We start from the raw sequence: 57,225 nt of genomic DNA on the forward strand, positions 1-57,225 counted from the left end.
TCGTGGGGGCTTGCTGGGGGGTCTTCCACGGCTCCCCGCCGTCTGTTCGGCGCAGGTGGCGGGCAGCGGCCGCGGCCACACCGCCGGACTGCCCGGTGATCGCGGCCCGGCGACGCGCGGCAGCGATGATCATACTTTCTTCGGCCCGTCGGTGCCCCGCGGATCCGGGCTGCCGGCAGCGTGAAAGAGCATGATCACACTGCCGGCCGGGCCGGGCACGGTCTATGGGTGGGTCATCGACAGGACGTCCAGCGCGGCGTCCAGCTGCTCCTCGGTGAGCACGCCGGCAGCCACGTAGCCGCGCTCGAGGACGACCTCGCGGATCGTCTTCTCCTCGGCCAGGGACTGCTTGGCGACCTTGGCAGCCTCCTCGTAGCCGATGTAGCGGTTCAGCGGCGTCACGATGGACGGCGAGGACTCCGCGAACCGCCGGCAGCGCTCGACGTCCGCGACGATGCCGTCCACGCAGCGGTCGGCGAACAGCCGGCTGATGGTGGACAGGATGTGGATCGACTCCAGCAGGTTGCGGGCGATCACCGGCAGCATTACGTTCAGCTCGAAGTTGCCCGCGGAGCCGCCGAAGGCCACGGCCGCGTCGTTGCCGACCACCTGCGCGACGACCTGGCAGACGGCTTCGGGGATCACCGGGTTGACCTTGCCCGGCATGATCGACGATCCTGGCTGCAGGTCGGGCAGGTGGATCTCCCCGAGCCCGGCGCGCGGGCCCGACGACGCCCAGCGCAGGTCGTTGGCAATCTTGTACAGCGACAGCGCGATCACCCGCAGCACCCCGGAGGCCTCGACCAGGCCGTCCCGGGACGCCTGCGCCTCGAAGTGGTCGCGGGCCTCGGACAGCGGCAGGCCGGTGGCCGCCACCAACTGCTCGATGACGGCGGCGGCGAAGCCGGGCGGGGTGTTGATACCGGTGCCGACGGCGGTCCCGCCCAACGGGAGCTCACCGATGCGGGGCAGGGCCGCCCGCAGCCGCTCCACCCCGTAGCTGACCGCCGCCGCGTAGCCGCCGAACTCCTGACCGAGGGTCACCGGCGTGGCGTCCATCAGGTGGGTGCGCCCCGACTTCACGACCTCCCGGAACTCGACGCTCTTGCGCCCGAGGGCGGCGGCCAGGTGTTCGAGGGCGGGGATCAGGTCCCGGACGATCGCCTGCGTCGCCGCGACGTGGATCGACGACGGGAACACGTCGTTGGACGACTGGGACGCGTTGACGTGGTCGTTCGGGTGCACCGGCCGGCCCAGCCGCTCGGTGGCGAGGGTGGCCAGCACCTCGTTGGTGTTCATGTTGGACGACGTCCCGCTGCCGGTCTGGAACACGTCGATCGGGAAGTGGTCGTCCCAGGCGCCCTCGGCGACCTCCTGGGCGGCTTCGGAGATCGCGGTGGCGATCTCCGCGTCGAGGACGCCGAGTTTGGCGTTGACGGTTGCCGCCGCGGCCTTGATCCGTGCCAGGGCGGCGATGTGGGCCCGGGAGATCCGCTGGCCCGACACGGGGAAGTTCTCGACCGCACGCTGGGTCTGTGCCCGCCACCTGGCCGTGGCCGGCACGCGCACCTCACCCATGGAGTCGTGCTCGATGCGGTAGTCCTGCTCGCTCATATGCTCCCGCTCCCGCCGGTCGTCACCTGCTCGACATCTATCTACCGTCCAGGAGGTTAGGCGCAACGTGCGACGGGCGTCCGGTGGTGGGCGGTACGTACCCTCCGGCGGGGGCTTCCGGGTTCCCGGTGACCCGGCCGGCGGTCGTCGCCACCGCGACCGACGCCGGTATTCGGCGTGGAACACGCCGTCGCCGCCGGCCGGGTGCGAAGAAATTATTAACCGATTCATACGGGTTGCATTGTCCGGAAGCTGTCCGGAAGCTGTCCGGAAGCTGTCCGTCGGACGCGGCCCGGCATTTGCCGCGTTCGACGGTGTCGGTGCTAGTGTCACCGACGGGAGGAATGAATAGTTACGCGGTAACGACTGTGGTCGGCCGCACGGATATCTGAGATGGCGGCGGTCGTGCGTTTCGGTCCGCGTTTTCCACTGGTGTGTTCAGTGGCTCTGGCCACCGTGTGCGCCGTCAGTTCCTGCGGATCTGCCGCGCTGCCGGTACCGGACGGTTCCCCGAGCGTTTTTCCGCGGGTGTCGGGCGCGGCCGGCCCGGGCCGGCCACCGGTGGGGCACACGCCGGCCACCTCGTCGGCCGGCCCTTCCGACGGTTCGGCGCCGCTCGCCCGGCGAATGGCCCTCGCCGGGCTGCGGGCGGGCGCGGACGGTCCGGCAGGGTCCCCACGAGCCCGAACGGCTCCGCCGGCCGCGGTGTCTCCGCCGGCCAGGCTGCCTCCGCCATCCCCGCTGGCCACGGGGCCGGCACGGTTGGGCACCACTGGTGGCGGCCGGCCGTCGCCCCGCCCGGCCAGGAGCTCTCCCGCCTGCCTGGGGGATCCGGTCGTTGACGGCACCGACAGCGTCATCGACGACACCCGCGTCGACACCCGCGTCGACATCGGCATCGGCCTGGACACCCTGGGCGCGGAATGTCCACCGTCATCCTGACCGTCATCCTGACGTCCTGTTCGCCAGTACGGTGTCAGACCTGCCGGTAAACGGCCCACCGCGGTTTTTCGGCGGTTACGGCACGGCCGGGCACGATGTTTCCGATGTTTCCGTGACGCGGGCCGAACCTCGACGACATGGCGGTGACATATCCATGGCCCGCGGCGCGGGCGCGGACAGAGCGGACAGAACTGTCGGGAAATGATCCGCCGGTGGCCGGACCGCGTTGGAACGGAATCCGGCGACTGGCGGTTGGTCAACCACCGGAGCGCGGGCCCACCTGGCGGCCACCCGCGGCGGATGACCGGATCAGGGAAGATCCCACTCGCTGGCGGGCGGCCGCGGCCAGTTGACCGGCGGGTGGAGCGTCCGTTTCTCGGGCCAACCGGCCGGTACCGAGCGTGAGTAAGTCCACAGGGCGTGAGCGGGGCGGCGGACTGGCATCACCGAAGATCACTGGGCGGGGAGGTGGGCGTAGGCCGCGGTCGGCGAGACCGGGACCGCGTCCCGCGGCGGGTTGGTACCCAGCAGCACGTCGCCGATGTTGGACGTCACACCCAGCCAGTAGCGTTCGTTGCGGAAGTGGTGCAACCGGTGGTTACGCCAGATCCTGCGGTACATCCTGCCGCGCGGACGGTAGCCGGTGTGGATGAGGAAGTGCGTCCAGTCGTAGGCAAGCAGCCCCAGACCCGTGCACAGGGCCGCGGTGGCGGCGGGGGGAGGGCCAACCAGGGCGACGGCCAGCGCGGCCGCGCCGGCGTCGAGCACCTCCTGCGGCCGGATGAACATCGTGTCCATGTTCGTCGGGTCGCGGTGGTGCTGCTCGTGCCCCCAGCCGGCGATCCGGTAGCAGACCGCGCCGGCCCGGCTGCCCGGCCGGGCGTGCAGAATCCCGCGGTGCACCCCCCACTCGACGAACGGCTGCGCGGCGGCCATGGACACCGCGACCACCGCGTCCGTCCGGCTGAAGCGTCCGCGGGCGAGCCGCACGGCCGCCAGGCTCGCGGCCACACCCAACAGCACCGGTGGACGCGGATGGGTCACGAAACGGCCGGCCGCGGCGCGCAGCGTGGTGGTTTCGGACGCCCGGCCGTGGGGACCGGGCCGGTCCAGGCGGGCGACAGCCGCGGTGACCCGGTGTAGTGCGGCCCGGTGTAGGGCAGCCCAGCGTGGGGCGACCCGGCGCGGGGTGACGGCCGTGGTCCGCACCGGCGCCGATGTCGTCGACATGGTTCGGAACGGTACCTTCAGAACGGCACCGTCGAATACGCCTGCAGTTTGGTCAGTTGATGCTGGCTGTCCACCCGCCGGATCGTCCCGCTGCGGGAGCGCATCACCAGCGACGACGTGTTGGCGCCGCCCGGCCGGTACCGAACACCGGCCAGCAGCTCACCGTCGGTGATACCGGTGGCGACGAAGAAGACGTTGTCGCTGTCCACGAGCTCGCGGGTGGTCAGTACGCGCCTGAGGTCGTGGCCGGCGTCGACGAGTTTGGTGCGTTCGGTGTCGTCCCGCGGCCACAGCCGTCCCTGGATGACACCGCCGATACAGGTCACCGCGCACGCGCTGATGATCCCTTCGGGTGTGCCGCCGATGCCGAGCAGCAGGTCGACGCCGGTGTCGGCGGAGGCAGCCATGACCGCGCCGGCGACGTCTCCGTCGGAGATGAGCTTCACCCGGGCGCCGGCCGCGCGGATCTGCTCGATCAGCTGGACGTGGCGCGGGCGTTCCAGGACGACGACGGTCACGTCCCGCGGATGCACGCCCTTGGCTTTGGCGACGGCCCGGACGTTGTCCTCGACCGGCGCCGTGATGTCCACCACGCCGGCGGCCTCGGGGCCGGTGACGAGCTTCTCCATGTAGAAGCACGCGCTCGCGTCGTACATGGACCCGCGCTCGGACACCGCCATCACGGAGATCGCGTTGTTCATGCCCTTGGCGGTGAGCGTGGTGCCGTCCACCGGGTCGACGGCGACGTCGCACTCGGGGCCTTCGCCCGAGCCGACCTCCTCGCCGTTGAAGAGCATGGGGGCCTCGTCCTTCTCGCCCTCGCCGATGACGACGACGCCCCGCATCGACACCGTGCCGACGAGCCGTCGCATGGCGTCCACGGCGGCCTGGTCGGCGCCGTTCTTGTCACCGCGCCCGACCCATCGGGCGGCCGCGAGTGCCCCCGCCTCGGTCACTCTGACGAGCTCGAGGGCGAGGTTGCGGTCGGGTGCCTGCCCCTGGACGACGAGAGGATCAGGAAGGTTCGCGCTTTCGACTGCCACGGAAGTGAGACTAGTTGCACATCAGTGAATCCGCCCACCGATAGCCGGCGGGTCACCGGCAGCCCTTCGCCCCGCCGGCCGCGGGGCGGATGTCACCCGGTCACGGCCCGGTGCGGTCGCGTGGGCCCAGGCCGCCGGTCCCGCGCGGGGTGCCAGCCGCGGCACCCGGGTGGATACCCGCCGGTACCCGCGGCTGGCAGGACGGCCGGGCGTGGAAATACGATCGCACCGCTTTTGGGACGGCAGTCCGCGGAACGCCAATGTCAGGTGTGTGACATCTCGATCGTCCTACTTGGTGCAACCTTGACCAGCGGACATACGTCCAACCTCACACATGGGCGTCCGGCACGCGGAGGGGGCGTGCCGGACGCCCATCTATTGTTTACCGACGGTTGGCGCCAGGCATTCGACCTGGCCGGCAGACGCGCTGTTAGTTGGCTTACGTCCGGGCCGTGCTTCAACAGGCGCCCGATAATTATTTTATCGATGATGTTTCCTGAATGCGGTGTGTGGTCGTCGCGGGTGTGCCCCCGGGACGCCGACAGCGCGATCCGGCGCGATCCACCGCGATCCGGCGCCATGACGGGCGGCCGACCGGGCACGGGATCCGGCGCGGAGACCACCGTCCGGCGATGACCGATGCGGGATCGCCACGGACGAAAAGGGACCGAGCGGGCCGACTGCCCCGTCGGGCCGCATCCCCGGGACGGCAGGATGGAACGATGGCACGACGACGCGGTCAGGAAACGATCCGAGACATGGCGCTGTCCCTCGGGGTGGTGATGGCCGGGGTGCTGCTGGTCGCGCTGTTCATGCCCAGAGGCGGCGGCGACCCGGTGCGCACGGTGGACACGGCCGCCCCGGTGGCCGCGTTCGCGCGGTTGGCGCCCTTCGACGTCCTGGCGCCGACGGGTCTGCCCGACCACTGGAAGCCCACCTCGGTCCGCACCTCGGGGCTGTCGGACACCGCGCCGGGAACGGTCGAGCTGACGATCGGGTACGTCGTCGACCGCCCGGATGACAGGACGTACGCGCAGCTCAACGAGAGCAACGCCCGGGACGCGGTCAAACGCGTCCTGGGGGACCGGCCCGTGACGGGGACTGTCGAGTTCGCCGGAGCGTCCTGGCAGGAAAGACGGGACGATGCCGGCCATCTGGCGCTGACCCGCCAGGTCGGTGATGTCGTGCTGATCGTCTCCGACGGCGGTGGCAAGGGCGGGGCGTCCGCCGCCGACCTGGGGGTGCTCGCGGCGTCGCTGCGCCCGCACGCCGCGCCGTAGGCCGCGCGCCAGCGGGCCGTGCGTCAGCGGACGCCCGGATCCGCCGGGCCGGTACCGGCGGCGTCGACAGCGCTGTCGAGGCGGGCGCGGGCTCCCTCCAGGAACGCCTGGCACACCTTCGCGAGTTCTTCGCCGCGTTCCCACAGCGACAGCGACTCCTCCAGGGTGATGCCACCGGCCTCCAGCCGGCGGACGACGTCCTCCAGCTCCGAGCGGGCCCTTTCGTACGTCAGCGGCTGCTGCCCCACCGGTGACGGCTGCTGCTCTGGCGTGTCGCTCGACCCCGGCACCTTCAGCCTCCTCATGGTTCGGCCGGCCCTGCTTGGAGCAGGCCTGGGACAGGCTCGGAGCAGGCTCGGAGCAGGCTCGGACCGGTTACGGAACGGTACGGGACGGTATTGTGCCGGACGGCGTCGCCTGGCCCGGTAGGCGTTCCGGCGGAGTTCCAGTGGATATCGCGCCGGTGGGTGGCGTCAGCCCTGCTTGACGGGACGGGTGGCCTGGAGCGATCGTCTCCCGACATGCGAACTGGTGACGTCCGCGCGGGTGATGTCTGATGAGCGTGAGCGATGCCGGCCGTCAGGAGGTGGCGGACGGGCTGAGCGACGAGGAGTTCGTCGACGCGCTGCCCAAGGTGGAGCTGCACGTCCATCTTGAGGGATCCATGCGTCCGCGGACCCTGCTCGCCCTTGCGCGCCGCCACGGGGTGGACGATCTTCCCACCGATATCGAGGGCCTGACGAAGTTCTACGAATTCCGCGACTTCGACCACTTCATCGAGGTCTATCTGGCCGCCGTCCGGGTGCTGCGGGACGCCGACGACTTCGCCGTCCTCGCCAGGGAGACCGCGCTGGGGCTCGCCGGCCAGGGAGTCCGGTACGCCGAGATCACCTTTACGCCGTTCCTGCACATCCAACGCGGCATCGACGCCGACGAGCTTTTCGGCGGCATCGAGCGGGGCCGCCTGGACGCCGAGCGGGAAACCGGCATCCAGGTGCGGTGGGTGACCGATATTCCCGGCCTGCCGAACATGAACCTACGCCCCGCGTCCGAGGGCACCGTCGAGTTCGCGCTGAACCGCCGGGAGTCCGTGATCGCGCTCGGTCTCGGCGGGCCGGAGGTCGATGTGCCCCGCCCTCAGTTCGCCGAGGCGTTCACCGTCGCGCGTGACGCCGGGCTGCACCGCGTCCCCCACGCCGGCGAGACCACCGGGGCGCGCACCATCTGGGACGCCCTCGAGTATCTGCACGCCGAGCGCATCGGCCACGGCATCCGGGCCCTCGACGATCCGGCCCTCGTCGAGCATCTGCGGGCGCATCACATCCCGTTGGAGGTGTGCCCGACGTCGAACCTGCGCACCGGGGTCGTCGCGGACTATCCGGACCACCCGTTGCCCACGCTGATCGAGCTGGCGCTGCCGGTCAGCCTCAACAGCGATGATCCACCCATGTTCGGTACCACGTTGCGTGACGAGTACCTGCACGCGTTGCGCAGCCTGGGGCTGCGCCGCGACCAGGTGGTCGGCCTGGCCGCGGCCGCGGTGGAGCACTCGTTCGCCCCCGCCCCGCTCAAGGACGCCCTCCGCGCCGAGATCGCCGCAGCCGCCGACCGCGTCCAAGCTGCTTCTTGACCCGCGTTCCCGCTTCCTGATCTTCCTGCGGGCTGCTTTACGAATGTGCAACGAATGTTTGACGGACTCGGTAGCCTTGAGACATGGCAACCACCATCGGCTTTCGGCCCACCGAGGAAGACGAGCAGATCATCAAGGCTGCCATGCGTCCGGACGAGCGCACCAGCGACGTGATCCGTCGCGCGTTGCGGCTGCTCGAACGGGAGGTCTGGCTGTCGCGTGCCCGCTGTGACGCGGAACGTCTCGCGGACGAGGATCTCGGCGACGAGGCCGACGTCTGGTGATCCGTGGTGCGGTCTACCGGGTGGATCTCGGTGACGCCAGGCGTGGTCACGAACAACGCGGCCGGCGCCTCGGGCTGGTACTGAGCCCGAGCTCGATGCCGTGGAACGTGGCCACGGTCATACCCACCTCCACCACCGCGCAGCCCGCCGTCTTCCGGCCGTCGCTGGAGATCGGCGGGCAGTTGACCAGGTTTCTCGTGGATCAGATCCGCAGCCTCGATGTCGCCTACGTTCATGGTGATCCCGTCCACTATCTGGATCACCATGAACTGGCCGAGGTCGAACGCGCTGTGATCCGCTATCTCGGCCTGTAGGCCGCCTGGCACCGGCTCGGCGGCCGCCGGCGTGGACGTCGGTGCCGTGGTGGCGTTCACCGACACCGACACCGACACCGACACCGTCCTCCGCCGGAGCCGTCCCGTGGTCGACGTTCTCAACCGCCGGGTTCCGGCCCCGGCCGGCCGGCCGGCGCGGCGGGGATGGGGACGCAGGCGCGCACCTCCCGGCGGCCGTGCCCGGCGGGCAGCGTCACCCCAGTGACGTGGACGGATACCCCGTAGAGGTCGCTGAGGCGTTCGCCGGTCACCACGTCGTCGGGATGGCCGTCGGCGACGACGCGGCCGTCCCGCATGAGTACCGCCCGGCTGGCAGTGCCGCCGTGCCTGTCTTCCCAGGTCAAGGCACAGATCCAGCGACTCGCGTTACCACGAACTGCGGAAGCCGGGCGCTAGAACTCCGTGAACGCGGATAGAACGGACTTTATCGTCCGCATCCTCATTTATCTTCCCCGAAGTTGTCCCTGAACTGCGGAAACGGTGCGCTGGGCGGGAGGCATGGGCGGGGACGACAGGAGCCGGTCGGCTCGGGCGTGGCGCGCCTGCTTCCGCGGGGCGCTTCGGCGATCGTGACGGCCAGCGGATCCGGTCGGGACCGCCTCGCCGACTATGCGTTCCGCGCCCAGGGCATCATGATGTCGCGGCCCAAGGCGGGATCCGCCCTGCGGAAGAGGTCGACCTGCTCGACCGAGATCCCTACCTCGCCGGCCAGGATGATCCCGGCCTCACCGGCCTGATGCGGAGAGCTCCGCGTACCGTACAGTGTGAGCAGGCCGTTGACACCCGCGATATCCGCTTCCCGGAGATTGCACTGACCGGCCGATGTCGCATCGAAACGTGCGCCGTCCAGTCTGCGGTCGCGGAAGACGAACCTGTCCAGCCTTCCGTCGAACTCGGCTTCCCGAAAGGTGCAGCCCGCAAAAAATCACGCCGAGAGCCTTTGCGCTGTCCACGAGCAGTAGTCAAGTCGGCAGTTCGTAAACGCGACGTCCTCGACGCGCTCGAACCGCACCGATCAGCTGACCAGCCGGTATCCGGAGAACTCGACCCTCCGCACGGAGATTCTGCTCCATGCGGAGTTGGAGAGGTCCGCCTCCTCGAACCGGATGTCGGCGCAGCTCAACGGCCCGAAATTCGCACCCGTGAGGTCCAGCCCCTTCAACAGGGACTGGATGATGCTTCCTTTCCCGCGGACACCGTCCTGGTCGCCGGTGAGCCGATGGCCGTCCACCTCGAAATGCCCGTGCAGCCGAGCGAGGGCGTCCGCCAGCGCATCCAGCTCTATCGCCGCCGCCGCCGGAGCCGTCGCCGCTCGCCTACGTCCCGGAAGCCCACGCGGGTCAGCATAGAGGCCCGAGGCGAATGCCCCGTCCGCCAGCACCGCGCACTCGGTGCCGGTCGGTAGCGTCACCGCGCATACAGGTGCTACCGGTAGGTGGCGCGGCCGTTGCGGCCGTGTCGCCACCCATCCGTTCGGCGTGGCTCGCGCTGTCCGGCAAGGAGCGGCGGCAACCGGTCCGGGTCGTTCAGGCCGGGCTCAGGCCGAGAGCGTGTGGACGTTGGACGGAGCGGCTTCCGAGGCCGGGGGCAGGGCGTCCGCGCTGGAAGCGCCTGTGGCGGCTGGGGAGTCCGTGCTGCTCGGGGAATCTGCGGAAGCGGGGGCTTCGGCGGTGTCGGTGCCGGTGGTCGGCGTGCCCAGCGGCGCGGGACTGGCGGCCGGGATAGCCGGGCCGCCGCCTGCCGCCCGCACCGGCGAGAAGACCGTACGGATCACGGCGAGCAGAAAGCTCAGAATGGTCGTCCCGGTTCCCACAACGATCATGCCGGCCCGTGCGAGGCCCGCCGGGCGTCCGCGGAGAGAGGCCCCGACACCGTTGCGTACCCCGCGTGGCAGCACCTTGAGAACGAAGTCGCGTTTAGGGCCGAGCGGGCCGCGTGCTGGTGCGCGGTAGCCCGCGCACAAACGCCGGAGCGTGGCCTTTGATGCGCCTTCCGCCCAACAGCGGCGCACGATGTACGAGGGACGCTGCCGCTGGGCGGGCACGTGGTGGTGGATGACCGCGGCCGGTTCGTGCACGAAGCGGCCGTCCGGGATCAGGGCGGTGGCGCGGATGCACAGCTCTGTTTCCTCGCAGCCCGATGCTCCTTTGGTCTGCCGGCCCAGGCGGGTGTCGAAACCCCCGGTGGTGGTGAACACGCTTCGCCGGAACAGGGCGCAGCCACCGAAGACATTACGCACGGCCGTCTGCTGGGTGGGTAATCCGTGATGGCTGCAACCGACCGTCCAGAGCAGCTCGGATGGGAACCAGCCGGGTTTCTCACCACCCCAGTCGGGGGTCACCCAGCCGCCGACTCCCAGGATGTCGGGGTCGGCGGCCGCGACCTGTACAAGGGATGACAACCAGGACGGATCGGCGACCGCGTCATCGTCCAGGAATGCCACGAATTCGCTGTCGACCGCGGCAATACCGACATTACGTGCGTTGGACAGCCCGGTACGCCCCCCGGTGCTGAGGACGAGTTCGGGGCCGGCTCGCTCACGCAGGCGGGCGAGCAGCTCGTCGTCGCCGTCCACGACCACGACAACCTGGTCCGGGCGCAGCTTCTGGTCCCAGAGCGAGTCGAGAGCTCTTGTAAGTTGCGGCCATCGTGCCACGAGATGGCTGCACACCACGACACTGACACTGCTCACGACACCGATACCGACACTGGTCACGGTTTTCTCCACGGACGTTCGGGGCCTTGGGGCGGTATGAACGGGACCGGGCTCGCGCCGTCTTCCGGCCAGTTGGTGTGGCTGGCCGGTGGGGCGGGGCCGGGGTGACCCGGTCATGGTTGTTCCTGGGCGGCTGGTTCCTGCCGCGTGCGCAGGCCACGCCGGACGGCCCGAAAAACGCGCCACGGGGCCCGGGTACCACGTCGCAGATACGGAACAACTCCGGGCTGGCCGCTGCGGACCAGGGCGAGGGTCTGTTCCGGGCTCGTCGAGCCGGTGACTATCAGTCGGCTGATCGAGAACGGGGACGTGTCACGGCGGTGAATGCGGTATCCCACCTCGCAGGCGGAGGCGAAACCGGTCTCCGCCACGGCCTCGCGGACAGCGCGTGTGTGATATCCGAACGGATAGCAGAAACTCTGGACCGGAGAGCTGAGCTCGTCCTCAAGCAGGTGACGGCTGGTCTCGACGTCGTGGCGCAGCTCGGGGCCGGCCAGCAGGTCGAGGTCGGTGTGCCGATGGCCGTGCGAGTCGATCTCGTAGCCGGCGGCGTGCAGGTCCCGCAGGTCGGACCAGGTGAGCAGGGGGGACGCACCCTCCGGGTACGCCGACAGCCACGTCGCCCGGCCGCCCACGTAGGCGGTGGGAGCGTAGAGGGTCGCCCCGGCGTTCGCCTGCCGCAGCACCGGGACGGCGTGGGTGGAGAAATCCGCGAAAGCGTCGTCGAAGGTGATCGCGATGTGTTTCCCGGCCGGTCGGGAAAGCGCTTCGGAAAGGCCCAGCAGCTGGTAGCCGGCCGCACTGAGACAGGCCAACTGTTCGGCGAACAGCGCCGGCGGGACCTGCCATCGGCGAAATGCCGCGCTGGCACCGTCGCCGATGCTGTGGAACATCAGCACGGGCAGGACGGGAAAACCATCGGTCATGCCCGGCCCCAGGTGATGGTTTTGTTCTCCTGGCCGGCCGTCCCGGGCCGCGATGAGCGGAGATTGCTTCCGTCGCGTTGTTCCGTTGATTCACCGGCGCGATAGTGATCGCGCCGGGAGCGTGGTATCGAAGAGCTCTGGAGGGGCCAGTGGGAAACTGTTTCGCCGGCTGAACACGAGCGCGCCGGCACTGGTCGCGCCAATGTTTTCCTCCCAGGGACCTGGGGATGCGGGCCGTCGGCAGCACAGAAAAAGCATGATCGTACTGTCTCTGACTCGCTGACGGACGTTTGGAATCTTCCGCTGGAAATCATAGCACCACGGAGGTGAAGGATCGTGCCCTGATCCCAGGAATAATCCAATGACTACTGTTCGAAGCTGGCCGGATGTATTGCGTCGTCCCCGGTTGGTTTACCGAGTTTTCCTGAGGTCTTGCCTGAGGTCTTGCCTGAGGTCTGGCCCGATGTCTCCGGTGGATGCGCGGCGGTGGCGCCGCCTGACGTTGATTCCCCCCGCCCTGGTCGACCGAAAGCGGTTCGATCATCTTTTCGGGGCCCGGGCCCGCGTGATTCCCGGCCCGTGCCGGCGTTCCGGATCATGCTGGCTTTCCGGGCCGAAGCGGCTTCTCGGGTCAGGTCGTGGTGCCGGTCTGTGTCCGCGCGCCAGCTGGCGGGGAGTCGACCGTCGCAGGGAAGGAGCCGCCGGCGACCCGTACGGTCAGCGCGTCGCCAGGGGTGGCCTGGGCGGGATCACGCACGATGGAGCCGTCGGCGACTCTGCGTACCAGCGCGTATCCCCGGTCCAGAGTGGCCGCTGGTGACAGCGCGTGCAACTGGGCCAACGCATGGGCCAGCTCCTGGTCGGCCCGTTCGAGTTGGTGGAGCACGCAGCGCCGGCCACGGGAGCGCAGCGCCCGCACGTACTCGTCGTGACGGTCGAGCTCACGCCCGGGCGCGGCCAGCGCCGGGCGGCCGCGCAGGTCGGCCAGCCACCGTTCCTCCCGGTCCAGGCGCTGCTCGACGGACCGCCGGGCCCGGCCACGCAGCGTCGTCACCAACGCGAGCTGTTCGGCCACGTCCGGTACGACCCGCTTGGCCGCGTCCGTCGGAGTGGACGCCCGCACGTCCGCGACGAAGTCGAGCAGGGGCGTGTCCTGCTCGTGGCCGATCGCGGAGACCACCGGGGTGGTGGCCGCGGCCACGGCCCGCACCAGCGCCTCGTCGGAGAACGGCAGCAGATCCTCCAGCGACCCGCCGCCGCGGGCGATCACGATGACGTCCACCTCGGGGACGCCGTCGAGCTCGCGCAGCGCGTCGATGATCTGCCCGACAGCCAGCGGTCCCTGCACCGCGACCTCACGCGAGACGATCCGCACCGCGGGCCAGCGGCGGCGGGCGTTCATGACCACATCCCGTTCGGCGGCGCTGGCCCGTCCGGTGATCAGCCCGACGGCCCGGGGCAGGAAGGGCGGCCGGCGCTTGCGGGACGCCGCGAACAGCCCCTCGGCCGCGAGCATGCCGCGCAGCTGTTCGAGTCGGGCGAGCAGGATCCCGGTACCGATCGGGCGGATCTCGGTGACGGCGAGCGCGAGCGTCCCCCGCGCGGGATGGAACGACGGTTTGCCCTGGACCACCACCCGGGCGCCGTCGGTGAGCGCGGACCCCACCGCGTCGCAGACCGCCCGCGGGCAGGTCAGCCGCAGCGACACGTCGGCTACCGGATCACGCAGGGTGAGGAACACGGTGGCCAGGCCCGGCCGTCGCACGATCTCGGTGAGCTGGCCCTCCACCCAGACCCGGCCGAGCCGGTTGATCCAGTCGCCGATTGCCCGGGCGACCGTCCGGACGGGCAACGGCTGCTCCGGGGTGGAGGTGAGCGCCATCGGATAACCGTAGCCAGCGCGGCCGTGCGGGCCTTCGGGCCGATGCACAAAGCACGAGAGCTGTCCGCCCGGACATCGGTATGTGACGGTTGTCGTTTGGCCTTCCGGGCGCTGCCGGGCCGCGTAGACTCCGGGACATGGGGCGGATCCTGCTGGCCAATCCGCGCGGGTACTGCGCTGGTGTCGACCGAGCGGTACAGACGGTCGAGAAGGCACTGGAGCTGTACGGCGCTCCCGTCTACGTCCGTAAGCAGATCGTGCACAATGCCCACGTCGTCAAGACGCTGGAGGCAAAAGGCGCGATCTTCGTGGAAGAGACCTACGAGGTTCCTACCGGGGCGACCGTGGTGTTCTCCGCCCACGGCGTCGCACCGACCGTCCACGAGGAGGCGAGGTCTCGGGAGCTGCGAACGATCGATGCCACGTGCCCGCTGGTGACCAAGGTCCACGGTGAGGCGCGCCGGTTCGCCAAGGAGGACTTCGACATCCTCCTCATCGGCCACGAGGGCCACGAGGAGGTTATCGGTACCACGGGCCAGGCGCCCGACCGCATCCACCTCGTCGACGGCGCGGAGGACGCGGAGGCTGTCCGGGTTCGGGACGAGTCCAAAGTCGCCTATCTGTCCCAGACCACCCTGTCGGTCGACGAGACCGAGGTCACCGTGCGGGCGCTGCGCGAGCGGTTCCCGCTGCTGCAGGGGCCGCCGAGCGCCGACATCTGCTACGCCACCCAGAACCGGCAGGTGGCGGTCAAGGAGATCGCCAGCCAGGTCGAGCTCATCCTGGTCGTCGGGTCGCCGAACTCGTCGAACTCGGTACGCCTGGTGGAGGTCGCTCTCGACCACGGAGTGCCCGCCGCCCATCTGGTGGACAACGCCGAGCAGGTCGACCCAGCCTGGCTCGAAGGGGTTGAGACGATCGGCGTGACCAGCGGGGCGTCCGTTCCCGAGGAACTGGTGACGGAGGTTGTCGCGTGGCTTGCCGAACGTGGTTTTGACGACGTTCAGCAGGTGACGTCGGCGGAGGAGCATCTGTTGTTCGCCCTGCCGCCCGAGCTCCGCCGGGAAATCCGTGCCCGGGAGCGGGCGGCCAGCGGTAGCCAGTAAGCAGTCAGTCGGTAGTCCAGTAAGCAGGCCAGCAGGCCAGTAGCCAGGCCGTATCCGGCCGGTTGTTGGCTGTCGGTTGTTCCGGGCGTGCCCCGCGGATGAATCCGCGGGGCACGCCCGAAATTTTTCACGGACATTCATGCGCGTCCGTACGCCCCCGAGTGGCCTACGGCCGTGAGCCGGGTGCCGGGCGTTTCACCGGGCGCCGTCGAGCAGCGCGACCGGATCCGCGCAGAGCAGGTCCACGGCACGACATACGACATCCTGGTCGAAGATGCTCGCGTGGAAAGCCACGGTGACGTACACGTGTCCGTGCAGCTCGGCGAACTGGAAGGTGACATAGTCCGGCTGGCGCTGGGTTGTTGCCGACAGGTAGTAGATATCCGAGGTGTCGCCCCGCCACGGTAGTTTCTCGAATCCGCGCAGCCGTCCGAGATGATTCAGGACCAGGGACGGACGTGCCGGGAAGGGCGCCCGATCGCTCAGAGCCGCGATGCGGCCGACCTGGGCGAAGCCCGTCAGCAGGCTCATCGTGGCCAGCGTACGCCCGTTCGCGGTCGCGGACTCCAGCGCGGCCGACACGGCCACCGGATCACGGGCGTCCGTCGGCTCGACGTAGATTCCAATCGTGAAGTTGCCGTCGAGCCGGCGGCCGGTCGGAAGGAATTTCCGGTTGTCGACGACGGTGTAGAAACCGCCGGCCGCCGGTCGCATGCCCGCCGCTTCCACCGCTGCCCGGACCGCGGCGAAAACCACCATCGTCCGGGTGACCCCGGACGCGTTGCGGACTTTCCACTTACGCAGGTCGGTGAGCGTGCTCCTGGCGAGGACCCCGGAAACCACGGTGAAGTTCGGTTGCCACGGCCGGTGCTGTGTCCCGGCGTCCGGGCCGGGCGCGGCCGGGCGCGGGGTCCGCAGCGTCGCGAGTACCCGCCCGGGTTTCCGGCCGTAGTACTCGCCCAGGGCGCGGGCCAGGGGAAGCCGGGTGGACGGCCGGTGCAGGCTCAGTGGCGGACGGCCTTCCGCGGCGGCCAACAGCAGCTCGGCGCCGGTGTCGAGGCCGAGCCGGGCGTCCCCGAGCGGGTGGGACAACGACATCGCCAGCGAGTCGCGGCCGACCGCGATCCGAAAGGGGATGTCGTCGACGTGTGCGTCGTACTGCCGTATCAGTAACCGTTCCGGCCCGCCGTCGTCGACGTCGTCATCGAGTGCCGTGACCATCCGCTCACAGTGGCTGTCGAGTTCGTGGCCCGTCACCGGGCGCCACCGGTGGTAGCCAGGATCGGGCCGGCGGAACAGCCGGTGGTCGGGAGCGATCCAGGCGAGTTCCCGCATGGTCGCGCGGACCGTGTCGACGTCGGGTAGGTCCAGTGGCCCGGTGACGAAGACGGAATGGGCGCCGATCCACATTCGGTCACGTCCGGCCACGCGTTGGGACCGTGTTCTGCCTGGCATCGCCGATTTACCTCCGGTGTGGTTGTCCGCCGTCCTGCCAGCAACGCCGCCGTCCGCTCAGCGGGGGGACGCGAACTACCTGGCGGTGCCGTTTTGACGGGAGAACGACATGGCTGGTGCCGTTATGTGTTCGGTCGGCAACGGATACAGGTGTCCGTCGGCGGGCCGGGTATCCCGACGCCGACAACTCGTCCCGAAGACAAACGGGCATGCTGGCAAACGAACATGTTGGCAAACGAGCATGCCCGGCAAACGGACATGGTCGGCAAACGGACATGGCGCCGCGCGCCGCGCCGCCGGTGCCGTTGACATCGTATCCCGCCGTATCCCGCTGTATCCGGTCGGTCAGCCGGCACGGTGATGACATCCGACCAGCGTTCATTGCTTTGAGTGATTGAATCGCTACTATCGGAGCGATTGTTTGGACGGTGGGTGGGGTGAGACCGTGCCGCGAACCCGCGCCGCGACTGGTACGCGTGAAGGAGGTGGCTGTGCGTCGTGAAAAGCTCTGGGAGCAGCTCAGGCTCGAGTTCTGGATGCTCGTGTGGGGAACCAACGTCAATGGTATAGGCGGGTCTTTTCTCGTCCCGCGTCCGCTTCGCTTCCTGCTCTATCGTCTCGGTGGCGTGCAGACCAGGACGATGAACATCCTGCCGGGCTCCGTCGTCGGTCATCGCGCGAGCTTTGCCTGCGGATCAGGGATGGGCTCGATGTGTTTCATCGAAAATTCGGCACCGGTACGGATCGGTGAACGAGTCAAGATATCACCCAGGTCACGATTCTGACCTCCACGCATGACGTGGTCAATGGTGAGGTCAGCAGCGAGGTGGTGGCCAAGCCGGTTGCCATCGGGAACGACTGCTGGCTCGGCAGCAGGGTGATCGTGATGTCTGGCGTGACCATTGGCCATCATTGTGTGATTGCCACCGGTTCGCTGGTCAACAGGGACTGCAAGCCCTACGGGCTTTACGCTGGATCGCCCGCCCGCCGGGTTCACGACCTAGCCCCGGAGGAGGCCACTGCCCCGCGGGAGAGCCCCGCCCCGCGGGAAAACCCCGTCCCGGAGACACTCGCCGCATCGCTGACGTCCGTCACGGTGTCTCCCAGCGCACCAACACCCCCGGTTACCGCGTCCACGGCTGCGAAGGCGTAGCCGGGGCACGGCCCAAAGCGCCCGGGACAGCTGTTTGCGATCAGGATGTTCCCGTCATTCGGGCTGGTTCTGCCGTGACGGCCGATGCTGGTCGGTGCTGGGGGGCGGGCGGTTGGCCAGGGCACGCCTGGTGGACGGCCGCAGACGCACGGTGCTCTCGTCCGGCAGGCGCTCCAACCGGCTGGGCCGGTGCCAGATGGAGATGGTCCGCTCGTGCGTACGGCGAGCCTCACCGCTGGTGCTGTCCGTGTTGTCGATGTAGCGGGCGAGGTCTCGTTCGTCGATCGGACGGAGCAGCTCGAGCGGGTAGAAGCTGGCGGCCATTCGCTGGTACACGCCGGTGAGCGGTGTGGTGGTGTTCGCCTGGGGGCTGGCCATCGCGATCGTGGCCCTGGGCTCGCGCCAGACCACCGCCAGCGGTGGCAGGGTGATCACGGCTTCCAGCACCACCGCCAGCAGCCAGCCCCAGCACAGGCCGTTCACCCCGCCGAGATGGCCACCGACGAGGGCGAAAACAATCTCCATGGCGGTTCCGGCGCCGACCACTCGCAAGGCGGATCCCAGCCGTCCCTGCACCCGCCGCAGCGAGACATAGTGATCTTTGATCACCAGGGGTACCCCGGCGAGCATCATGATCCGGAACGCGCTGACGGCCACCCCGCTGGTGTAGGCGCCACCGAAGATGGTCATGACAAGACTGGCGCAGGGCGCCGCGATCAGGAAGGTGGCGACGGCCGCCACGAGTCCCAGCGGCAGGGTCGAGCGGATCTTCGCCAGTGCCTGTTCCTCGTTCTGCCCGGACTGCGCGAACACGGCGATGGCCAGCGCGAACGGAATGATGAAGAAAAAGGTCGCGGCAAGGCGCGCGGTCGTGAAATAGGCGGTGTCCGCGGCGGTCGCGGCGAGCGCGGCGAGAATGGGCAGCAGCAGGGTCGGCAACTGCAGTGCCAGGTTGAGCAGGTGGTGCCCACCGGCTTCCTTACGCATCTCCCGCAGCTGTCGGAGCCCGGCGAACCGCTGGCGGGGGGTGGCCGCGGCGCCAGCGCCGTCCGGTGACCGTTCCTCCGGCGCGGGCCGGCGGAAGTAGCGGTAGCAGACCGGCAGGGACAGGGCCATGCCGGCCACCCAGGACAGGTAGAGATCCAGCCCGGACGTCCAGCCGATGACCACGAACACCGGGATCAGCCCGAGCTTGACCACCGACGTGACGACGTTGCGGACGAACTGCACGGCCCCCCGCGCCGCCGACAGCAGCGCGAAGTCCAGGGTGGAGGTCACCGCGAACAGGACGACCCCGACGCAGAACAGCACGGCGGCGAGCACGCTCGAGCTGACCGGGCGCAACGTCTCGGACAGGAACGGAGTGACCCCGGTCCACACCAGCGCGAGCAGGCCGGAGGTGACCCCGACAACGGCGATGGACGCCCGCATCAGCCGGAGGCGGTCCGACTCCCGTTCGACCGTGGGGAGCTTGGCCATCAGCAGCGTGCCCAGGCCGAGCATCCCGACGGAACCGAGGACCGTCATAGCCGCGATGGCCGCCGACCCCACCCCGACCTCGTGGACGGCGTAGGTGCGTGCGGCCAGGGACCAGAACACCGCCCCGAGGACGGATGTCACGATCTGCGTCCCCACCATGGACATCGCGATCGCCAGCAGCTGCGCGAGACCGGCGTGACCGTGCCTGGTCTCCTCCGGCGGTGGGCTTTCGGCAGCCCTCGCCACGGGCGCGGTCGCCGTGATGTCGGTCGTGATGCCTGCCGTGGCAGTACTGCCCACGGTGATGCCGTTCGCGGTGATGTCGTTCGCGGGCGGGCCGGCGGTGGCGCCGCTGTTGACGCCGACGATGTTCCTGTCAGCATTCCTGCCAGCGCGATTCCCGTCAGCGCTGTTCATGGCGGTGTTGGCGCGACTGTCCCGTCCGCCGTGCTGATCATTACTGTGGATGGTCCCGGGCGGATCGTGTCCACTGGCGGACGGTGGCGCGTCATGCGTGGGCCCGGTAGGCGTCTGCGAGCGCGCCGGCGCAGTCGTCCCAGGTGGGCAGGTGCGTGGACGGCGTGCCATGGCCGCTGGCCCCGGCCGGTGTGTTCCCGGTGTTCCCTTCCGCGGTCACCTCCGCTCCCGCGGTGGTCCGGGCGGTCAGGTGGCGGAGCAGGGTCGCGGCGACTGTGCGCGGGTCCGCCGGGTCGTCGACCCGTTCGGCCAGGCCGCGGTCGGCCAGCTCGCCGAGACCGGTGCTGGGGGCGACCACGACCGGACGTCCGAGCGCGACCGCCTCCATCACGGCGACCGGGTGGGCCTCGTACTCGCTGAGCAGGGCGACCACGTGCGCGCCTGCCAGCAGGTCGGTCATGGCCTGGCGTTCGGCCGGCGGGACGAAGGTGAAGCTGACCTGGTCGGCCACGCCCAGCCGGGCGGCCTGGGTCCGCAGTTCGTCCTCGTAGGGACCGCGTCCCACCAGTACCAGCCGGGCCCGCGGTTCCCGCTCGAGCAGGGTGGGCAGCGCGGCGATCAGGTGGTGCTGGCCCTTGTACTTCTCGAACCGGCCTACCGAGACCACGGTCGGCGCGTCGGCGTCGGGCCGGATGTCGGTGGTGGTGCTGGCGGGCTCGACGCCGTTCGGGACGACCCGCAGCCGGTCGACGGCCACCCGTGCCAGCCGGGCGAACATCTCCTTCTCGAACTCCGCGACGCATACCACCTGCCGGGCGCGGCGCAGCAGCGGGCCGAGAGCGCGCCACTGGGCGCCCCGCAGCCGGTGGCGGATGGCCGACGAGTGGCCGCCGGTGTGCGGGCTGACCAGGTAGGGCGTGCCGGCCGCGAGCGCGGCGGTCATGGCGATGACCGGGACGGCGGTGTGCGCCCCCTGGCAGTGCACGAGGTCATAGTAGCCACCGCCGACCGCCGCGCGGATACGTGGAGCGACGTAGTAGTCGCGCTCCCGTGGCCAGGCGGGCACCCGCCGCACCCGAATCCCCTCGACCACCTCGACGGGGGGCCGGCTGCCGTCACGATCGGTGGTCAGGACGTCCACCCGCAGGCCGGGCATGGCGTTCAGCCGTCGGGCCGTCTCGTAGACATGCGTCTCGATCCCTCCCATGTCGGGGAAGAACCGAGGGGTGACCTGGAGCACGCGAAGTCGTCCGGGCACGGTTACTGCTCCCTCGAGGTGGCGAACGCGGGTGTCAGGGCACGACACGTCGGTAGCGGGTTACGGCTGTGCAAGTTACGGCTGTGCGGGTTACGGCCGGTTGGGCCGGAATGCGGGCGGGACGCCATCGTAAATGCTCTGAGTCATGGAATGGTTATCGACTGTATGATCTTTTCGCCGGCGAGCAGGTGGATCGTGGTCGGGGCGGGAACCGCCGCGTTCTCCACGGCTACGTCGACCTTGTCCCTGTCCGGTGCCAGCGGCGTCCGCCAGTGCCGGCCCACACTGTTGATCACCTCCAGCGTGAGATCGCCGCTGTCGCTGTCGGCCCGGGTGACGGTGACCGCCAGGCCCGACTGGGTCCGGACGGCACCGAGCGCTGTCACCGGCTCGTTCGTGGTCGTCTCGTCCGACCACCACGACAGGCCGATCGCCAGGGCGAGGATCAGGACCGGGACGGACACCAGCAGCGCGGCCCGGCGAGGGCCCGTCCGCCAGCCCCCGGCCGTCCAGGCAGCCGGCCGCCAGCACTCCACATACCAGGGCAGGCGCTCGCGGAGCCGGACCACGACGGTGGCCGGCCGCAGGCCGCCGACGGCGGCGAGGGCCACCGCCACGGCACCGAACAGCAGGTCGTAGGCGAGCGGGTTGCCGGCGTGCCCGACCGCGGCCACCACCAGCGAGCCGACCATCAGCCCGGCGACGGTGAGCAGCAGCAGCGCGGCGATGTTCGCCGGGGGATCCGACCGGGAGACGAGCGGGGAGCTCACCCGAGAACCGTCCACCGCACGGTCGCGCTCACCGGAACCGTGCGCGCCGGGGCTGTTGTTGCCACGGCTGGTCCCGGCTCTGGCGCTCCGGGCGAGAATCGCGTGCAGGCCGGCAACGCCGAGCGCGAGGATCGCGATTCCGAGGACGGTCTGTGCGAGGGCCGCCACGGCGCTCACCGGGCACCTCCCGCGGGCTGCGGTGCCGCCGGTGTTGCCCGCGGGGCTGTCGCCTGCGGGGCTGGAGACGCTGCAGCGGCTGCCGCTGGCGCTGCAGCCCCGAGGGCGGTGACGTCGTATATCTTCACCGGCCCGTTGTCGTAGACCTTCACCGAGCCCCGCTGGGTGTCGAACTTCGCCAGCATCGCCGCTGTCAGCCGGGTACCCATGGGTGCCTCGCCGTTCTCCGTGTAGAACGTCTCGTGCGGGAGGCCGTCGGCGAGCCGGGTGTCGACGATGACGTACTGGATGCGACCGACCGCGATGACCGCGCGTTCGTAGTCGCCGAGGGTGGTGCTGAAGTAGAGCGGCCCGGCGCTCGCCCCGCTGGCCAGACCGGTGACGAGCCACTGGCGGCCGATGCTCATCAGCCAGGTCCCGGTCTCGCGGTCGCCCGCGATCCGGCTGCCCGCCGGCAGTTCGGTGTTCGCCCACCTGGTGGCGGCGACCACGTACGGGTCGATGGAACGCCCGTCGGCGATCACCAGGTAGGGCCCGGGCATCCGTGACCAGTCCGCGCCCGAACCCAGGACCGTCCCACCGATGAACACGAAGATCGCGAACGCGCCGGTGAGCCGCCGCAGGAACCCCTGCCTGGTCGCGCGGCGGGTCGCCAGGTAGCTGGCGACGGTGAGGCCCAGCACGGCGGCGATGCCGAGGTAGACGAAGGTGGACAGGCGGGTGGACAGCTCGGCTGTGCGCGGCGTGACGGTGCCCGCCATCGACAGTGGGAACGCCAGGTGCATCAGCCGCAACAGCCGGTACAGCGTCGCCTGCCGGCCGTCGGTCTGCGGCCGGAACCTGAACGGGCCGAGCGGGACGATCGACACCGACCACAGCAGGGTGGTGCCGAGCAGCGCGACGATCTGCCAGGTCGGGGTGGGCGTGCCGGCCGAGTCGGTGAACATCTTGCGGCTCTTGGTCTCACCGCTGGCGACACTGCCGGCCTGGTGGAAGCTTTCCGACAGGATGGGGCCCAGATAGTCGCGGAGCATCGAGATGTTGACCAGCGCCCAGCCCACGGTCGCCACCAGCCCGACCAGGGTGACACGGGCGAGCACCCTGCCGTCCGCGCGGTCCCGGCGGGCGAACGCGCACAACGTCCATCCGGCGAGCAACCCCACGGCGATCCAGCTTGTGATGTGGTGGGTCAGCGCCAGCGTGATCCACGTCATCACGACCAGCACGCCCGCGGTGACCCGCCCGTACCGGGCACGGTCGACGACGACCAGCAGGAGCAGCACGGTCAGGGCGATGGCCAGGGTCTGGTAGGCGAACTGCGCGTTGAAGAAGAAGAACTGCGGGCTGCAGGAGTAGATCGCCACCCCTACGCCGGCCGCGTAGGCGGACCGGCTCAGGCGCTCGATCAGCAGGAACAGGCCGTACACCAGCAGGACGCGGGCCAGCAGGACGACGCCGATCACGGCCACCTGGTTCGGCACGCCGAGCAGTTGGACGACGGCGTTGGTCAGCAGCTCCAGCCCTGGGAAGCGGGGGCTGACCGGCAGGCCCGGATGCGGGGTGAAGACACCGCCGGTCGCCTGCAGGTCGAGCAGGGTGCGCAGGTGCAGCAGCTCGTCGAACTCGCGGACGGCGGCGATCTGGGTCAGCTCGAAACAGAAGTAGAGGCCGACACCGAGCAGCACCGACACCCGCAGCCGTTCCCGCCGGGAGGTGTCCGTCCGCAGCAGGCGGGCCACGCCGGCGACGAAGACCGTGATCAGCCCGGGCCAGAGCAACGCGGTGCCCACGTCCGGATGCCCACGACGGCCGAGCGCGTAGGACACCGCGACCAGCAGCACCCCAGCGGCCATGACGGTCGCGACGGTGCGGGACCGGTCGGGACCGGTCAGATCATGACTGGCCAGGCCCGCGGTGACGGGCCGCGCGACCGGATGCCCGTCGACGACGGGGACATCGGCCGACCGTGTGCCGGCCGGGTCGTCCCGGAACGCCGGTACCTTCCGCCGCGGCCGCCACGACCACCACGAGCGCCAGTCCAGTAACGGCCCGCGGCTCGTGCCGGTGCCGCCGACCGGCTCGGCGGCCGGCCCGGTGACCGGTTCGAGGAGATCCGCCACCGGGTCGCGCGTGACCACGGTCGTGTCGGAGCCGGTGGCATGCGCGGCCGGTGGCTGTGTGCTCTCCTCCACCCGGTCATTGTCGTGGACGCCGTGTCTCGCGTGGGTGATGGATCCGACGGTGTGCCCGGGCACGAACTCCGTGATGACAGTGGTGTCGGCATGTTCCCGCGGCCCGCCTCCGCCCGTCGGCACGGCGTTGTCGACCGTGCTGACGCGGGTCGTGTCGTCGTTGGCCGTGCTGTCCGCGCTGGGCGTCCGGGATCTGCCGGACCGGGCCCTGATGATCCGGGTTTCGGTGGGCCGGGTTTCGGTGGGCCGGGATTCAGCGGGCATGGACCAGGTCTCGGTAAACGGCCTCTATGCGCGGTACCACCTCGCCGGCGGTGAAGCTCGCGGCACGGTCGCGGGCGCGCCGGCCGAGCCGTTGCCGCAGGGACGGGTCGGCGAGCAGCAGGTTCATCGCCGCGGCCAGGGCCGCCGGCTCCGATGGCGGGACGACGACGCCGTCCTCCCCGTCCCGGACCATGTCCGCGATGCCGCCCATCCCGGTCGTGACGACCGGGACACCGGCGGCCATCGCCTCCAGCACCACGGTGGGGCAGGGATCCGGCCAGATGGACGGGACGACGGCGAACGCGGCTCCGGCGAACGCCTGCATGATCTTTTCGTGGTCCCATGGTTCGGCCACGACGACCCCGGCCGGCAGGCGGTCCGGCAGGTGGGGCGTGCGGCGGCCGACCATCAGCAGCGGCGGGCGGTCGGCGGCCAGCCGGGCGTAGGCGTCCAGCAGGATCCCGACGCCCTTGTCCCGGCTGAGATCACCGACGTACAGCAGGTAGCCGCCCGCGGTCATACCGCCGGGGACGGTGTGCGATCTGGTTTCCAGCAGTTCGTCCGGGATGAAGTTCGGGATGACCTCGAAGGGTATGCCGCCGGCGGCAAGGTCGCTGTGTCGGGCGACCGCCGAGCTCACCGCGATGATCCGGTTCAGGGCGAGCCGGCGCAGGGCACGGCCGCCCTGGTTGCCGGCGACCGTGGCGAGGCCGACCGGCCCGCCGTAGTGGTCGTGGGCGCAGCGGACGCACCGTCGTGGCGACGGGCCGGCGCACACCTGCTGGCCGAGGTACATGAAGCGCTTGGTGGCGCAGACATGGCTGTAGTCGTGCAGGGTGAGCACCATCGGCGCGCGGGTCGTCAGGCGCAGCGGCGTGAGGCTGTTGACGATCCAGTTGTGCGCGTGGATGACGTCGGGGCGCTCCTCGACGATGACGCGCCGCAGTGCCCGGGCCACCGCCGGGTCCGGCAGCGGCGGCGCGTAGAGCCGGTCGCCCTCCCCGTACAGGAAGGGCAGCGACGCGGTGATCGGCCGGATGGTCCGGACACGCATCCCGTCCCGGGTTGCCGTCCCCGTTTTGTCACCGAAGGTGACCACGGTGACTTCGTGACGGTCGGCCAGACGCCGGCCGAGATTGTGGACGTGTCGTTCCTCACCGCCGACGATCGGCGGGAAGAACTGGGCAAGTAGAAGGATCTTCACGAGGTGGGTCCTCCGGCCGGGTGTGCCTGACCGCCCCTGTCGTCGGCCCTGCCGCGGCGGGCGGCGACCGGTTGCAGCAGGCGGCCGTGCAGATATCCGGCGGCCGTGAGCACGAGCCCCGAGACGATGCTCGCGGCGCCGCGGCGCCGGCCGGGGGTGCGCATGTCGCGCCAGACGGCGCGGGGGAGCGTCCGGTACACGTAGGTGCGTTCCGTGGCCAGGGCGTCCGCGCTGCCGACCTGCCCCGAGATGATCGCCTTCGACCGTCCCTCGGCATAGCAGCGTTTGCGGAAGTACGTGAAGGAAGCCCGTGCCGGCGTGACGCGGTGGTGCACCAGCGCGCGCGGCTCGTAGAGGATGGTCGCCTGTGGGTCGGCCTGCCGCAGCCGGATGCCGAGCTCGGTCTCCTCGCACCCCAGCGGGGTGGACCCGATCCGGCCGATGCCGTCGCTGAAGCCGCCGACCCGGTCGAAGACGCTCCGGCGGAAGGACATCGCCGCGCCGATGGGATTGCGGACCGGCTGGGCGGAGGTGGGCAGGCCCTCGTAGCTGCAGCCGACCACCCAGTCGAACTCGGGGGGGAACCACGCCGGCCGGCCCGGAGCCGGCCAGGTCGGCACGGCGGCACCGCCCACACCCTGCACGGTCGGCTCCGCGTACGGGGCCAGCAGGTGCTCGAGCCAGTCGGGTGCGCCGTGGGCGTCGTCGTCGAGGAACACCACGATGTCACCGCGAGCGGCCCGCACGCCGGTGTTACGGGCCGCGGACAGACCCCGGGCGCCGGTGTTCGCGAGCACCGTCACCCCGTCGAAGGTGGCCCGGGCGCGGGCGAGCAGGGCGTCGTTGTGATCGACGACCAGGATGATCTCGTGTGCTGTCGTCCGCTGGTGGCGGACGCTCGCGATGGCGGCGACCAGGTCGTCCCAGCGTTCGAGGGTGTACGCGCAGATCACCACGGACGCGGCCAGCGCCGCCGGGGGCGTGCTGATCTGCGCTTCACCGTCCGCGGGCCGCGCGGTGGTCACGGGTCGTGCCGCGTCCACGGGCCGCGCCGTTGCGGCGGGTCGCGCCGTGACGATCCCGACGGGATGGGCCTGTGCGGGGATCACCGGGGCCGGTACGGCAGCCGTCGCACCGGCGGCTGCCGTACCGGCCGCTGCCTGGGAGGGGCCGGGGGCTGGATGTGAGTCGTCGGCTCCGCCCGGGGTGATGCCGGTGGATGCCGTCACGCGCATTCCGCCTCGGAGCCGACCGCACCCACGGTGCCCATAGCGCCCACACCCGCGTCAGCTTCGGAAACCTCCAGGCGGACGCCTTCCGGGGTCTCGCCGCGTGCCTGCTGGGGCCGCAGGACGGTCAGGTTCGGGCCGACCGCGGCCGCCGTGGACCAGCGCGGTACCAGCCTCCGCCGCCGGCCGCGCGAGCCGCGGGATTCGACCAGAATGGTGCGCAGGACCCGCAGGCCGTCGGAAAAGGCGTTGAGGTTGCTGACTCCGTGAATACGGGGGTGCTCGAAGCTCGGTACTTCCACCACGCGCAGCCCGGCGCGGGCCACCCGCATGTTGATAACGGTCTCGACCTCGAAGCCGTCTCCCCATTCATAGGTGTCGGAATGGTTGCCCGGATCCAGGCTGAGGGCGGGCAGGCAGTGCCGCCAGAACGCGTTGTAGCCGTAGCAGAGGTCCGAGTACCGGCAGTCCAGGAAAATGTTGACGAGGCCGCTGAGGAAAGAGTTGCCGGCCCGCCGCATACGGGTGATGTCGTTGCTGCCGCCACCGTTGATGAAACGGGATCCCTTTGCGAAGTCCGCGCCGGCGGTGAGAGCCCGGACGAACTCGCCGATCTCCGCGGGGTCGGCCGAGCCGTCGGCGTCGAGCATGACGATGATGTCGCCGCTGGCCGCGGCGAAACCGCACGCGAGCGCGTTTCCCTTACCGCGACGGGTCTGGTTGACAATTATGATGTCAGGACGCAGCGACTGTGCGACCGCGACCGTGTCGTCGGTCGATCGGCCGTCGACGAGGACGATTTCGGCGTCGGCGGGCAGGTTCTTGAAGACATGCGGAAGATTGCGCGCCTCGTTGAGCGTCGGAATGATGACGCTGACAGTCGGAATCTTGACAGTCGTCGATAGGTCCGAGCGTCCGGACACCTGTTCCCCCCAGTAACTGGATGTCGGGATGCACCGTGGGCCAGGTAGACCCGAGCCGATGTGGTGCCCCCAGTTCGCTGTCGGCTTTTTCCCTGCGGTGATCGCCGTTTCAGTAGTTTGATCCGGCGCTTCCTGACGGCGTGCTGTGACTGTCGTCGCATGTCCCCCCCGGGCGCAGGATCGACAGCCGTCATCACGAGTCTATTGCGTCATCTCCCGCCGTTGGACGTTCGTGATCTTCTGGTCGGCCAAAGGTGCCACGGATCAGTGTTCCGCGAGCGGGCGGGAGCCGCAAGGACTGTATGGCCGCCGCTGTTGGTCGCGGGGATCACTGGGGCACTCATGATCCAATTGATTGGCGATGATCCAACTGATTGACGAGAGTTCGCGGTCAAGAATTTAGCATCGCCCCTGGAGGGAGTCCCGGTCGGGCGGGGCGCAAAAATATTGTTTGCATGTTGTTTACAAGTTGTTCATTTTTGCGTGGCGGAAGTTCTGAAAGTGAATCGCGATCTACTGGAATTGTGACAACGATATTGCTCGGCGCAGTTTAAATAACTAAGAGTAGCGAAATGTTCGCATGGAGTTCCGACGGGCAAGACGCTGGGCAAGGGCCCGGGCCGCCCCGGTTGTCGCCGCCCTCGGATGCCCGCACAAATTCCTCTCGTGTCCGCATGTCTGGTGTCCGGATGGCGACAATGCGTTGTCCTGATCTTACATTCCGGTCCGCTGCTGATTCCTGTGACGAATTTCACCGTCACTCGCGGAGTCCTTTGCAGTCTATGTCGGCCCACCATCTGAATAACGTGTTCCAGATAACGTGCTCTGGCTATTTCTGCCAACAGGATAATTATTATGATATTTTTATACCCTGGCAGTCCGGGAGTCGGGAGGCCCAACTGGGTCGGAGTCGGTGGATCTTCGTATCGGGCGGGGCGCACCCGGACGGCCGACATCCGTCGGGTCCGGGCCCCGCTAAGAACGCGGGTGGGCGCGGGAGAAAGCAGGGCACGGGCAGCGTCCGCAGTCCGACCCGGGGCGGTAATGCCGATGGTCGGCACGAGGATGACCACAGCGACAGGTTGTCCACCATTGGGCCAGGCAGCCTCTGGCGGATCTTCGACCGCGCGGACCGCCGCCCGCGTCGAGCGCTGCCTGGTGGCACCGGCGTTCCCACAGCCCACGATGTGCATCTACGAGCACACTGAAAACGGTACCGGATATCTGTCCGGTACCGTTCCGGCGAGCCGTCTAGCCGGTCGCTAGCCGGTCGGCCGGCGGGGATTCCCAGGTGGCCTGAGGTTTCGTTCGTGTACGCGCCGGGTAACTTGCGCGCGTCGCGCGCGGATCGCGGCGATGAGGACAACGGCCGCGAAACCCAGCAAAAGGACGGGAGCTCGCAGAATCAGGTCAGATCCGATATTGATCGCCTTGCTCTTCAGCCCACCGCCGCCGTTGCCCGACGATCGGGTGAATCCGACACCAACGGCGATCAGCGCATAGACCAGCGGTGGCGCGATGACGATCCCGAGGAAGTCGTCGGAATGCACCCGGGCGGTGGCGAGGATGCAGCCGGCGACGAACAGGACGCCGAAGGCGGCTCCCGGGGAGCCGGACAGCGCCACGTCGATGGCCGCGCCGACCGTCCCGGCCAGGATGAGCAGGAGAGCCGCGCCGAGCACGGTCAGACCGCGTCGGCTGCCCATCACCACGGTGGGTGCCTCGCCGCCGCGTCGGCCCTGGGCACGCCCGCGCCGAACGTCTGGTGGGCCGACACCTCTGGCGCGGCCGGACGGACCGGTCGACGAACGACGAGGTGGCGAGTTCACTTGGGCAAGGTACCGCCCGGCGTTGCCCCAGGTGTCACCGGCGAGTGTCGTTATCGCGCGGGACAGTCGGGCGCATCACTTTCAGTGCTACCGCTAAACTTTCGGCGACCTTCGGTGCTCCTCGGTGACATCATCCGGGCGTACCATCCGCCCTGCCCGCAAGTTCGGTCGCGGACAGGGCTCGTACGCCGGTTTCCACCGGCGACGGTGTCGCCAGGACGTTTTCCACCACCTCCATGGCGGCAAGCCGGCGCGCCGGCACCAGTACGCGGCTCTCCAGGGATCCCACCGCCGTGTTGAAATCGGTCACCGTCCGGCTGAGTGAACGGCCGAGCCGGTCGACATGCTCACCGAGGGTGCCGAGGCGGGTGTAAAGATCCCTGCCCAGTTCGAAGATCTCCCTGGTCCGGCTGGTGAGCGCCTCCTGGGTCCACGCGTGGGCGACCGTGCGCAGCATCGCGATCAGAGTGGTCGGGGTCGCGATGACGACCTTTTTCGCGGCGGCGTGCTCCAGCAGCGTCGGGTCCTTCTCCAGCGCCGGCGCGAGGAACGCCTCGGCCGGCACGAACAACACGACGAACTCCGGGCTGGTGGCCAGGTGCCGCCAGTACGCCTTGGCGCCGAGCGCGTCCACGTGCGCTCGCAGATGCCGGGCGTGCGCGGCCAGCCGTTCGTCCCGGAGCCGCTCGTCGCGAGCCTCGGTGGCCTCGAGAAAGGCCAGCAGCGGCACTTTGGCGTCCACGATGATGTTCCTGCCGCCCGCGAGATGGACGACCATGTCCGCCCGGCCCTGTCCGCCGGGGTGGTCAACGGCCGACGGCCACCGGCGGTCGGCGGCCGACAGGCGACGCGGTCGGCACCGTAGACTGCGACCCCATGGGCTTGTCGATCGGGATCGTCGGACTACCCAACGTCGGCAAGTCGACCTTGTTCAACGCGCTGACCCGCAACGACGTGCTGGCCGCGAACTACCCGTTCGCCACCATCGAGCCGAACGTCGGCGTCGTCGGGGTTCCCGACCCCCGCCTCGACCGGCTCGCCGAGGTCTTCCACAGTGCCCGCACGGTGCCGGCGACGGTGAGCTTCGTCGACATCGCGGGCCTGGTCCGCGGCGCCTCCGAGGGGCAGGGGCTCGGGAACAGGTTCCTGGCCAACATCCGTGAGTCGGACGCGGTCTGCCAGGTCGTCCGGGTCTTCTCCGACCCGGACGTCGTCCACGTGGACGGCCGGGTCGACCCCGCCGACGACATCGCCACCGTCAACACCGAGCTCGTCCTCGCCGACCTGCAGACCATCGACGCGCGCCTGCCCAGACTGGAGAAGGAGGCCCGGGTCGACAAGGGCAGGCAGGGCCTGCTCGCCGCCATGAAGCACGCCCGTGAGGTGCTCGACGCCGGTCGCACCCTCTCGTCCGAGCCGGGTGTGGACAGGGCGGCGCTGCGGGAGCTGTTCCTGCTGACGGCCAAACCGTTCCTGTACGTGTTCAACGTGGACGAGGACGCCCTCGCCGACACCGGCCGGCTCAAGGAGCTCGCCGCCCTGGTCGCCCCCGCCGACGCGGTGGTGCTGTGCGCGAAGGTCGAGGCCGAGCTCACCGAGCTCCCCGACGAGGACGCCGCCGAGCTGTTGGCCTCCCTCGGCCAGTCCGAGAGCGGCCTGGCGCAACTGGCCCGGATCGGCTTCCACACGCTGGGCCTACAGACCTACCTGACGGCCGGGCCGAAGGAGGCCCGGGCCTGGACGATCAAGGTTGGCGCGACCGCGCCCGAGGCCGCGGGTGTCATCCACACCGACTTCCAGCGCGGGTTCATCAAGGCCGAGGTGGTCTCCTTCGGCGACCTGACGGCGGCGGGCTCGATGGCCGCCGCCCGCGCCGCCGGCCGCGTCCGTGTCGAGGGCAAGGACTACGTCATGGCCGACGGCGACGTCGTCGAATTCCGTTTCAACGTGTAGTCCCGCCCCGCCTCCGCCCGGCTGCCGGATGGTCCCGGCGGAGGGACCGTCCGCAAGGCGTCAGGCACGCTGGCCGCCTCGGGCGGGTGTTCCGCGGGGCAGAGGGCGCTGCCCGGATCGACAAATGCCTCGGCCTGGCCGGCGAGTGCTCCGCGGGGCGGGGACTGTCCTTTCCGCGGCAGCATCCGCCCGGAGCGGGTTGGGGTGGCTGGGGCTGAGCGCCGGCTGGGGCCGCGCGCCGGCTGTCCTGTCGCCCGCGGGCGGAGGCGTAGGTGAAAAGCGTCAGTATGACGCCTGTTTCCACCTACGGGCGCGACGGCTGTAGGTGGAAACAGGCGTGGGAGTGACGGAAACCACCTACGGATTTCGCCGGTTAGCGGCGGACCAGACGTTTTCGGTCGGCGCCCCAGACGTCCCAGGCGGATTTCCGGTTACCGGTGATGTCGTTGTCCTCGAAGAGCCCGGCACCGTTGTCGTAGACGAACACGCCGTGCTCCTGGGAGTTGGTGATGCGGTTGCGACGGATCGTCGGGTTCCCACCGGACTCCACCGCGACGTTGGACCTGGCGTTACCGGTGATGTCGTTGTTCTCGAACAGCCCCGCGCCGTTGTCGTAGACGTGCACGCCGGCGTTCTGGGAGTTGGTGATGTGGTTGCCGCGGACAGTCGGGTTCCCGCCCGACGCCACGGTGACGTTGGGCCAGATGTTGCCGGTGATGTCGTTGTTCTCGAACAGCCCTGCGCCGTTGTCGTGGACGAAGACGCCGCTTCGCCGGGAGCTGGTGATGCGGTTGCCGTGGACCCTCGGGTTCCCACCCGACCTTACGGCGATGTTGGACCTGGCGTTGCCGGTGATGTCGTTGTTCTCGAAAAGGCCGGTACCGTTGTCGTAGACGAAGACGCCGCTTCGCTGGGAGCTGGTGATGCGGTTGCCGCGCACTCTCGGATTACCACCCGACGCCACGACGATGTTGGACCGGACATTGTCGGTGATGTCGTTGTCCTCGAACAGCCCGGCGCCCTTGTCGTAGACGTGGACACCGCGGCCGGAGAGGTAGTGGACACGGCAGCGGTGGACGTGGGGGTCGGCGTCGTTGTGGACGGCCACGCCGGCGGACGCGCTCCCGCTGATGTCACAGCCGTCCAGGACGAGCCGGCCGGTGCGGATGTCGACCACCGCCTCCTCGCCCGGCTGCCCGGTCGCCCGCAGCGTCAGCCCGCGCACCGAGCCGTTCGCCGCGGTGAACAGCACCACGCTGCCCGTACCGGCCACCACGGTGATCTCCTCGACCGGGCCGTCCCCGACGATCTCCAGCGGTTTGTCGAGGATGAGCGGCCCGGGGTAGAGCCCGGGGCGGACCACGACGCGGTCGCCGGGCCGGGCGGCGCGGATCGCCGCGTCCACCGTGGTGAAGTCACCCCGGCCCAGCGCGTCGACCACGTGCACCCGCACCGGCCGGCCAGCCCGCCGGCCCGCCGCGCCGCCGCCGGGCGTGCCGGGGAAGCTCGTCCCGGGGGCCGGCGCGTCCACGGCGAGCGCGTCGCGGATCCGGCGCGCCAGCGCGGCTGTCGCCCGGCGGCTGCCCGGGCTCGACAGGTCCCCGAAGCGGCGTTCCCGCCAGTCGGTGTACTGCCGGGCCGCCAGCGCGGCGAGCAGGGTGTCGCCGGCGGCCCGTCCTGGTGTTTCCAGCTCCGGCACGCTGATCCAGTACACCGGTAGGATCAGGTCGGTCCGGCGCAGCCGGCGTTCCCGGTCGAGGAAGCGGGCCATCTCCCGCCGGCACTGCGGGCTGGCCACGAACGCCGGGGTCACGATCGGTATGAAGAACGTGACCGCGTCCAGGGAGCGGTTGATCCGCTCCTCCCAGGCCTGGCCCCAGGTGATGTCGTCCCGGTCCTGGAAGATCTGTAGCTCGCGGCGCCCGGTCTGCGCGCGCAGCTCACCCTCCAGCCGCCGCCGGAATGCCGTGATCAGGCCGCTGTCGTGCTCGTCGTCGTCATGGGCGTAACTCAGGAAGGCCGCTGGCTCGCCATCCGATCGACCCGCCACCCGTGCTCCCCGACAGCTTTCCGTCCGACAACCCAATATGCACTCTATGTGATCAATATAAGACTGAGAGTGATTTCTCAATGTAAATCTTGTCGATGGGGGTGAGGATGGGGCGGGTGTCGGTGGCGAGGGGTGGGCTCCGTGCGGCGCCGCCGCGCCAGTCGCGGCGGGGCTGAGCGGCGGGGCTGGACGGTGTGGAACGGGCGCCGACAACGGCGCCGGTCGGGTGTGGTGTTGAGTGGGTTGCGGGCGCTGAACGGGTTATGTGCCGGCGTCGGACGGGTCCGCGATGCCGTGTTGGCGCAGGATGTCGGAGATCCGGGATGCCAGGGCGATGTCGAGATCGGTGACACCCCCTTGCGAGTGCGTCCAGACTGTGAAGATCGTCACTCCAGGCGCTCGGTCAACGACGGGGTGGTGATTCATCTCGTTCGCGACGATCGAGATCTTTTCGACCGCCTCGTTGGCGGTCTCCTCGTCCATGGCGACCCTGCGGACGATCGTCGATGTGTCGCCGCTCCACCCCGGCAGTGTGCTGAGGGCGTCGGCCACGCGGTGTGCGTCCAGCTTGGTGGGCATGGAGGAACCTCCGTCTGGTCCGGCCGGGCGGCCGTCGGGTGGTGGCCGCCTTTGCTGTGCGTTTGCTGTGCGTCCTCTTCGCAGCGGGGAGACCCCGCTCGTTACAGTGTCGTTCGTTATGGAGTCGTCCGGCATCCCACGCGTGGTGGTGGCAGCGGCGCTTGTTGATATTCGAGAGCGGGTGCTGGCATGCTGTAGGCGAGGTCCGTCCGCGCTCGCCGGCGGCTGGGAGTTCCCCGGCGGCAAGGTCGAGCCCGGCGAGGACGAGGTCGCCGCTCTCGTCCGTGAGTGCCGGGAGGAGCTCGGGGTCGACGTCGAGGTCGGCTCGGTCCTCGGCGAGGTGCCCCTGCCGGCGGACGGCTGGGTGCTGCGGGTGCGTTTCGGGCGGATCATCGCGGGCGAGCCCAGGCTGATCACCCATTCGGCGCATCGCTGGCTGGCACGGGACGAGCTCGACGACGTCCCCTGGCTGGCCCCGGACGCGCCGCTCATCGAAGATCTTCGTCGCTACCTGGGCACGGCGCCGCCGGATACCCGGTCCGGCGTCTGATCCGGCGTCTGACTGATCCGACATCTGGCCGGGACGCCTGTCTGATCAGGCAGCGGACCGGCAGCGGGCCGCCAGAGTCAACGGATAGTATCGATGATTACACTTTCTGTTGTCGTCAGCCGTCAGGCCGCCGGTGTCCGTACCATGATGGTGGACACTCGCGGGCCGAGTTCGGACACGACCGTCTTCCTGGCGTTCCTGCCCGGCGCGCGGTGTGTCCCGTCGAGGCGGCGTGTCCCGCCGGGCTGGGCGGCGCGTCCGCTCATCGTGGCGGCGCGGCCTCTGTCTGGCATCACCACCGTCCGGCGTAATCATCGTTCAGCGTCAACTGTCCAGAGCACCATGTCCAGCCAGGGGCGGCCGCCCCACGTCACCATCGGAGCCCGTCACCGTGTCTGTCCGTGCCGATCTGCGTAACGTTGCGATCATCGCCCATGTCGACCACGGCAAGACGACGCTCGTCGATGCGATGCTGCGGCAGTCCGGTGCCTTCGGCGAGCACTCCGAGGCCACCGACCGGGTGATGGACTCGATGGACCTCGAGCGCGAGAAGGGCATCACGATTCTCGCCAAGAACACCGCGGTCCAGTACGGCGACGTCACGATCAACATCGTGGACACGCCGGGCCACGCGGACTTCGGCGGCGAGGTCGAACGCGGCCTGTCCATGGTGGACGGGGTCGTGCTGCTCGTCGACGCGAGCGAGGGGCCACTGCCGCAGACCCGGTTCGTCCTGCGCAAGGCGCTGGAGGCCCGGCAGCCAGTCATCCTGGTCATCAACAAGGTGGACCGCTCCGACGCCCGGATCGCGGAGGTCGTCGACGCCACCTACGAGCTCTTCCTCGACCTGGACGCGGACGAGAGCCAGATCGACTTCCCGATCGTCTACTGCAACGCCAAGGCCGGCCGGGCGTCGCTCAACCGCCCCGCCGACGGCGGCAACCCGGACTCGCCCGACCTCAAGCCGCTGTTCGACGTGCTGCTGACCACCATCCCGGCGCCGGTCTACGACCCCGAAGCACCCCTGCAGGCGCTGGTCACGAACCTTGACGCGTCGCCGTACCTCGGGCGGCTGGCGCTGTGCCGTGTCCACAACGGGACGCTGCGGCGCGGGCAGACCACCGTGCTGTGCCGCGCCGACGGCCGCGTCGACCGGGTGAAGATCAGCGAACTGCTCGTCACGAAGGCACTGGAGCGGGTGCCGGGCGAGCAGGCGGGGCCCGGCGACATCATCGCCGTCGCCGGCATCCCCGACATCATGATCGGTGAGACGCTGGCCGACCCGGACGACCCCCGGCCGCTGCCCGTCATCACCGTGGACGAGCCGTCGATCAGTATGACGATCGGCATCAACACCTCCCCGCTCGCAGGCAAGTCCGGGACGAAGCTGACCGCGCGGCTGCTGCGCAACCGGCTGGACGCCGAGCTGGTCGGCAACGTCTCCATCCGGGTGCTGCCGACGCAGCGGCCGGACACCTGGGAAGTTCAGGGCCGCGGCGAGCTGGCGCTGGCGATCCTGGTGGAGCTGATGCGCCGGGAGGGCTTCGAGCTGACCGTCGGCAAGCCGCAGGTCGTCACCAGGGAGATCGACGGCAAGCGGCACGAGCCGGTCGAACGGCTCACCATCGACGCCCCCGAGGAGTACCTCGGGACGCTCACCCAGCTGCTGGCCGTCCGCAAGGGGCGCCTCGAGCAGATGGTCAACCACGGCACCGGCTGGATCCGGATGGAATATCGGGTGCCGGCCCGGGGGCTGATCGGCTTCCGCACCGAGTTCCTGACCGAGACCCGCGGCACCGGGCTCATGCACCATGTCTTCGACTCCTACGAGCCGTGGTTCGGCGAGCTGCGCACCCGGGCGACGGGGTCGATGGTGGCCGACCGCGCCGGCGTGGCGACCGCCTACGCCCTGTACAACCTGGGGGAGCGCGGCACCCTGTTCGTCGGGCCGACCACCGACGTCTACGAGGGCATGATCGTCGGGGAGAACTCCCGCGCGGACGACATGGACGTCAACCCCACCAAGGAGAAGAAGCTGACCAACATGCGTTCGTCCACCGGGGACGAACTGGTGCGGCTGACCCCGCACCGGCAGCTCTCCCTGGAACAGGCGCTGGAGTTCTGCCGGGAGGACGAGTGCGTCGAGGTCACCCCCGGCCCGGTCCGGCTGCGCAAGGTCGCGCTGACCGCGGCCGAGCGGGAGAAGCTCCGCTCCCGCCGCCGCGCCGGCTGACCCCGGCGGCCTCGTCCGCCGCAAGTCCTCATCCCTCCTGAGATCTCATCCGCTGTAAAGCGTCCCGCTATAGGGCGTCATCCGCTGTGGAGGGTGTGTTCGATGAGGAGGGCCGCGCCGAGCTCGAGGATGTTCTCGGACAGCGGTCTGCCCAGCAGTTCCTCGGCCTGTGCGAGCCGGTAGCTGACCGTCTTGTGGTGCACGTGCAGCAGCCGGGCGGCGCGTGTTCTGCTGCACCCCTGGGAGAGGAACGTCAGCAGCGTTTCGCGCAGCCGCCGGCAGTCCTCGTTGCGGCGGCCGAGGGCGCCGAGACGTTCGTCCGCGAGCCGCTGGGCGCGGCCGGGGTCGGCGCACAGCAGCGCGGCGAGTTCGACGTCACGGTGCCGGACCACGCCGGCGCCGGCCTGCCCGCTCAGCCGTGCGACGCGCTCGGCATCGCGGGCCTGGTAGTGGGACCGGCGGAACCCGGCCCGGCCCCGTCCCACGGATCCCATGCCGCCGAGCGTTCCGACCAGTGGAGTAGCCGCGATCCTGGCCAGGGTGTCCTCGTCCGGCCGAGCCGGCCAGCCGAACCAGGCCCACCACGTGCCGTCGCCCACCGGCAGCGTGAGTACCGCTGACGCGGCCGCGGCGCCCAGGTCGTCCAGCGCGCGCCGGACGTCGCCACCGGCGCCGGTCGGCGCGAGCACCATTGCCACGTGATGGGCCCGCACGTCGTAGCGGAGCAGTGAGCTCACCGCGATCTCGTCCACCGGGTCGTCAGCGACGAGTTCACAGATGAGGTCGCTGGGCGCGCGGCGCTGGAAGACACGCGGGACGTGTCCGCCGAACTCGGCGTGGTACTCGTCGACCAGGTGCGCGCAGGAGTGGTCGACGAACGTGAAGATGTGCTGGGAGGACAGCGACAGGACCTCGCGCAGCAGGTCGAGGTCGACCACCCGTTCGCCGACGTGGGCGCTCCACTTCTGCCAGAGCAGCCCGTGGCCGTAGTGGTAGGCGCGCAGCAGGTCGGTGACGTCCCCGCCGCCGAGGATCGAGTGGCGCAGCAGGTTGCGGGCGCCCAGGGGCGGCTCGATCGCCGTGGCCGGGATGCCGAAGGCCAGCGTGGAGAAGATCGCCCCGACGTTCTGGTCGGTGCTCTCGCGCACCGCGTCGACGGCCGCCGGCGTCCGGTTCGGTACCAGGGTCGGCTGGCCGGCGAGAACCTGTTCGGTGATCTCGGCGGCGATCTCGGCGGAGCGCAGCAGCAGTTCGTGTGCGCAGCGCTGGATCGCTTCCGTGGCGGATGTGTACTCGGCCGGTTTCGGAACGTCTAACGCGGGCTCCGTGTCACGCTTCCCGGGCATCGGCCGAGCGTAACAGTTTCTCCAGTGAGAAGTGGTGTACGTCACATCGAGCTTGTCCCTTCTGCCGGCTCCTCTGCTCCGTTCGGGACAGCCCACCCCCGCACCGCGGGATGCCGCCGGTCGCCGCTGGCGGTCCGGGTGACGCCCGTCCCACAGCCTTGCCAATGCCGGATATTGGCGCGCCGATCGTGCTCCGCCACAATTCCTGCCAACAGGAAAACCGGCGCGGCCGAAACAGGTGAAAACCTTTCCCGCCGCGCGGGAACACATACCCGACGATGCGGGGGCCCGCATGCTGACCGCTGAAAAAATCCCACCCCGGGGCCATGACAAAAATGCGCCCCAGCCAGCCTGGATCGAACATCTGCGTGGCCGCTACACCACCGAGAGGGAGGTCGACGCGATTCTCACCCGTCGGCTCGGGCGACGCGCTGGCCCGGGTTATGCGCCGCAGTCCCTGGCCACGCTGCGGGCCGGTGTGGAGGCGCTGCTGCGCGACGAACTCGACGAGCCCTTCACCGTCCTCGACACCCGCTGGCTGACCGGCGGCGCGTCGAAGGTACAGATGGCCTTCACCCTCGACTGGGTCGAACCGGGTGTCGGCCGCACCGGACGCCGATGGTCCTGCGGATGGAACCGGCCGAGTCGATCGTCGAGACCAGCCGATTACGGGAATTCCAGCTGATCAGGGCCATGCAGGGGGTCGTGCCGGTGCCCCCGGCGTACTGGGTCGACGCGGACGGCAGCCACCTGCCCTATCCGGCATTGATCTACGGTTTCGTGCCGGGGGCGACCAAGCCCTCGACGGCGACCAGCGGTGTCAGCGGGCTCGGCATCAACTTCGGGCCCGCGTTGCGAGGCCCGCTGGCCTCGCAGTTCGTCGAGCATCTCGCCGCCGTCCACACGTTCGACTTCAGCGGCGCGCAGCTCGGCGCATTTGACGTCCCGCAGGTCGGGACGCAAAGCGTGGAATGGGGCCTGAACTGGTGGGCCCGTGTCTGGGAGGAGGACTGCGGCGAGGAGGTGCCCCTGATGAACCTCGCCGCCCACTGGATGCGCCAGAACATGCCGCCGGCCGACCGCATCTGCGTCATCCACGGCGACTACCGGGCGGGGAACTACCTGTTCACCGAGGCCGACGCCCGCATCTCGGCGTTGCTGGACTGGGAGCTCGGCCGGCTCGGCGACCGCCACCAGGACCTCGCCTACCTGGCCACCCCCGTCTTCGGTCACCTCGCGGAGGACGGCGTCACCTTCCTGGCCAGCGGCCTGCTGCCGCCCGACGAGCTCTACGAGGCGTACGAGAAGGCGTCGGGGCTCACCGTCGACCCCCGCCGGCTGCATTTCTACAAGATATACAACGCGTTTTTCCTCACTGTCCTGACGCTCGGGACGGGATATCGGATCGCCCGCGGCGGGAAAACGCACCAGGACGTTCTCGTAGCCTGGCTGATCGGGATTGGGAGTCTGTTGCTGGACGAGATCCGCGTGCTTCTCGAGAAAGGTTTCTGACAATGATGGTGCGCCCTGACATCCAGCTCCGGACGATTATCAGGGCAATGACGGAGGTTGTCCTGCCCGCGGTCGACCCGGCCAACCAGATGGCCCAGGAACAGGCCCGGGTGGTGGTCGGCACCCTCCTGCTGATGGCCGAGCGGTTACCCCTGCAGTTCCAGTTCGACCGCGACGAGCTACAACGGCTGACCGACTTCGCCGAACAGCTCGCAGGGGTGGCGAGCGGGGGGCCGCGGACATCGGATCTGATCATCCGCCTCGCCGTGGACGCGCGGGCCGGCAGAGATGTCCTGGAGCGCGCGAAGGCCGACCCCGCCGAGCTGGTGGACACCGTCCGCCAGCTGCGGGCCGTCGCGGGCGCTGTCGTCGACACCGTCTTTGCCGACGACGCCGCCGCGTCCTGTCGCGACGCGGTATGGCACGCGGTGCTGACCATGTCCCGCGATCAGCTCGTCCGGGAGCGGGCGTGGGTCCTGCCCCAGGGATTCGAGCAGGACCCGTCGAGCCTGCCGTCCCTCGACAGCCTCCTCGGGACGGCCGCTGCCACCAGGTAGAGCCCCCCACCTGGCTACCCGGCGCCGGCCTCGCGCGTCCCGGCATCCCGGCCATGCCCGCTGGGCCGGGACGTGGCCCCGACCGGCCCAGCCGTCCCGTCCGTGCCTCCTGTCCGCGTCCTGTCCGGGTCCTGTCCAGGTCCTGTCGATGGCCGTTCCGCGGACGGAGTACGAGCCGAAGGAAACCATCATGAGCGCCGATCTCGCACGCTTCGAGGGTGTTGTCTCGGACGACAACCAGCCTCTGTGGAACCAGAGCTACTACCTGAACTTCTACGACCCGCGGACCCGTGTCGGCTGCTTCGTCCGGATGGGTCTGCTGGAGAACCAGCGGCACGCCAACAACTGGCTGATCGTCTTCCGGGACGGTCTGCCGGTCTTCGTCCGCACGAACCTCACCCTGCCCTACACCGACGACCGTCCGGAGAAGGGCATCGCCCTGGCCGGTGTGCGCATGCGGTCGCTGTCCCCGCTGTCGAGCACCCGGGTGACGTTCGCCGAAGGCGATTTCAGCCTCGATCTGCGGTGGGACACGACCTACCCGCTTGCCGACTGCATCGCCCTGACCCGGGACGCGGAGGGCTCGTTCGCCCGGGAGATGGCCCAGGTCCATCTGGAGGGCCCCTGCACGGTCGCCGGGCAGGTCACCGTCCGGGGCAGGCGGACCGAGGTCACCGGCACCGGGTTTCGTGACGTCGCCGCTGGTGTCCGTAACTGGGACGGTGTCCGGCACTACCGTCTCGCCTGGCCGGTCTTTGACGACGGCACGGCGTTCGCCGGCGTCCACGGCGTGTCGACCGGGGGCGCCGACGCCTACATGCGGATGTTCCACGACGGCCGGGAGTGGCTGCGCGTCACCCGTATCGACGATCACAACGAGTACGCGCCCGGCCCCTTCCAGGTTTCGCGAATGGACTGGGCGTTCACCGACGAGAGGGGGCGGATGTCCGGTTTCACCGCCCGGCCGCTGTTCAGCTGGTTGCTGCCCCAGGACTCGTTCGTGATCTGTGAGCAGATGATGGAGTACCGCCTGGCCGACGGCACGCTCGGCTACGGTCTGTGCGAGGGCGGTTTCCGGCTGCCATGGAGCGTCCCGAGCCCGACCGGGCAGCCCGACGGGAGCAGCCAGGTGGCGGTGGGCGGCGGGCAGGGCAGCGGCTGACGGCACCGGCTGGCAGTACCGGTTAACGGCACCGGTTGGCGGCACCGACTGATCGAGCCGGACACACCCTGCCCCGTCCGCGGTCGTCGATCTCGTACGGTCGTCGATGTGAATGCCATCGGTGCGAATGCCCCGGGGGACGCCCCTGGGGACGCTCCCGGGGACGTCGCCAGTCGCGTCCTCGGAGACACGGTGTCCGCCCGCCGTCCGGCCGGGCCGCCCGCGCGGCGGGTCATGTTCGTGCACGCGCATCCCGATGACGAGGTGATCGGGACGGGTGTGACCATGGCGTCCTACGCGGCGGCGCCGGACACCACGGTCACCCTGGTCACCTGCACGCTGGGGGAGATGGGCGAGGTGCTCGTCCCGGAGTTGGTCAACCTGCGGTCGGATCTCGGCGACCAGCTCGGCGGATACCGGATGGGGGAGCTGGCTGCGGCCTGCGCGGCGCTCGGTGTCAGCGACCAGCGCTTCCTCGGCGGGGCTGGCCGCTGGCGGGACAGCGGCATGATGGGGACCCCGGGCAACGACGACCCACGCTGCCTGTGGCGGGCCGACCTCGACGTCGTCACCGCCGCGCTCGTCGGCATCGTCCGGGAGGTCCGTCCGCAGGTGCTCGTCAGCTACGACGCGAACGGCGGCTACGGGCATCCCGACCACATCCGCGCCCATCAGATCACCGTGCGTGCGTTCGACGCGGCGGCCGACCCGGATTTCACGCCCGAGGCCGGCTCACCGTGGCAGCCGCTGAAACTGTACGAGACGGCTCTGTCGCGGTCAGTGCTCCAGGCTGGGATCGACTACTTCCGGTCGTCGGGCACCGGCCAGGAACTGCTCCCGGGAGTGGAGTCGGCCGAGGACGTGCCGACCACAGTGCCGGACGAGGCCGTCACCACCGAGATCGAGGCGAATCCCTACTATGAGGCGAAGGTCGCGGCGATGCGGGCGCACGCCACCCAGATGACAACGGATGGTTTCTTCTTCGCGCTGGCGGACGGTATCGGCCATCGCGCATGGGGTACCGAGCACTATGTCCTCACCAGGGGCAGGCGAGGGCCGGGTGCCGGGCCGTACGGGCGGGAGACCGACCTGTTCGCGGGGGTGGATCTCGATGTCCGTGACTGAGCGCCGAGCCGGCCGGGCGAGTGGAGTGGGACATGGCCAGGGCGGCCGTGCGGGCGGGGGGCACATGGCCGGTGAAGATCTTGAAATGTCCCGCTTATTCCTGGGGTCGGCCTACACGTTCGGTGCCTTCGGAGGGCTCGCGCTAGGCCTCTACGGGGTGTTCCTCGTCCCCGCGGGCCCGCGTCCCGGTGGGGTGCTGCTGTCGGTCGGCATCGCCGTTGCCATGGTCGGGAACACCGGCCTGGCGGTGCTGGCGCGCTGGCTGACCGGTACCCGGCTCGGCGCTGTGATCCCGCTGGCCGGCTGGGTGCCGATCGTGCTGTGGCTGGCTGCCGCGCGCCCCGAGGGGGACCTGCTGCTGCAGGCCAAGGCCGCTGGATACCTGTTCATGGTTCTCGGCGCACTCGCGCCGGTGGTCGTGGCGATGATCGGGCTGCCGCCGCGCGGCCTGTCCGCCGTGCCGCTGCCCGGTCCGCGCAACCAGTGACCGCCGCGGGCCGGGCCTGGCCGGTCCGGTTCGGTCCGGTTCGGTTCGGACACGGTCGGTCTTCCCGTCTTCCCAGTTTTCCGGCCCTGCCGACTCGCCGCGGGGCTGGCCGAGCCGGCCCCGAGCAGTTTCAGGGCTGGTCCGGAGCGGGCTAGTTCAGGCGTGCCCGGGCGGCGTGCGCGGCCTCGCGGGCGGCCGCCGCGGCGGCCGGTTCCAGCGGCCCGACCGCGTCGGCGAACGCCGTGAGATCCTCGGCGCCGCCCAGGAAGTCGCCGAGACGGACGAGCAGTTCCCCGCGTTCCCGGCGCAGGTGCACCGGGTGATGGGGCAGCAGCAGGGACAGCTCGACGGCCCACAGCCGCGTCGTGGTGGCCTCCGTCCGGGCAGCCCAGACCCGAATGTTGCCCAGCACCCGCATCAGCAGATCCACCGGGCTCATCGGCGCGAGGTACGCGCGGGTGAACGGCACCCCGGTGGAGCGGACCCGTTCCGCGGCCTCGTGCACCGTGATCAGCCGGCCGCCGCAGAACGGGTCGACCAGGACGTTCCGGCTGGGCGAACCGATACCGACGATGACGTGCCCGGGCAGCCCGACGGGATAGGCCGGGATGCCGAGGCGGCGGGCGACTTCCACCCAGACCACGGACAGCATGATCGGCAGACCGCGCCGGCGGCGGAGTACCGAGCTCAGCAAGGAGGCGTACAGGCTGTCGTAGTCCGTGGGATCACCGTGGAATCTGCCCCGTACGCCGAGCGACTGCCGCAGGATCTCGGCGGCGGTGCGCACGTCCAGGCCGGCGAGTGTCTGGCCGGCGGTCGGCCCTTCCGCCGTGCCGGCCGCGCCACCAGCGCCGCCGGCCGGGCCGCCAGGACCGCCGACGCTGTCGGGATCCCGCACGGTGACATCGGCGAGACGGCCGGTCTGCGCGGCCAGCGCGTCCAGCTGGGCGAGCTCCCGCACCGGGTCGAGGCCCGGCTCGGCCTCGGCCTCGATCAGCAGGCAGGCCAGGCCGAGATCGACGGGCTCCTGTCGGACGGCTTCGGCAAACTGGCGTCGTGTCCGTATGGTCATTGCGGGTTCGCCTCCGTCTGCCCCGCGGCCTGCTCCGAGCTGGACCGGCGTACCGGCTGTGGCGGGACCCGCCGCCCGGCGACCAGATCTGTTTCGGCGACTCTCACGATAGAACCGTCCCTGGTGCGTATCGTCAGGCAGTGATCGGTCCAGGACAGCAGCTCCCCCACGACGTCGGTCAGTGGCAGGGGCCCGGCGACCCGTCGGCGGATCGATACCCTGGCGCCGGCGTCAGCAGGAGTGATACGGACGACATACACGACAAGCGAACGCCCTTGGTGTCGACACGGAACCGTTCAGGTCGATACTAAGGAATCAGTCGCCCGTGAGCCGAGGAGGAACAACCGGTGACCTACGTCATCGCGGAGCCTTGCGTCGATGTGAAGGACAAGGCCTGCATTGAGGAGTGCCCGGTCGACTGCATCTACGAGGGCGGACGGATGCTTTACATCCAGCCTGACGAGTGCGTCGACTGCGGAGCGTGCGAGCCCGTCTGCCCGGTGGAGGCCATTTACTACGAGGACGACGTGCCTGACCAGTGGAAGGGCTTCGCGGACTCGAACGCCCTGTTCTTCGAGGAGCTCGGCTCGCCGGGCGGGGCGTCGAAGGTGGGGGCGCTCGACTTCGACCCGCCCAGCGTCGCCACGTTGGCGCCGCAGGCCGAGTCCTGACCGGGCCCGTGGGGCCTGCCGCGGCCACCGGGCTTCGGCAGGCCCGTCACCGCCGTGTGCGGCTGCCTGACTTCCCCTGGGACGCGCTGACCCCGTTCGCGGAGAAGGCCCGTGCCCATCCGTACGGGCTGGTCGACCTCTCCGTCGGCACACCAGTGGACGCGACACCGCTGGTCGTTCAGCATGCCCTGGCCGCGGCGGCCAACGCGCCGGGCTATCCGACGACCGCGGGCACGCCCGAGCTGCGGGATGCCGCCGCCGGTTGGCTGGCGCGCCGGCTGGGCGTGATCGTCGACCCGTCCGCCGTGCTGCCGGTGATCGGGACGAAGGAACTGGTCGCGCAGCTGCCCGGCCAGCTCGGGCTCGGCCCGGGAGACCGGGTCTGGATCCCGACCCCGGCCTATCCGACGTACGAGGTCGGCGCCCTGCTGGCCCGCTGCGAACCTGTCCTGGGTCCGGCGGACGGCGTGGGGCTGGTGTGGCTGAACACCCCGGCCAACCCGTCCGGGCGGGTACTGACCGTGGACGAGATGCGCGCCGTCGTCGGCTGGGCGCGGGAGCACGGCATCGTCGTTGCCAGCGACGAGTGCTACATCGAGCTGGGCTGGGAGGCCCGTCCCGTCTCGGTGCTGCATCCGGACGTCTGCGGCGGCTCGCACGAGGGGCTGCTTGCCGTCCACTCGCTGTCGAAACGGTCGAACCTCGCCGGCTACCGGGCCGGATTCGTCACCGGGGATCCCCGGCTGGTGGCGGGCCTGCTGGAGGTCCGCCGGCACGCGGGCGCGATGCTGCCCACACCGGTCCAGGCCGCGATGACGGCCGCCCTGGCCGACGACATGCACGTTGCCGAGCAGCGGGCGCGATACGCCAACCGCCGGGCCGTGCTCGCGGCGGCACTGGCGGTCGCCGGCTTCACGATCGAGCACAGCGAGGCCGGGCTCTACCTGTGGGCGACCCGCGGCGAGGACGCGTGGGCCACCGTGGACGCGCTGGCTACGGTGGGTGTACTCGTCGCCCCCGGGGTGTTCTACGGTGAGGTCGGCCGCCGGCACGTGCGGATCGCCCTGACCGGGCCGGACGCGCAGATCGCCACCGTTCCGGAACGGATGGCAGTGCTGCCGCCGCCGCAGGCTCCCGCGCCGTCCGTGGGGGGATATCGCCCCGACGCCCGTACGACCGGGGCACACCCGGTGACGGCGCCTTCCTCGGCGCCTTCGTCGGCGGCCCATCAGCCGTCCGCACCTCGTCCGCCCGCGGGCCAGCCGGTACGGGGCCCGCAGCCCAGCTCCACTGGCACGGGAGCGCTTCCCGTCGCGACCTGGCCCACCTACGACGCCCCCGGCTACAGCACCTCCGGCCATGACAATCCTGCCTACGACAAGGCTGCCTACGACAAGGCTGCCTACGACGGTGCCGGTTACGACGGCAACGGCGGGCACGGCGTCCAGGTCACAACAGAACCACCAGACATCCGGTAACCCCCAAATTGTGCCTTTGGCACAATTTGGGGACCCCTACCTCTTTGGTTGGTCGTGGTGGGTGGCTCGCGGATCGCCTGTTGACGATCCGCGAGGGGGCGTAGCGGACTGTGTTATGTCTTCGGTATGCAGCGGGGGCGGGGGTTGCTAATCCGGTCCGGGCCGGCCGGTAGCTGAGTATGGATGTGAATCCGGTGTTGTGATGACAGCGACGGATTCACATCCTTTTGTGTCTTTTGGGATGGTTTGCGGGGCCAGAACGCGTCGTTGGGCCTTCTGAGCTGGTTGTGGTGGGTGGTTCACGGGGTTGTGAAGGCGCGGCGGGGGCCGATGGTCCTGGCCAGCCGGAGGTCCGGGGTGGTGAGCCTGGTGTCCAGTGACTCGGCGAGTGCCACGCACCATCCGTCGTACGCGGTGATGTTCTCCCGTAGTTCCCACACCCGGGTGGCGAACGGCTCGTACAGCTGGGACCGCAGATACTCCTGCAGGGAACGGTCGCTGAGCGCGGCCCGGGCGGCGAGTTCGTCACGAGTCTCGTCGGGGACGTCCCGAATTGTGATCGCGGTGACCATAGCAGCAGATGGCAAGCGGGTGGCCGGTGGGCGCCGACGTCGTGTCAGCGGCCTGCTGGCGGTCTTCTGGTCATCTTCCGAGGAACTTCTGGTGTGTCTCCGGGCCGCGATGTGGGGATCTCCGTCGGATGGGCCGACCATGCTCCCAGGCCGGCCTGGGAGGGGCCGGAGGAGCCAGCCGGGGAGTCAACCGGTTGGGCAGCCGCTGGCCGCCTCGTTAAGGTCGTGACCGTGAGCACCTCGGTTACGGTTTCTGACACCGCCATCGATCCCGTCATCGACACGTTGTGGGAGAACCCCGACGCGTCCGAGGCACCGGACGGCCGTCCCGTGTACGACGTTGTGGTCGAAGCGGTCAATCTGTTGGACACGGGGAAGGCGAGGGTCGCCCACGTCGCCGACACCGGTGAGGTCGTCGTGGACGAGCGGGCCAAACGCGCCATCCTGATCGCCTTCCGGGTACTGCCGATGGCCGAGTCCGCCGCCGGCGACTTCCATTACCACGATCGTGTGCCGTTGAAGACGTCCTTCGACGGGGTACGGGTGGTGCCGGGTGCGATCGTCCGCTGGGGCGCATATGTCGAACCGGGCGCGGTGCTCATGCCGAGCTACACCAACATCGGCGGATACGTCGGAGCCGGCACCCTGGTCGACACCTGGGCGACGGTCGGCTCCTGCGCGCAGATCGGCCGTCGGGTGCACCTGTCCGGCGGCGTCGGCATCGGCGGGGTGCTGGAGCCGCCGAACGCGAAGCCGGTGGTGATCGAAGACGACGCGTTCATCGGCAGCCGGTGCATGGTCGTGGAGGGCGCGCGGGTACGTCGCGGCGCGAAGCTCGGCGCGGGCGCGATCCTGACCGCGTCCACCCATGTCTTCGACGCGAACACCGGCGAGGAGTACCCCCGGGGCGAGATCCCCGAGCGGGCGGTCGCGGTCGGGTCCAGCCGGGTGAAGTCGTTCCCCGGCGGGGACTACGCGCTGCCGTGCGTCCTCGTGCTGCGGACACTCGCCGAAGGGGAGATCCACGACAAGCTCGCGCTCAACGACGTCCTGCGGGAGCACGGTGTCGCCCCCTGAGCCGGGGAGACGAGGCAACGGGGAGAGATGCCGACGGGGAGACGAAGCGACGGGGGCCCGGGCATGCGCCTTGATCTGAGCCTGTCGGCGACGGAGCTGACCCGCGCTGTCGTCGACATCCCCTCGCCGAGCGGGGCCGAGAGTACGCTCGCGGACGCGGTCGAGGAGGCCCTGACCGGCCTCGGCGGGCTGCGGGTGGACCGTGACGGCGACGCGGTCGTGGCCCGGACCGAGCTGGGCCGGCAGACCCGGGTGCTGCTCGCCGGGCATCTGGACACCGTTCCGATCGCGGACAACCTGCCCAGCCGGCTGGCGGACGGGCACCTGTACGGATGCGGCACCTCGGACATGAAAGCCGGGGTGGCCGTGATGCTGCGGCTGGCGGCCGTCCTCGCGGGCTCCGTGGGGTCTGTCGGTACCGCCGCGTCCACGCCGTCCGTGGGTTTCGTTCCCGCGCACGACGTGACCTGGGTCTTCTACGACAACGAAGAGGTCGACGCCGTCCGCAACGGCCTGCGCCGCCTGGCCGCGAACCATCGGGACTGGCTGGACGCCGACCTTGCGCTGCTCCTGGAGCCGACGTCGGGCGAGATCGAGGCCGGCTGCCAGGGCACCCTGCGGGTGGCCGTCACGGTGCCGGGACGCCGGGCGCACTCGGCCCGGTCATGGCTCGGGGAGAACGCGATCCACCGGGCCGCGCCGCTGCTGGAACGGCTCGCCAGCTATCAGCCGCGGACGGTGACGATCGACGGCTGTGTCTACCGGGAGGGTCTCAACGCCGTGCGGATCACCGGCGGCGTGGCCGGCAACATCGTTCCGGACGTGTGCGAGGTTCTGGTCAACTACAGGTTCGCTCCGGACCGTGACGTTGCCCAGGCGCTCGACCACGTCCGGGAGACCCTGGACGGGTTCCCGGTGGAGCTGACCGACAGCGCGGCCGGTGCGCTGCCCGGGCTGACCGCGCCGGCCGCGGCCGCGTTCGTCCGGGCGGTGGGGCGCACGCCCGTCGCCAAGTACGGCTGGACGGACGTGGCCCGGTTCGCGGCCCTCGGCGTCCCGGCGCTCAACTATGGCCCGGGCGATCCCAATCTGGCTCACACCCGGGACGAACACGTCGAACTGGAGCTGATCGACACCGCTGAGGACGTGCTACGCCGCTACCTGACCGGGCCGGCCGCCGGTCCCGGCCGGCCGTGAGCGCGCCGGCGCGTCTCGAAGCCCGGTCCGGACATCCGATGGCCGATTCGCGTCAGCGTCATGACGCGAATCGGTTGTACGAAGGATCGGCCGTACGAATCAGCCGGTCATGCCCGTAATACCCGGGGCGAGGCCGACGCGCAGCGCGTCGATGATCGGTGTGGGTATGCCGGTCGAAGTCGCCCAGGTCAGGGCACCGCCGTTTCGTGACCGCAGCAGGTCGAGGAATATGTCCATGGTCTGGGCCTGTAGCAGCGCCGGGCCGAGCCCGGTCGTGCTCGACGCGCCGTACAGTGGATTCTGTTCCAGCCGGGCGACGATGTGGTGCGCATGGTGGTTGCTGCGCAGGAAGTCCCGTGCGATCTCGTCGTTCCTGACCCCGACCAGGCTCAGGAGAATGGCTGCTATGAGACCGGTCCGGTCCCGGCCGGCGGCACAGTGAAAAAGGACGGGGATGTTCCTGTCCAGGGAGTCGGCGATGATGCCGAAAACCTTCCCGATGGTGGGTGCGCCTTCAACGAGGTTCTTGTAGTAGCCTTCGGCGAGTGCCACGGGATCGCGACCGTCGGGAAACGGCTCGCGGCCGATCCGACCCTCCGGCATCACGGAGAGATGGTATGTCTCGAGTTCCGGGAAGATGCGCTGGTCCTGGAGCCCGTCGCCGTCGGCCTCCTCGGCTGTTCGCAGGTCGATGATTACACCGATTCCCACTCCGTCCAGGAGGTAGCCGCGATCGCTCGTCGACAGGCCGTGCAGTGCGTCCGACCTGAACACGAGCCCGTGCCGGGTAGCCTGATCGTCGTCCAGAGCCAGTCCACCAAGATCCCGGAAGTTGAACAGGCTGTCGAACTCGAAGGACACTGGTCAGCCCCCTCGACATGTATGAAAAGATCTTGGCGTCCGGTGGCAGAAGTGAATCCTACCCCAGGGCCGGGGTCCGCGAGGTGTCCGTTGAAATGACATCCGACAACAAGTGGTGGACGTGGGCGGGTGGTCTGGAATATGTCATGACCCGACGGCGCCGGAGAACGACCGTCCGCCACTCGTTGCCTTCGTGCCGGATGCTGGAACTCCGCACCGTACCTGGCGCCGGCCCGAAGTCGAGCCCGACTCCAGGTTGCGCGTGGCCGCGGGCTGGCGGCATCCCGGCACCCGGCAATCAGAGCGGATCCGGCTCGTGGTGACATACGGGATTCACATCCACAACCATTCCGTAATAATCAGGCCAAGAATAGGTGGCGAAGCGGCGGCATCGTAACGTCCGAGGAGGTGTGTCGGGAATCGGACAGCCCGGTCCTCGTGACGGGCTCCGGGATGGCCCCGGAACGGGCCTGCCGTAACGCGAGGACACGGACGGACGGCGGACCGCGTCACGTTCGGCCCGGCGCTACGCGAGAGCCCGGCGCGAGACGGCGAGATCGCGGGTGCCACGGATCGCCGCCACCGTCTCCAGGATCTTCCGGGTCGGTGCCACCTGGTGGGCCCGGAAGATCCTGGCGCCGAGCCACGCGCTCACCGCGGTCGCGGCCAGGGTGCCTTCCAGCCGGTCCATCACAGGGCTGTCGAGGACCTCGCCGATGAAGTCCTTGTTCGACAGCGCGACGAGCACCGGCCATCCGGTGGCGACTAGTTCGGGCAGCCGGCGGGTCGCCTCCAGAGAGTGACGACTGTTCTTGCCGAAGTCGTGCCCGGGGTCGACGATGATGGCCTCGGGTCGCACACCGAGCGCTCTGGCGCGTTCGGCGAGCCCGGTCGTCGTGGCGACGATGTCGGCGACCACGTCGTCGTAGGTGACCCGGTGCGGGCGGGTACGCGGCGGCTGGTGCCCGGAGTGGGTGCAGACCAGGCCCAACCCATGTTCGGCGGCGACCTCTGCGAGCCGGGGGTCGACGCCGCCCCACGCGTCGTTGAGCAGGTCGGCGCCCTCGGCCGCCACGATCCGGCCGACCTCGGCGCGCCAGGTGTCAACGCTGATCACGATGTCGGGGTGCCTGGCGCGGACCAGCGCGACGAACCCGCCGACCCGGCGCAGTTCCTCGGCCGCGTCGACATGCTCACCAGGGCCGGCCTTGACCCCGCCTATGTCGACGATCCGGGCGCCTTCCGCGATCGCGCGGTCGACGGCGGCCAGCGCCTTGCGCTCGCCGTAGGTGGCGCCCCGGTCGAAGAAGGAGTCCGGTGTCCGGTTGACGATCGCCATGATCACCAGGTCGGCCGGGTGGAACGTCGACGAACCGAGCCGCAGGTCACCGCCACAGCCCGCGGGGAGCACCGGGAGGGGGTCGGCCGGTGCTCCGGAAGTGTTTGGTGCTCCGGGAGCAGCGGCGGTTTCGACGTCGGTGGACATCCAGGCCAGCTTAACCGGTCACCCGCCCACGGACCGCCACGCGACCGTGGGCGGGAGCCCGCGCCCCGGTCGTTGGGCCAACGCCACGGCCTGGCCGCCGCACGGGCGTGAGCAGGGGCCGGCGCGCATCGCGGACCTCTCCGAGCGGCCCGGCAACCGTGTACGCATGTGGACGGGGTGGCACATGCGGCGGAACTCTGCCGACCGTGTAACGATCGTTGGGTGTTGCTCGCTGTCGAGATCGTGGTTGTCGCCGCCATCGTCTTCGCCGTCGCGGCCCTGGCGGTGGGCAGGTTCGACCGGTTGTCGCCCGCTCCGCGCGACGCGGCTGACCAGCGCCTGCCGTCACCGACGGTGTCCGCGGACGATGTGGCCGGTATCCGGTTCGAGATGGCGCTGCGGGGATACCGAATGGCTGACGTGGACGCCGTGCTCGCGCGCCTTGCCAGCGAGCTTGCCTGGCGCGACGCCGAACTCGCGCGACGGGACGAGGAGATGGTCCGGCTGGCCTCCTTCGCCCGACTCGATCGCTACCCCTGGTCCGCCCGGGGCGCGGACCAGGGCGGTTGGGGAGGCCAGGCTGAGGGCCCGGACACCGCGGACACCCACCAGCCGACCGACACCGCCGGCACACGGCGTCCGTCGAACACCCCGGACAGCCCGCACAGTTCCCTGCCCGCGCCGCCATCGGGCTGACGCCCACCAGCGGCCGTACGCTGGAGGGTTACTGGCTACCTGCCCGCGCCGGGCCGCCTGCCTGCCAGGCCCTGGATGCGGCGTGGGGCTTGGGGCTGCTTGTGGGGCTGCTGTCGTGTCGCACCGCCGTGGGTGGCGTGCGGGCGACACTGTGGTGGCTTTCCCGTCGTCCGCGGTGTCCTTATCGTGGGTGTTGATTTGAATCGTGTTCTTGTTGGTGGTCCGGGGGTGTCTTTGGTGGTTTGCGGACCTGTCGGCCTGTGTCTGTTGTGGCGCTGCGGGGTGACGTGTTTCGGTTCCCGGCCTGTTCTCCGGGATAATCGCTGGTGGTAGCAGGTCCGACGGCAGGAAGAGGTGCACCGATGGCGGCCATGAAGCCGCGGACGGGTGACGGTCCGCTCGAGGTCACCAAAGAGGGGCGCAGCATAATCATGCGCGTCCCGCTCGAAGGGGGTGGCCGTCTCGTGGTGGAGCTGTTGCCTGACGAAGCGAAAGATCTTGGGGACGCGTTGAAGTCGGCGGCCGGCTAAGCGTGCGCAGCCAGCGTGTCTGACGTTGTGGACAGCAGTTGGGCTGCTGCCCGCCCACCGATTGTGAGGCCGTGGGCCGGTGCCCCGCTGGACGCCGGTGCGCCGGTCCTGGCTTTGCTGACCCTCCCGCGGGAGGATGCGGGTGCGTTCGCGGTGGTCACCCCGGCCGGACGCGCGGTCGGCGAGTCGCTCGGCATAGATCTTGATCTTCTGCTTGCCGGGGAACGCGCCAGCGGCGACCAGGCCGAGGTGATCGCTATCCCGTTGGGGCGTGCTGCCAGCCCACGTAAGTTGCTGCTGGTGGGAGCCGGCAGGCGGGACGCGGCGGCGTGGCGGGCCGCCGGTGCCGCGCTGGCTCGCCGGGCCGGGCCGGCCAACCGGGCCGCCGTGCTCGCGGACGCCCACGCCGGTGTCGACGCCGCCGCCGCGCGGGCCTTTGCCGAGGGTCTGGCGTTGGCCTCCTACCGACCACTTGCCGCTTCCGGGCGCCCGACCGCCGCGGTGGGTGAGGCGAACGCCCCGCGTGGCACAGCGGGGCACGCCGATGGCCTCGGCGCCGGCAGCGCCACCGTCGAGCCAGCCGCTGCCAGGCCTGCCACTGTCGAGCCTGCCACCGTCGAGCCGGTCGCTGCCGGCACCGAGGCTGCCGCTGGTGCCGGGTCCGACGTCGCCGACGAGCCGTCGAAGATCCTGCGGGAGGTGACTCTCATCGTCGCGGATCCGCAGGACGCCGATCTGCGAGCGTCGCTCGCCGCCGCCGACGCGACCGCTCGTGCCGTCCACCTCGCCCGTGATCTGATCAATACGCCGAGCCTGCTGAAGTCACCGGCCTGGTTCGCCGACCGCGCGGTCGAGCTCGCCCGGGCCGCCGGCCTCGACGTCGAGGTACTTGGCCCCGACGAACTGGCCGACGAGGGCTTCGGTGGGCTGGTCGCGGTGGGTGCGGGCTCGACGCGCCCACCGCGGCTGGTGCGGCTGACGTACAACGGCCCCGCGACGGCCGGGCAGCGGACGCCGGTGGACGCCCGGCACGTGGTGCTGGTGGGCAAGGGGATCACCTTCGACTCCGGTGGCCTGTCGCTGAAGCCCGCGACGTCCATGACCGCCATGAAGACCGACATGTCCGGCGCGGCGGCCATCCTCGCGACCGTGGTGACGCTGCCTGCCCTGCGGGCTCCCGGACGCGTCACCGCGCTGCTCTGCCTCGCCGAGAACATGATCGACGGGGGTGCGCTGCGGCCCGGGGACGTCATCTCCTGCTGGGGCGGTACCACCGTCGAGGTGCTCAACACCGATGCCGAGGGGCGTCTGGTGCTCGCCGACGGGCTCGCCTACGCGGCCACCCTGGCACCGGACGCGATCGTCGACCTGGCGACCCTCACCGGCGCGATCGCGATCGCCCTGGGCCGCCGGACGGCCGGCCTGTTCGCCTCGGACGAGGTCCTGGCCGATCAGCTCTCGTCCGCGGCGGCGGACGCGGGCGAACGGGTGTGGCGTCTCCCGCTGGTCGAGGACTACCGGCCGGCGCTGGAGTCCACCGTGGCCGACCTGGCGAACACCGGTACCGCGCTGAACGTCTCCGGCGGGTCGATCACGGCCGCGCTCTTCCTGCGGGAGTTCACCGGTGGCCTGCCCTGGGCGCACCTGGACATCGCCGGCACCGCCCGGTCCGACTCCGACGACGGTGAGATCAGCAAGGGCGGAACGGGCTGGGGCGTACGTACTCTCCTGGCCTGGCTGGCCTCCTGAGCCCTGCCATGATGTTGCCGGCAGCCCGGTGACCTATGCCGATACGGCATAGGTCAGGTCCGGCGCGGGTCGTGTCCGACGGATGTCCCATCACACGGGAAGCCATCTGGATCATCGGCCGGGTAAACCGGCATCCGTCCGGAACGGCCCGGTCGCGCGAAGGTGCGGAAAACACGAAGGACGAAAAAACCGGCCTGAAGCCGGCCTGGCCGCGCGAGCGGCAGAAACAGCCTGGCCGAACGACCGTCCCGGTCTAACCGACCGGTGAGGACTTGGCGACCACGGCGACCAGGAGGCCGCCGTTGCCCGTGGTCAGGAGCATGGGGGTCAACCGGCTGTCGTCGCGGACGGCGGTGACCAGCTCCCGGGCCGCGGTGGTCTCGGCGTCGCGGGCGTCGGGGTCGGCAACCCGTCCGCCGGCGAGCGCGCCGGTGAAGACCACGATGCCGCCCGCCCGTAGCAGCCGGAGGGCCTGGTTGAAGTAGTCGGTGGCCTCACGCTGGTCCCCGTCGCAGAAGACCAGGTCGTAGGCGCTGTCGGTGAGCCTGGGCAGGACGTCGAGCGCGCGTCCGGTGATCAGCCGGCTGCGGTTGGGCGCCATGCCGGCGTCCGCGTACGTACGGCGGGCCAGCCGCAGGTGCTCCGCTTCGACGTCGATGGTGGTCAGGGTCCCGTCCGGACGCATCCCGCGCAGCAGCCAGGTACCGGACACGCCGGTACCTGTCCCAATTTCGACAACTGTGCGGGCTGCCACAGAGGCGGCAAGGAAGCGCAGGATGGAACCGGTGCCCGGGGCGACCGGGACGATACCGACCTCCTCGGCGCGGGCTCGGGCAGCCCGCAGGGGAGGGTCTTCCAGAAGGAAGCCCTCCGTGTATGCGGCGGTCGGATCGACGGCCCCGGTGACTGTGTCGGGCATGACATAGGCAGCCTACGGGAACGCCGGGTGCTGATGGCGCGTTCGTCTTGGCAACGCGCCTCGTGTCGGGGATGGATCGAGGGGAGAACAGCCGGTGTCCGCTGCGGGTTTTGCCGCGCCATGGCCGGCGCGTCGGGTACGTTCGTCTCGAACCGATCGAGAGGCGGCTGTGAACGGACAGGACGCGCGCCTGGCCACGTTCACGTCTGGCCGGCCGGCTCCACCGCGTCCGGCCTCGGACGAGGAGGTCACCGGGTCTGTCGCGGCCGATGTCGCTGGCGCGGTCGGTAGCGATCCGGCCGCGTGGGTGCCGCCCACGTGGGAAGAGGTCGTACGGGACCACGGTAACAGGGTGTACCGTCTTGCCTACCGTCTTACGGGTAACGCCCACGACGCCGAAGACCTCACCCAGGACGTCTTCGTGCGTGTGTTCCGGTCGTTGGCGGACTACACACCCGGCACCTTCGAGGGCTGGCTCCACCGAATCACCACGAACCTCTTCCTGGACCGGATGCGGCGCCAGCAGAAGATTCGTTTCGACGCGCTGCCGGACGACCCCGAGCGGCTGGCCGGCCGCGAGGCGAGCCCTGAGGCCGTCTACGCGGAGTCGCACTTCGACGCCGACATCGAAGGCGCGCTTGCCGCGCTCCCGCCGGACTTCCGGGCCGCGGTCGTTCTCTGCGACATCGAACAGCTCTCCTACGAGGAGATCGCGCAGACCCTGGGAGTGAAGCTCGGCACGGTCCGCAGCCGGATCTCCCGGGGACGCGCGATGCTGCGGCAGGCGCTCGCCGACCGGGCACCGCGCTCCTCGGTCTCCTCGGCCACGGCCGGGGAAGCGGCGCTGCTGGCCGCGGTCGATGAGCCGGTCGGGGACGCGGCCGTTTCCCCGATGGTACTGACCGGGCCGCAGGCCCCGCTCGCCGCCGATGCCCACGCCCTGGCTGATGACGGGGCGCGCCGGTCACACCGATCGCACCGGATCGCTCGCCGGACGGCGGCGCCGAACGTACAGCCGACCACGGCGAATGTGGGCGGTGCAACGTCCACGCCGGAGCGGCAGGCGTGAGCGGACACCACCTTGGTGAGCGGATCGCTCAGCTGGTCGACGAGCAACTCGACCACGACGACCGGGACCGTGCCCTGGCGCACCTCGCCCGCTGTCCCGCCTGCCAGTGGGAGGTAGCCGAACTGCGTCGTCTCAAGGCGCGGTTGGCAGCGCTCGGCGGCCCTGTGCTGCCGGGTTGTGTGGCGGACCGGCTGCTGCGGATGGCCGTGGCCGCCATCCCCACCCGGTTCGCCGCGGGCACTCCCTCCGTGGCAAGCACCCCCTTCGTCACGGACACGGGTGTCCCTTTCGTCGCGGACAACGGCCGGGCGCATCCGGCTGGCCCGGCGCTGCCAGCCGGTCCGGGGTTTCCGGCTGATCCGGCGGTTCCCGTCGGCTGCCCGGTCGCACAACTGCCCGCCGACCCCCTTGGAACGTTCCATTCTGATCACTCCCACCGCTGGGGAGACACCCGCACCGCTGGCTCGACGTGGTCGACGTGGTCGACGCCACAGACACATGTGCCCACCGGGAGGCGGACGTTCACGATCGGGCAGGCCGTCGCGGTCTCGCCCGCGTCCCTGTCGGGGACGTCGACGAAGGACGGCCGGAGGACGGCCGGATGGCCGGCCCGCCCACGGATGACGCCGCGCGTGACCATGCCGGTCACCGGTGGCCGGCGTCCGCCGTCCGGGCCGGTGGACCCGCGTGTACGCGCGGCGCACCGCCGTAGCCGCGCCAGGCGCACCCTGGTGGGCTCGGCGGCCGTGCTGCTCTTCGCCGTCGCGGGAGCCGCGTTCGGGGAGGTGCGTGCCCCCGGCGGGCTGCCCGCGTCGTCGACCCGTCCGGTTGTGGTGCCGGTGGTACAGCCGAGCCTTGCCACCGGCGTCACCGAGATCAGGGTCAGCCGCCTGCTGCCGGCGGCCGCCGTGGTGTCCGTGCCAGTCAGCGTGCGACGCCCTCTCGCCAGCAAGCCG

54 protein-coding genes (1 of these 54 running past the window's edge) are annotated in these 57,225 nt (G+C 70.0%); 26 read left to right on the top strand and 28 right to left on the bottom strand.

The window, feature by feature from the left end; all coding sequences use genetic code 11:
* Positions 1-222: 222 nt before the first annotated feature.
* Positions 223-1,614 carry a class II fumarate hydratase gene (locus CM1CMNOD_RS03525; protein ID WP_013872292.1) on the bottom strand — a complete coding sequence of 464 codons (1,392 nt, stop codon included), beginning with the start codon at positions 1,612-1,614 and terminating at the stop codon, positions 223-225.
* 762 nt (positions 1,615-2,376) lie between these two features.
* Here CM1CMNOD_RS03525 and CM1CMNOD_RS03530 point away from each other — a divergent pair.
* Positions 2,377-2,556, top strand: a complete 180-nt coding sequence (locus CM1CMNOD_RS03530; RefSeq protein WP_131773832.1) for a hypothetical protein — start codon at positions 2,377-2,379, stop codon at positions 2,554-2,556.
* Between the two features lie 453 nt (positions 2,557-3,009).
* Here the strand turns inward: CM1CMNOD_RS03530 and CM1CMNOD_RS03535 are convergent, their stop codons facing one another.
* A complete protein-coding gene (locus CM1CMNOD_RS03535) occupies positions 3,010-3,786 on the bottom strand; it encodes a sterol desaturase family protein (protein ID WP_013872294.1) in 777 nt (258 codons plus the stop codon).
* A gap of 17 nt (positions 3,787-3,803) precedes the next feature.
* Positions 3,804-4,829 carry a class II fructose-bisphosphatase gene (glpX, locus tag CM1CMNOD_RS03540; RefSeq protein ID WP_013872295.1) on the bottom strand — a complete coding sequence of 342 codons (1,026 nt, stop codon included), beginning with the start codon at positions 4,827-4,829 and terminating at the stop codon, positions 3,804-3,806.
* A gap of 722 nt (positions 4,830-5,551) precedes the next feature.
* Here glpX and CM1CMNOD_RS03545 point away from each other — a divergent pair.
* The gene (locus tag CM1CMNOD_RS03545) at positions 5,552-6,109 is read left to right on the top strand and encodes a DUF4245 domain-containing protein (protein ID WP_013872297.1); all 558 of its coding nucleotides are present in this window, start codon (positions 5,552-5,554) and stop codon (positions 6,107-6,109) included.
* Positions 6,110-6,132: 23 nt separating this feature from the next.
* On the opposite strand, the gene CM1CMNOD_RS03550 is transcribed toward CM1CMNOD_RS03545, so the two are convergent.
* The gene (locus CM1CMNOD_RS03550; RefSeq protein WP_013872298.1) at positions 6,133-6,399 is read right to left on the bottom strand and encodes an exodeoxyribonuclease VII small subunit; all 267 of its coding nucleotides are present in this window, start codon (positions 6,397-6,399) and stop codon (positions 6,133-6,135) included.
* Between the two features lie 266 nt (positions 6,400-6,665).
* Here CM1CMNOD_RS03550 and add point away from each other — a divergent pair, with 266 nt between their 5' ends.
* The 3 genes from add (at position 6,666) to CM1CMNOD_RS03565 (ending at position 8,337) form a co-directional block, all read left to right on the top strand.
* Positions 6,666-7,739, top strand: a complete 1,074-nt coding sequence (gene add, locus CM1CMNOD_RS03555) for an adenosine deaminase (RefSeq protein ID WP_013872299.1) — start codon at positions 6,666-6,668, stop codon at positions 7,737-7,739.
* 83 nt (positions 7,740-7,822) lie between these two features.
* On the top strand, positions 7,823-8,023 hold the full coding sequence (locus CM1CMNOD_RS03560) for a hypothetical protein (protein WP_013872300.1): 201 nt from the start codon (positions 7,823-7,825) through the stop codon (positions 8,021-8,023).
* A complete protein-coding gene (locus tag CM1CMNOD_RS03565; RefSeq protein ID WP_013872301.1) occupies positions 8,020-8,337 on the top strand; it encodes a type II toxin-antitoxin system PemK/MazF family toxin in 318 nt (105 codons plus the stop codon). The genes CM1CMNOD_RS03560 and CM1CMNOD_RS03565 overlap by 4 nt, the downstream gene beginning before the upstream one ends.
* 119 nt (positions 8,338-8,456) lie before the next feature.
* Here the strand turns inward: CM1CMNOD_RS03565 and CM1CMNOD_RS03570 are convergent, their stop codons facing one another.
* From CM1CMNOD_RS03570 to xseA, 5 genes are all read right to left on the bottom strand, one after another.
* Positions 8,457-8,702 (bottom strand): hypothetical protein, encoded by a 246-nt coding sequence (locus CM1CMNOD_RS03570; RefSeq protein WP_193353090.1) that lies wholly within the window; start codon positions 8,700-8,702, stop codon positions 8,457-8,459.
* A gap of 671 nt (positions 8,703-9,373) precedes the next feature.
* The gene (locus CM1CMNOD_RS03575; protein WP_013872302.1) at positions 9,374-9,769 is read right to left on the bottom strand and encodes a hypothetical protein; all 396 of its coding nucleotides are present in this window, start codon (positions 9,767-9,769) and stop codon (positions 9,374-9,376) included.
* A gap of 126 nt (positions 9,770-9,895) precedes the next feature.
* On the bottom strand, positions 9,896-11,074 hold the full coding sequence (locus tag CM1CMNOD_RS03580) for a glycosyltransferase family 2 protein (RefSeq protein ID WP_237702977.1): 1,179 nt from the start codon (positions 11,072-11,074) through the stop codon (positions 9,896-9,898).
* 113 nt (positions 11,075-11,187) lie between these two features.
* A complete protein-coding gene (locus CM1CMNOD_RS03585; RefSeq protein WP_013872304.1) occupies positions 11,188-12,000 on the bottom strand; it encodes a polysaccharide deacetylase family protein in 813 nt (270 codons plus the stop codon).
* A 631-nt stretch (positions 12,001-12,631) separates the two neighbouring features.
* Complete coding sequence (gene xseA / locus CM1CMNOD_RS03590) at positions 12,632-13,882, bottom strand: exodeoxyribonuclease VII large subunit (protein ID WP_013872305.1); 1,251 nt, start codon at positions 13,880-13,882, stop codon at positions 12,632-12,634.
* Between the two features lie 137 nt (positions 13,883-14,019).
* Between xseA and CM1CMNOD_RS03595 the strand changes: the two genes are divergently transcribed.
* Complete coding sequence (locus tag CM1CMNOD_RS03595; protein WP_013872306.1) at positions 14,020-14,988, top strand: 4-hydroxy-3-methylbut-2-enyl diphosphate reductase; 969 nt, start codon at positions 14,020-14,022, stop codon at positions 14,986-14,988.
* A gap of 195 nt (positions 14,989-15,183) precedes the next feature.
* Here CM1CMNOD_RS03595 and CM1CMNOD_RS03600 read toward each other — a convergent pair whose 3' ends face one another.
* Positions 15,184-16,416 (bottom strand): hypothetical protein, encoded by a 1,233-nt coding sequence (locus tag CM1CMNOD_RS03600; RefSeq protein WP_131772136.1) that lies wholly within the window; start codon positions 16,414-16,416, stop codon positions 15,184-15,186.
* 518 nt (positions 16,417-16,934) lie between these two features.
* Between CM1CMNOD_RS03600 and CM1CMNOD_RS03605 the strand changes: the two genes are divergently transcribed.
* Both CM1CMNOD_RS03605 and CM1CMNOD_RS24300 read left to right on the top strand, forming a co-directional pair.
* A complete protein-coding gene (locus CM1CMNOD_RS03605) occupies positions 16,935-17,228 on the top strand; it encodes a hypothetical protein (protein WP_131772137.1) in 294 nt (97 codons plus the stop codon).
* A 44-nt stretch (positions 17,229-17,272) separates the two neighbouring features.
* The gene (locus tag CM1CMNOD_RS24300; RefSeq protein WP_431307070.1) at positions 17,273-17,596 is read left to right on the top strand and encodes an acyltransferase; all 324 of its coding nucleotides are present in this window, start codon (positions 17,273-17,275) and stop codon (positions 17,594-17,596) included.
* Positions 17,597-17,650: 54 nt separating this feature from the next.
* Here CM1CMNOD_RS24300 and CM1CMNOD_RS03615 read toward each other — a convergent pair whose 3' ends face one another.
* The 9 genes from CM1CMNOD_RS03615 to CM1CMNOD_RS03660 form a co-directional block, all read right to left on the bottom strand.
* Entirely contained in the window at positions 17,651-19,492 is a 1,842-nt protein-coding gene (locus CM1CMNOD_RS03615; RefSeq protein ID WP_013872308.1) for a lipopolysaccharide biosynthesis protein, read from the bottom strand.
* A gap of 91 nt (positions 19,493-19,583) precedes the next feature.
* Positions 19,584-20,750 (bottom strand): glycosyltransferase family 4 protein, encoded by a 1,167-nt coding sequence (locus CM1CMNOD_RS03620; protein ID WP_013872309.1) that lies wholly within the window; start codon positions 20,748-20,750, stop codon positions 19,584-19,586.
* Positions 20,751-20,893: 143 nt separating this feature from the next.
* Entirely contained in the window at positions 20,894-21,697 is an 804-nt protein-coding gene (locus tag CM1CMNOD_RS03625; RefSeq protein ID WP_013872310.1) for a hypothetical protein, read from the bottom strand.
* A complete protein-coding gene (locus CM1CMNOD_RS22205) occupies positions 21,694-24,153 on the bottom strand; it encodes a hypothetical protein (RefSeq protein ID WP_013872311.1) in 2,460 nt (819 codons plus the stop codon). The genes CM1CMNOD_RS03625 and CM1CMNOD_RS22205 overlap by 4 nt, the downstream gene beginning before the upstream one ends.
* Positions 24,143-25,357, bottom strand: a complete 1,215-nt coding sequence (locus tag CM1CMNOD_RS03640; protein WP_013872312.1) for a glycosyltransferase family 4 protein — start codon at positions 25,355-25,357, stop codon at positions 24,143-24,145. The genes CM1CMNOD_RS22205 and CM1CMNOD_RS03640 overlap by 11 nt, the downstream gene beginning before the upstream one ends.
* Entirely contained in the window at positions 25,354-26,592 is a 1,239-nt protein-coding gene (locus CM1CMNOD_RS03645; protein ID WP_013872313.1) for a glycosyltransferase family 2 protein, read from the bottom strand. Before CM1CMNOD_RS03645 ends, CM1CMNOD_RS03640 begins: the two co-directional genes overlap by 4 nt.
* On the bottom strand, positions 26,583-27,509 hold the full coding sequence (locus tag CM1CMNOD_RS03650) for a glycosyltransferase family 2 protein (RefSeq protein ID WP_013872314.1): 927 nt from the start codon (positions 27,507-27,509) through the stop codon (positions 26,583-26,585). The genes CM1CMNOD_RS03645 and CM1CMNOD_RS03650 overlap by 10 nt, the downstream gene beginning before the upstream one ends.
* 1,262 nt (positions 27,510-28,771) lie before the next feature.
* Positions 28,772-29,215 carry a DUF6542 domain-containing protein gene (locus tag CM1CMNOD_RS03655; RefSeq protein ID WP_237702979.1) on the bottom strand — a complete coding sequence of 148 codons (444 nt, stop codon included), beginning with the start codon at positions 29,213-29,215 and terminating at the stop codon, positions 28,772-28,774.
* 253 nt (positions 29,216-29,468) lie between these two features.
* Positions 29,469-30,182 carry a DNA recombination protein RmuC gene (locus tag CM1CMNOD_RS03660; RefSeq protein ID WP_258165221.1) on the bottom strand — a complete coding sequence of 238 codons (714 nt, stop codon included), beginning with the start codon at positions 30,180-30,182 and terminating at the stop codon, positions 29,469-29,471.
* Between the two features lie 32 nt (positions 30,183-30,214).
* Here CM1CMNOD_RS03660 and ychF point away from each other — a divergent pair, with 32 nt between their 5' ends.
* The gene (ychF, locus tag CM1CMNOD_RS03665) at positions 30,215-31,291 is read left to right on the top strand and encodes a redox-regulated ATPase YchF (RefSeq protein ID WP_013872318.1); all 1,077 of its coding nucleotides are present in this window, start codon (positions 30,215-30,217) and stop codon (positions 31,289-31,291) included.
* A 373-nt stretch (positions 31,292-31,664) separates the two neighbouring features.
* Here ychF and CM1CMNOD_RS03670 read toward each other — a convergent pair whose 3' ends face one another.
* Positions 31,665-33,341, bottom strand: a complete 1,677-nt coding sequence (locus CM1CMNOD_RS03670) for a right-handed parallel beta-helix repeat-containing protein (RefSeq protein ID WP_013872319.1) — start codon at positions 33,339-33,341, stop codon at positions 31,665-31,667.
* Between the two features lie 261 nt (positions 33,342-33,602).
* On the bottom strand, positions 33,603-33,920 hold the full coding sequence (locus CM1CMNOD_RS03675) for a 4a-hydroxytetrahydrobiopterin dehydratase (RefSeq protein WP_013872320.1): 318 nt from the start codon (positions 33,918-33,920) through the stop codon (positions 33,603-33,605).
* Between the two features lie 142 nt (positions 33,921-34,062).
* On the opposite strand from CM1CMNOD_RS03675, the gene CM1CMNOD_RS03680 reads away from it, so the two are divergent.
* Both CM1CMNOD_RS03680 and typA read left to right on the top strand, forming a co-directional pair.
* Entirely contained in the window at positions 34,063-34,470 is a 408-nt protein-coding gene (locus CM1CMNOD_RS03680; RefSeq protein WP_347176444.1) for a (deoxy)nucleoside triphosphate pyrophosphohydrolase, read from the top strand.
* A 391-nt stretch (positions 34,471-34,861) separates the two neighbouring features.
* On the top strand, positions 34,862-36,703 hold the full coding sequence (typA, locus tag CM1CMNOD_RS03685; protein ID WP_013872322.1) for a translational GTPase TypA: 1,842 nt from the start codon (positions 34,862-34,864) through the stop codon (positions 36,701-36,703).
* 77 nt (positions 36,704-36,780) lie between these two features.
* Here typA and CM1CMNOD_RS03690 read toward each other — a convergent pair whose 3' ends face one another.
* A complete protein-coding gene (locus CM1CMNOD_RS03690; protein WP_013872323.1) occupies positions 36,781-38,049 on the bottom strand; it encodes a PucR family transcriptional regulator in 1,269 nt (422 codons plus the stop codon).
* A gap of 292 nt (positions 38,050-38,341) precedes the next feature.
* On the opposite strand from CM1CMNOD_RS03690, the gene CM1CMNOD_RS22210 reads away from it, so the two are divergent.
* From CM1CMNOD_RS22210 to CM1CMNOD_RS03715, 6 genes are all read left to right on the top strand, one after another.
* A complete protein-coding gene (locus tag CM1CMNOD_RS22210) occupies positions 38,342-38,734 on the top strand; it encodes a hypothetical protein (RefSeq protein ID WP_013872324.1) in 393 nt (130 codons plus the stop codon).
* Entirely contained in the window at positions 38,680-39,561 is an 882-nt protein-coding gene (locus CM1CMNOD_RS03695) for a phosphotransferase family protein (RefSeq protein ID WP_013872325.1), read from the top strand. Before CM1CMNOD_RS22210 ends, CM1CMNOD_RS03695 begins: the two co-directional genes overlap by 55 nt.
* A 2-nt stretch (positions 39,562-39,563) precedes the next feature.
* Positions 39,564-40,118 (top strand): hypothetical protein, encoded by a 555-nt coding sequence (locus tag CM1CMNOD_RS03700; RefSeq protein WP_013872326.1) that lies wholly within the window; start codon positions 39,564-39,566, stop codon positions 40,116-40,118.
* Positions 40,119-40,308: 190 nt separating this feature from the next.
* A complete protein-coding gene (locus CM1CMNOD_RS03705) occupies positions 40,309-41,280 on the top strand; it encodes a DUF7065 domain-containing protein (protein WP_193353092.1) in 972 nt (323 codons plus the stop codon).
* Between the two features lie 234 nt (positions 41,281-41,514).
* Positions 41,515-42,405: an N-acetyl-1-D-myo-inositol-2-amino-2-deoxy-alpha-D-glucopyranoside deacetylase gene (gene mshB, locus CM1CMNOD_RS03710; protein WP_050803673.1), complete on the top strand. Its 891-nt coding sequence runs from the start codon at positions 41,515-41,517 to the stop codon at positions 42,403-42,405.
* 85 nt (positions 42,406-42,490) lie between these two features.
* Entirely contained in the window at positions 42,491-42,892 is a 402-nt protein-coding gene (locus CM1CMNOD_RS03715) for a DUF6113 family protein (protein ID WP_237702981.1), read from the top strand.
* 151 nt (positions 42,893-43,043) lie between these two features.
* Here CM1CMNOD_RS03715 and CM1CMNOD_RS03720 read toward each other — a convergent pair whose 3' ends face one another.
* Both CM1CMNOD_RS03720 and CM1CMNOD_RS24305 read right to left on the bottom strand, forming a co-directional pair.
* Entirely contained in the window at positions 43,044-43,964 is a 921-nt protein-coding gene (locus CM1CMNOD_RS03720) for a transglutaminase-like domain-containing protein (protein WP_013872330.1), read from the bottom strand.
* Complete coding sequence (locus CM1CMNOD_RS24305; RefSeq protein ID WP_013872331.1) at positions 43,961-44,224, bottom strand: hypothetical protein; 264 nt, start codon at positions 44,222-44,224, stop codon at positions 43,961-43,963. The genes CM1CMNOD_RS03720 and CM1CMNOD_RS24305 overlap by 4 nt, the downstream gene beginning before the upstream one ends.
* Before the next feature lie 87 nt (positions 44,225-44,311).
* Here CM1CMNOD_RS24305 and fdxA point away from each other — a divergent pair, with 87 nt between their 5' ends.
* On the top strand, positions 44,312-44,635 hold the full coding sequence (gene fdxA, locus CM1CMNOD_RS03730; RefSeq protein ID WP_013872332.1) for a ferredoxin: 324 nt from the start codon (positions 44,312-44,314) through the stop codon (positions 44,633-44,635).
* A 56-nt stretch (positions 44,636-44,691) separates the two neighbouring features.
* Entirely contained in the window at positions 44,692-46,113 is a 1,422-nt protein-coding gene (gene dapC / locus CM1CMNOD_RS03735; protein WP_083828427.1) for a succinyldiaminopimelate transaminase, read from the top strand.
* A 299-nt stretch (positions 46,114-46,412) separates the two neighbouring features.
* Here the strand turns inward: dapC and CM1CMNOD_RS03740 are convergent, their stop codons facing one another.
* Positions 46,413-46,685, bottom strand: a complete 273-nt coding sequence (locus tag CM1CMNOD_RS03740) for a FitA-like ribbon-helix-helix domain-containing protein (protein ID WP_013872334.1) — start codon at positions 46,683-46,685, stop codon at positions 46,413-46,415.
* 231 nt (positions 46,686-46,916) lie between these two features.
* Between CM1CMNOD_RS03740 and CM1CMNOD_RS03745 the strand changes: the two genes are divergently transcribed.
* Positions 46,917-47,762: a 2,3,4,5-tetrahydropyridine-2,6-dicarboxylate N-succinyltransferase gene (locus CM1CMNOD_RS03745; RefSeq protein WP_043604797.1), complete on the top strand. Its 846-nt coding sequence runs from the start codon at positions 46,917-46,919 to the stop codon at positions 47,760-47,762.
* A gap of 63 nt (positions 47,763-47,825) precedes the next feature.
* Entirely contained in the window at positions 47,826-48,959 is a 1,134-nt protein-coding gene (gene dapE, locus CM1CMNOD_RS03750) for a succinyl-diaminopimelate desuccinylase (protein WP_013872336.1), read from the top strand.
* 99 nt (positions 48,960-49,058) lie between these two features.
* On the opposite strand, the gene CM1CMNOD_RS03755 is transcribed toward dapE, so the two are convergent.
* Together CM1CMNOD_RS03755 and folP are read right to left on the bottom strand one after the other, a co-directional pair.
* Positions 49,059-49,820: a tyrosine-protein phosphatase gene (locus CM1CMNOD_RS03755; RefSeq protein WP_013872337.1), complete on the bottom strand. Its 762-nt coding sequence runs from the start codon at positions 49,818-49,820 to the stop codon at positions 49,059-49,061.
* A gap of 526 nt (positions 49,821-50,346) precedes the next feature.
* A complete protein-coding gene (gene folP / locus CM1CMNOD_RS03760; protein WP_083828140.1) occupies positions 50,347-51,306 on the bottom strand; it encodes a dihydropteroate synthase in 960 nt (319 codons plus the stop codon).
* Between the two features lie 222 nt (positions 51,307-51,528).
* On the opposite strand from folP, the gene CM1CMNOD_RS03765 reads away from it, so the two are divergent.
* The 3 genes from CM1CMNOD_RS03765 (at position 51,529) to CM1CMNOD_RS03775 (ending at position 54,281) form a co-directional block, all read left to right on the top strand.
* Positions 51,529-52,002 carry a DivIVA domain-containing protein gene (locus tag CM1CMNOD_RS03765; protein ID WP_013872339.1) on the top strand — a complete coding sequence of 158 codons (474 nt, stop codon included), beginning with the start codon at positions 51,529-51,531 and terminating at the stop codon, positions 52,000-52,002.
* Between the two features lie 362 nt (positions 52,003-52,364).
* Positions 52,365-52,532, top strand: a complete 168-nt coding sequence (locus tag CM1CMNOD_RS03770) for a DUF3117 domain-containing protein (protein ID WP_013872340.1) — start codon at positions 52,365-52,367, stop codon at positions 52,530-52,532.
* 114 nt (positions 52,533-52,646) lie between these two features.
* Entirely contained in the window at positions 52,647-54,281 is a 1,635-nt protein-coding gene (locus CM1CMNOD_RS03775) for a leucyl aminopeptidase (protein WP_237702982.1), read from the top strand.
* 253 nt (positions 54,282-54,534) lie between these two features.
* Here CM1CMNOD_RS03775 and CM1CMNOD_RS03780 read toward each other — a convergent pair whose 3' ends face one another.
* Positions 54,535-55,200 carry an O-methyltransferase gene (locus tag CM1CMNOD_RS03780; protein ID WP_013872342.1) on the bottom strand — a complete coding sequence of 222 codons (666 nt, stop codon included), beginning with the start codon at positions 55,198-55,200 and terminating at the stop codon, positions 54,535-54,537.
* A gap of 169 nt (positions 55,201-55,369) precedes the next feature.
* Here CM1CMNOD_RS03780 and sigE point away from each other — a divergent pair, with 169 nt between their 5' ends.
* Positions 55,370-56,269 carry an RNA polymerase sigma factor SigE gene (gene sigE / locus CM1CMNOD_RS03785; RefSeq protein ID WP_013872343.1) on the top strand — a complete coding sequence of 300 codons (900 nt, stop codon included), beginning with the start codon at positions 55,370-55,372 and terminating at the stop codon, positions 56,267-56,269.
* Positions 56,266-57,225, top strand: partial view of an anti-sigma factor family protein gene (locus tag CM1CMNOD_RS03790; protein WP_013872344.1) — the 5' portion only. Its footprint extends 3 nt past the window's final position; only the first 960 of its 963 coding nucleotides appear in the window; its start codon is at positions 56,266-56,268; its stop codon lies off the right edge, out of view. Before sigE ends, CM1CMNOD_RS03790 begins: the two co-directional genes overlap by 4 nt.

Origin of the sequence: Protofrankia symbiont of Coriaria myrtifolia, from assembly GCF_900634755.1 — a bacterium.
Lineage (GTDB): Bacteria > Actinomycetota > Actinomycetes > Frankiales > Frankiaceae > Protofrankia > Protofrankia coriariae.

Bases quoted from the DNA above. Each gene is read 5' to 3' on its own strand.
- add (WP_013872299.1), top strand. From the start codon at position 6,666: ATGAGCGTGAGCGATGCCGGCCGTCAGGAGGTGGCGGACGGGCTGAGC.
- CM1CMNOD_RS03615 (WP_013872308.1), bottom strand. From the start codon at position 19,492: ATGAACAGCGCTGACGGGAATCGCGCTGGCAGGAATGCTGACAGGAAC.
- CM1CMNOD_RS03645 (WP_013872313.1), bottom strand. From the start codon at position 26,592: ATGCGCGTGACGGCATCCACCGGCATCACCCCGGGCGGAGCCGACGAC.
- ychF (WP_013872318.1), top strand. From the start codon at position 30,215: ATGGGCTTGTCGATCGGGATCGTCGGACTACCCAACGTCGGCAAGTCG.
- mshB (WP_050803673.1), top strand. From the start codon at position 41,515: ATGTTCGTGCACGCGCATCCCGATGACGAGGTGATCGGGACGGGTGTG.
- CM1CMNOD_RS03545 (WP_013872297.1), top strand. From the start codon at position 5,552: ATGGCACGACGACGCGGTCAGGAAACGATCCGAGACATGGCGCTGTCC.
- CM1CMNOD_RS22210 (WP_013872324.1), top strand. From the start codon at position 38,342: ATGCTGACCGCTGAAAAAATCCCACCCCGGGGCCATGACAAAAATGCG.
- CM1CMNOD_RS03705 (WP_193353092.1), top strand. From the start codon at position 40,309: ATGAGCGCCGATCTCGCACGCTTCGAGGGTGTTGTCTCGGACGACAAC.
- CM1CMNOD_RS03595 (WP_013872306.1), top strand. From the start codon at position 14,020: ATGGGGCGGATCCTGCTGGCCAATCCGCGCGGGTACTGCGCTGGTGTC.
- CM1CMNOD_RS03675 (WP_013872320.1), bottom strand. From the start codon at position 33,920: ATGCCCACCAAGCTGGACGCACACCGCGTGGCCGACGCCCTCAGCACA.
- CM1CMNOD_RS03655 (WP_237702979.1), bottom strand. From the start codon at position 29,215: ATGGGCAGCCGACGCGGTCTGACCGTGCTCGGCGCGGCTCTCCTGCTC.
- CM1CMNOD_RS03560 (WP_013872300.1), top strand. From the start codon at position 7,823: ATGGCAACCACCATCGGCTTTCGGCCCACCGAGGAAGACGAGCAGATC.
- CM1CMNOD_RS03770 (WP_013872340.1), top strand. From the start codon at position 52,365: ATGGCGGCCATGAAGCCGCGGACGGGTGACGGTCCGCTCGAGGTCACC.
- CM1CMNOD_RS03740 (WP_013872334.1), bottom strand. From the start codon at position 46,685: ATGGTCACCGCGATCACAATTCGGGACGTCCCCGACGAGACTCGTGAC.
- CM1CMNOD_RS03715 (WP_237702981.1), top strand. From the start codon at position 42,491: ATGTCCCGCTTATTCCTGGGGTCGGCCTACACGTTCGGTGCCTTCGGA.
- CM1CMNOD_RS03525 (WP_013872292.1), bottom strand. From the start codon at position 1,614: ATGAGCGAGCAGGACTACCGCATCGAGCACGACTCCATGGGTGAGGTG.
- CM1CMNOD_RS03690 (WP_013872323.1), bottom strand. From the start codon at position 38,049: ATGCCCGGGAAGCGTGACACGGAGCCCGCGTTAGACGTTCCGAAACCG.
- CM1CMNOD_RS22205 (WP_013872311.1), bottom strand. From the start codon at position 24,153: ATGCCCGCTGAATCCCGGCCCACCGAAACCCGGCCCACCGAAACCCGG.
- CM1CMNOD_RS03780 (WP_013872342.1), bottom strand. From the start codon at position 55,200: ATGCCCGACACAGTCACCGGGGCCGTCGATCCGACCGCCGCATACACG.
- CM1CMNOD_RS03535 (WP_013872294.1), bottom strand. From the start codon at position 3,786: ATGTCGACGACATCGGCGCCGGTGCGGACCACGGCCGTCACCCCGCGC.
- CM1CMNOD_RS03720 (WP_013872330.1), bottom strand. From the start codon at position 43,964: ATGACCATACGGACACGACGCCAGTTTGCCGAAGCCGTCCGACAGGAG.
- dapE (WP_013872336.1), top strand. From the start codon at position 47,826: ATGCGCCTTGATCTGAGCCTGTCGGCGACGGAGCTGACCCGCGCTGTC.
- CM1CMNOD_RS03695 (WP_013872325.1), top strand. From the start codon at position 38,680: ATGGAACCGGCCGAGTCGATCGTCGAGACCAGCCGATTACGGGAATTC.
- folP (WP_083828140.1), bottom strand. From the start codon at position 51,306: ATGTCCACCGACGTCGAAACCGCCGCTGCTCCCGGAGCACCAAACACT.
- CM1CMNOD_RS03700 (WP_013872326.1), top strand. From the start codon at position 39,564: ATGATGGTGCGCCCTGACATCCAGCTCCGGACGATTATCAGGGCAATG.
- xseA (WP_013872305.1), bottom strand. From the start codon at position 13,882: ATGGCGCTCACCTCCACCCCGGAGCAGCCGTTGCCCGTCCGGACGGTC.
- CM1CMNOD_RS03585 (WP_013872304.1), bottom strand. From the start codon at position 12,000: ATGACCGATGGTTTTCCCGTCCTGCCCGTGCTGATGTTCCACAGCATC.